The organism is Thioalkalivibrio sp. ALE30 (assembly GCF_000377465.1).
GTDB lineage: Bacteria > Pseudomonadota > Gammaproteobacteria > Ectothiorhodospirales > Ectothiorhodospiraceae > Thioalkalivibrio.
In genome coordinates this window covers 399768-456814 of the sequence record NZ_KB898168.1, presented here as the reverse complement: position 1 = coordinate 456814, position 57047 = coordinate 399768, and the positions used below count along the sequence as shown (strand labels likewise).

General features: G+C 67.4%; 52 protein-coding genes and 1 tRNA gene (2 of these 53 cut by a window edge). 31 read left to right on the top strand and 22 right to left on the bottom strand.

Annotated features, from left to right (window positions below; all coding sequences use genetic code 11):
• On the bottom strand, positions 1-1583 hold the 5' portion of the coding sequence (locus D107_RS0102050) for an Rne/Rng family ribonuclease (RefSeq protein ID WP_018880651.1). It extends 1384 nt beyond the left edge of the window; 1583 of the gene's 2967 nt are visible here — the first part of the coding sequence; its start codon is at positions 1581-1583; its stop codon lies off the left edge, out of view.
• Positions 1584-2018: 435 nt separating this feature from the next.
• On the opposite strand from D107_RS0102050, the gene D107_RS0102045 reads away from it, so the two are divergent.
• From D107_RS0102045 to D107_RS0102035, 3 genes are read left to right on the top strand one after another with little or no spacing between them, the layout of a single operon-like run.
• Positions 2019-3002, top strand: coding sequence for an RluA family pseudouridine synthase (locus D107_RS0102045; RefSeq protein WP_018880650.1), 984 nt, complete (start codon positions 2019-2021; stop codon positions 3000-3002).
• On the top strand, positions 2999-3694 hold the full coding sequence (locus D107_RS0102040; protein ID WP_018877374.1) for an HAD family hydrolase: 696 nt from the start codon (positions 2999-3001) through the stop codon (positions 3692-3694). Before D107_RS0102045 ends, D107_RS0102040 begins: the two co-directional genes overlap by 4 nt.
• A gap of 13 nt (positions 3695-3707) precedes the next feature.
• On the top strand, positions 3708-4673 hold the full coding sequence (locus D107_RS0102035; RefSeq protein ID WP_018866279.1) for a S49 family peptidase: 966 nt from the start codon (positions 3708-3710) through the stop codon (positions 4671-4673).
• A 15-nt stretch (positions 4674-4688) separates the two neighbouring features.
• Here D107_RS0102035 and D107_RS0102030 read toward each other — a convergent pair whose 3' ends face one another.
• From D107_RS0102030 to D107_RS0102010, 5 genes are all read right to left on the bottom strand, one after another.
• Complete coding sequence (locus D107_RS0102030; protein WP_018880649.1) at positions 4689-5366, bottom strand: CsiV family protein; 678 nt, start codon at positions 5364-5366, stop codon at positions 4689-4691.
• Positions 5367-8837, bottom strand: coding sequence for a transcription-repair coupling factor (mfd, locus tag D107_RS0102025; protein WP_018880648.1), 3471 nt, complete (start codon positions 8835-8837; stop codon positions 5367-5369).
• Positions 8838-9086: 249 nt separating this feature from the next.
• Entirely contained in the window at positions 9087-9983 is an 897-nt protein-coding gene (locus tag D107_RS0102020; RefSeq protein WP_018877376.1) for a carbon-nitrogen hydrolase, read from the bottom strand.
• A 21-nt stretch (positions 9984-10004) separates the two neighbouring features.
• Positions 10005-11078 (bottom strand): agmatine/peptidylarginine deiminase, encoded by a 1074-nt coding sequence (locus tag D107_RS0102015; RefSeq protein WP_018880647.1) that lies wholly within the window; start codon positions 11076-11078, stop codon positions 10005-10007.
• Positions 11075-11422, bottom strand: coding sequence for a hypothetical protein (locus D107_RS0102010; protein ID WP_051074646.1), 348 nt, complete (start codon positions 11420-11422; stop codon positions 11075-11077). Before D107_RS0102010 ends, D107_RS0102015 begins: the two co-directional genes overlap by 4 nt.
• 123 nt (positions 11423-11545) lie before the next feature.
• Between D107_RS0102010 and D107_RS0102005 the strand changes: the two genes are divergently transcribed.
• Positions 11546-12796, top strand: a complete 1251-nt coding sequence (locus tag D107_RS0102005; protein WP_018866285.1) for a lipoprotein-releasing ABC transporter permease subunit — start codon at positions 11546-11548, stop codon at positions 12794-12796.
• A complete protein-coding gene (locus D107_RS0102000; protein ID WP_018877379.1) occupies positions 12789-13508 on the top strand; it encodes an ABC transporter ATP-binding protein in 720 nt (239 codons plus the stop codon). Before D107_RS0102005 ends, D107_RS0102000 begins: the two co-directional genes overlap by 8 nt.
• 19 nt (positions 13509-13527) lie before the next feature.
• On the opposite strand, the gene D107_RS0101995 is transcribed toward D107_RS0102000, so the two are convergent.
• The gene (locus tag D107_RS0101995) at positions 13528-14115 is read right to left on the bottom strand and encodes a DUF2062 domain-containing protein (RefSeq protein WP_018880646.1); all 588 of its coding nucleotides are present in this window, start codon (positions 14113-14115) and stop codon (positions 13528-13530) included.
• A gap of 215 nt (positions 14116-14330) precedes the next feature.
• Between D107_RS0101995 and D107_RS0101990 the strand changes: the two genes are divergently transcribed.
• From D107_RS0101990 to galU, 17 genes are all read left to right on the top strand, one after another.
• Positions 14331-16643: a DNA internalization-related competence protein ComEC/Rec2 gene (locus D107_RS0101990; RefSeq protein ID WP_051074872.1), complete on the top strand. Its 2313-nt coding sequence runs from the start codon at positions 14331-14333 to the stop codon at positions 16641-16643.
• Between the two features lie 4 nt (positions 16644-16647).
• On the top strand, positions 16648-17724 hold the full coding sequence (mtnA, locus tag D107_RS0101985; RefSeq protein ID WP_018880644.1) for an S-methyl-5-thioribose-1-phosphate isomerase: 1077 nt from the start codon (positions 16648-16650) through the stop codon (positions 17722-17724).
• Positions 17725-17866: 142 nt separating this feature from the next.
• Entirely contained in the window at positions 17867-20485 is a 2619-nt protein-coding gene (gyrA, locus tag D107_RS0101980) for a DNA gyrase subunit A (protein WP_018875456.1), read from the top strand.
• Positions 20482-21564, top strand: coding sequence for a 3-phosphoserine/phosphohydroxythreonine transaminase (serC, locus tag D107_RS0101975; RefSeq protein ID WP_018866291.1), 1083 nt, complete (start codon positions 20482-20484; stop codon positions 21562-21564). The genes gyrA and serC overlap by 4 nt, the downstream gene beginning before the upstream one ends.
• A gap of 49 nt (positions 21565-21613) precedes the next feature.
• Positions 21614-22777: a phosphoglycerate dehydrogenase gene (locus D107_RS0101970; protein WP_018875458.1), complete on the top strand. Its 1164-nt coding sequence runs from the start codon at positions 21614-21616 to the stop codon at positions 22775-22777.
• A gap of 3 nt (positions 22778-22780) precedes the next feature.
• The gene (gene pheA, locus D107_RS0101965; RefSeq protein ID WP_018880643.1) at positions 22781-23896 is read left to right on the top strand and encodes a prephenate dehydratase; all 1116 of its coding nucleotides are present in this window, start codon (positions 22781-22783) and stop codon (positions 23894-23896) included.
• Positions 23897-23928: 32 nt separating this feature from the next.
• Positions 23929-25086 (top strand): histidinol-phosphate transaminase, encoded by a 1158-nt coding sequence (gene hisC, locus D107_RS0101960; protein WP_018880642.1) that lies wholly within the window; start codon positions 23929-23931, stop codon positions 25084-25086.
• On the top strand, positions 25083-25964 hold the full coding sequence (locus D107_RS0101955; RefSeq protein WP_018866295.1) for a prephenate dehydrogenase/arogenate dehydrogenase family protein: 882 nt from the start codon (positions 25083-25085) through the stop codon (positions 25962-25964). Before hisC ends, D107_RS0101955 begins: the two co-directional genes overlap by 4 nt.
• A 6-nt stretch (positions 25965-25970) precedes the next feature.
• Positions 25971-27275, top strand: a complete 1305-nt coding sequence (gene aroA, locus D107_RS0101950; protein WP_018880641.1) for a 3-phosphoshikimate 1-carboxyvinyltransferase — start codon at positions 25971-25973, stop codon at positions 27273-27275.
• Positions 27272-27979: a (d)CMP kinase gene (cmk, locus tag D107_RS0101945; RefSeq protein WP_018866297.1), complete on the top strand. Its 708-nt coding sequence runs from the start codon at positions 27272-27274 to the stop codon at positions 27977-27979. Before aroA ends, cmk begins: the two co-directional genes overlap by 4 nt.
• A 49-nt stretch (positions 27980-28028) precedes the next feature.
• Positions 28029-29735 (top strand): 30S ribosomal protein S1, encoded by a 1707-nt coding sequence (gene rpsA, locus D107_RS0101940; protein WP_255349356.1) that lies wholly within the window; start codon positions 28029-28031, stop codon positions 29733-29735.
• A gap of 93 nt (positions 29736-29828) precedes the next feature.
• Positions 29829-30125, top strand: a complete 297-nt coding sequence (locus D107_RS13520; RefSeq protein WP_018866299.1) for an integration host factor subunit beta — start codon at positions 29829-29831, stop codon at positions 30123-30125.
• 7 nt (positions 30126-30132) lie between these two features.
• Entirely contained in the window at positions 30133-30450 is a 318-nt protein-coding gene (locus D107_RS0101930) for a lipopolysaccharide assembly protein LapA domain-containing protein (protein WP_018875465.1), read from the top strand.
• Between the two features lie 66 nt (positions 30451-30516).
• Positions 30517-31749 carry a tetratricopeptide repeat protein gene (locus D107_RS0101925; RefSeq protein ID WP_018875466.1) on the top strand — a complete coding sequence of 411 codons (1233 nt, stop codon included), beginning with the start codon at positions 30517-30519 and terminating at the stop codon, positions 31747-31749.
• The gene (gene pyrF, locus D107_RS0101920; RefSeq protein WP_155987100.1) at positions 31746-32489 is read left to right on the top strand and encodes an orotidine-5'-phosphate decarboxylase; all 744 of its coding nucleotides are present in this window, start codon (positions 31746-31748) and stop codon (positions 32487-32489) included. Before D107_RS0101925 ends, pyrF begins: the two co-directional genes overlap by 4 nt.
• A gap of 126 nt (positions 32490-32615) precedes the next feature.
• Entirely contained in the window at positions 32616-32897 is a 282-nt protein-coding gene (locus tag D107_RS0101915; RefSeq protein WP_018875468.1) for a ComEA family DNA-binding protein, read from the top strand.
• A 105-nt stretch (positions 32898-33002) separates the two neighbouring features.
• Complete coding sequence (galU, locus tag D107_RS0101910; protein ID WP_018866304.1) at positions 33003-33890, top strand: UTP--glucose-1-phosphate uridylyltransferase GalU; 888 nt, start codon at positions 33003-33005, stop codon at positions 33888-33890.
• Positions 33891-33914: 24 nt separating this feature from the next.
• Here the strand turns inward: galU and D107_RS0101905 are convergent, their stop codons facing one another.
• Genes D107_RS0101905 through hspQ form a run of 3 tightly spaced genes read right to left on the bottom strand, consistent with a single transcriptional unit; the run spans position 33915 to position 36684 of the window.
• Positions 33915-34601 carry a rhomboid family intramembrane serine protease gene (locus D107_RS0101905; RefSeq protein WP_018877388.1) on the bottom strand — a complete coding sequence of 229 codons (687 nt, stop codon included), beginning with the start codon at positions 34599-34601 and terminating at the stop codon, positions 33915-33917.
• A gap of 15 nt (positions 34602-34616) precedes the next feature.
• A complete protein-coding gene (gene ilvD, locus D107_RS0101900; protein WP_026280715.1) occupies positions 34617-36308 on the bottom strand; it encodes a dihydroxy-acid dehydratase in 1692 nt (563 codons plus the stop codon).
• 55 nt (positions 36309-36363) lie between these two features.
• A complete protein-coding gene (hspQ, locus tag D107_RS0101895) occupies positions 36364-36684 on the bottom strand; it encodes a heat shock protein HspQ (protein WP_018866307.1) in 321 nt (106 codons plus the stop codon).
• 123 nt (positions 36685-36807) lie between these two features.
• Here hspQ and D107_RS0101890 point away from each other — a divergent pair, with 123 nt between their 5' ends.
• Positions 36808-37368: an NUDIX domain-containing protein gene (locus tag D107_RS0101890; protein ID WP_018880639.1), complete on the top strand. Its 561-nt coding sequence runs from the start codon at positions 36808-36810 to the stop codon at positions 37366-37368.
• 13 nt (positions 37369-37381) lie between these two features.
• Here D107_RS0101890 and D107_RS0101885 read toward each other — a convergent pair whose 3' ends face one another.
• Positions 37382-38056 (bottom strand): L-fuculose-phosphate aldolase, encoded by a 675-nt coding sequence (locus tag D107_RS0101885; RefSeq protein WP_019583554.1) that lies wholly within the window; start codon positions 38054-38056, stop codon positions 37382-37384.
• Positions 38057-38271: 215 nt separating this feature from the next.
• Between D107_RS0101885 and D107_RS0101880 the strand changes: the two genes are divergently transcribed.
• Positions 38272-38739 carry a cytochrome c gene (locus D107_RS0101880; protein WP_018866310.1) on the top strand — a complete coding sequence of 156 codons (468 nt, stop codon included), beginning with the start codon at positions 38272-38274 and terminating at the stop codon, positions 38737-38739.
• A 9-nt stretch (positions 38740-38748) separates the two neighbouring features.
• Complete coding sequence (locus D107_RS0101875) at positions 38749-39669, top strand: cytochrome c (RefSeq protein WP_018880638.1); 921 nt, start codon at positions 38749-38751, stop codon at positions 39667-39669.
• Positions 39670-39735: 66 nt separating this feature from the next.
• On the opposite strand, the gene D107_RS0101870 is transcribed toward D107_RS0101875, so the two are convergent.
• Positions 39736-39811, bottom strand: a tRNA-Asn gene (locus D107_RS0101870).
• Positions 39812-39894: 83 nt separating this feature from the next.
• On the bottom strand, positions 39895-41085 hold the full coding sequence (locus D107_RS0101865) for a pyridoxal phosphate-dependent aminotransferase (protein WP_018880637.1): 1191 nt from the start codon (positions 41083-41085) through the stop codon (positions 39895-39897).
• 84 nt (positions 41086-41169) lie between these two features.
• Between D107_RS0101865 and uvrB the strand changes: the two genes are divergently transcribed.
• The 5 genes from uvrB to D107_RS0101840 all read left to right on the top strand — a co-directional run bounded on the left by uvrB (position 41170) and on the right by D107_RS0101840 (position 46222).
• A complete protein-coding gene (gene uvrB / locus D107_RS0101860) occupies positions 41170-43200 on the top strand; it encodes an excinuclease ABC subunit UvrB (RefSeq protein WP_018880636.1) in 2031 nt (676 codons plus the stop codon).
• 41 nt (positions 43201-43241) lie between these two features.
• Positions 43242-44285 carry a beta-N-acetylhexosaminidase gene (gene nagZ, locus D107_RS0101855; RefSeq protein WP_018880635.1) on the top strand — a complete coding sequence of 348 codons (1044 nt, stop codon included), beginning with the start codon at positions 43242-43244 and terminating at the stop codon, positions 44283-44285.
• Positions 44286-44399: 114 nt separating this feature from the next.
• The gene (locus D107_RS0101850; protein WP_018866315.1) at positions 44400-44768 is read left to right on the top strand and encodes a DsrE family protein; all 369 of its coding nucleotides are present in this window, start codon (positions 44400-44402) and stop codon (positions 44766-44768) included.
• A gap of 135 nt (positions 44769-44903) precedes the next feature.
• Positions 44904-45470, top strand: coding sequence for a hypoxanthine-guanine phosphoribosyltransferase (locus D107_RS0101845; RefSeq protein ID WP_018877395.1), 567 nt, complete (start codon positions 44904-44906; stop codon positions 45468-45470).
• A complete protein-coding gene (locus D107_RS0101840; RefSeq protein ID WP_018866317.1) occupies positions 45470-46222 on the top strand; it encodes an S-methyl-5'-thioinosine phosphorylase in 753 nt (250 codons plus the stop codon). The genes D107_RS0101845 and D107_RS0101840 overlap by 1 nt, the downstream gene beginning before the upstream one ends.
• A 251-nt stretch (positions 46223-46473) precedes the next feature.
• Here the strand turns inward: D107_RS0101840 and D107_RS0101835 are convergent, their stop codons facing one another.
• Both D107_RS0101835 and D107_RS0101830 read right to left on the bottom strand, forming a co-directional pair.
• Complete coding sequence (locus D107_RS0101835) at positions 46474-47832, bottom strand: adenosylmethionine--8-amino-7-oxononanoate transaminase (protein WP_018877397.1); 1359 nt, start codon at positions 47830-47832, stop codon at positions 46474-46476.
• 38 nt (positions 47833-47870) lie between these two features.
• Positions 47871-49241 (bottom strand): KamA family radical SAM protein, encoded by a 1371-nt coding sequence (locus tag D107_RS0101830; RefSeq protein WP_018880634.1) that lies wholly within the window; start codon positions 49239-49241, stop codon positions 47871-47873.
• Positions 49242-49530: 289 nt separating this feature from the next.
• Here D107_RS0101830 and D107_RS0101825 point away from each other — a divergent pair, with 289 nt between their 5' ends.
• Positions 49531-50664, top strand: a complete 1134-nt coding sequence (locus D107_RS0101825; protein ID WP_018877399.1) for an aminotransferase class V-fold PLP-dependent enzyme — start codon at positions 49531-49533, stop codon at positions 50662-50664.
• Positions 50665-50769: 105 nt separating this feature from the next.
• On the opposite strand, the gene D107_RS0101820 is transcribed toward D107_RS0101825, so the two are convergent.
• The 7 genes from D107_RS0101820 to fabF all read right to left on the bottom strand — a co-directional run.
• Entirely contained in the window at positions 50770-51108 is a 339-nt protein-coding gene (locus D107_RS0101820) for a PilZ domain-containing protein (RefSeq protein WP_017941553.1), read from the bottom strand.
• A 101-nt stretch (positions 51109-51209) separates the two neighbouring features.
• Entirely contained in the window at positions 51210-52199 is a 990-nt protein-coding gene (locus D107_RS0101815; protein ID WP_018880633.1) for a hypothetical protein, read from the bottom strand.
• A 3-nt stretch (positions 52200-52202) separates the two neighbouring features.
• Complete coding sequence (tmk, locus tag D107_RS0101810) at positions 52203-52859, bottom strand: dTMP kinase (protein WP_018879112.1); 657 nt, start codon at positions 52857-52859, stop codon at positions 52203-52205.
• Positions 52860-52874: 15 nt separating this feature from the next.
• Positions 52875-53909 (bottom strand): endolytic transglycosylase MltG, encoded by a 1035-nt coding sequence (mltG, locus tag D107_RS0101805; protein WP_018877402.1) that lies wholly within the window; start codon positions 53907-53909, stop codon positions 52875-52877.
• Positions 53896-54708, bottom strand: a complete 813-nt coding sequence (gene pabC / locus D107_RS0101800; protein WP_018877403.1) for an aminodeoxychorismate lyase — start codon at positions 54706-54708, stop codon at positions 53896-53898. The genes mltG and pabC overlap by 14 nt, the downstream gene beginning before the upstream one ends.
• Positions 54705-56054, bottom strand: a complete 1350-nt coding sequence (locus D107_RS0101795) for an aminodeoxychorismate synthase component I (protein ID WP_018880632.1) — start codon at positions 56052-56054, stop codon at positions 54705-54707. The genes pabC and D107_RS0101795 overlap by 4 nt, the downstream gene beginning before the upstream one ends.
• 15 nt (positions 56055-56069) lie before the next feature.
• Positions 56070-57047, bottom strand: partial view of a beta-ketoacyl-ACP synthase II gene (gene fabF, locus D107_RS0101790; RefSeq protein WP_018866326.1) — the 3' portion only. 243 nt of this gene lie beyond the right edge of the window; 978 of the gene's 1221 nt are visible here — the last part of the coding sequence; the start codon falls outside the window, past its right edge; its stop codon occupies positions 56070-56072.

Sequence of the window (57047 nt, the reverse complement as noted above, 5' to 3'; positions counted from 1 at the left end):
ACACCCTGGACCAGCGGCTTCTCGACCTTGCTGCGGCGTTCCTGATGCGGATCGCTGTCGTCCTCGACGATCTCCACGAGTTCGTGCGAGCCGCGATCGCTGATGGTCTCCTCGCGTTCGTCACCGCGCACGCGACGGACCTCGAAACGCGGGGTGAGGTACTGCGGGTTGGGGATGATGCTGATGTCGACCTGGTGGCGACCCTCGATGTCGGTGATCGACTCGCGTTTCTCGTTCAGCAGGAAGGTGCCCACGTCGACCGGAACCTGGGCCATGACGAGCCCGGTCCGGTCCTTCATGGCCTCTTCCTCGATCAGCCGCAGGATCGACAGCGCCAGGGATTCCACGCTGCGGATCTGGCCGTGGCCCTCGCAGCGCGGGCAGGTGTTCTGGCTGGATTCCCCAAGGGAGGAGCGCAGGCGCTGGCGCGACATCTCGAGCAGCCCGAAGCGGCTGATGCGTCCCACCTGGACCCGGGCGCGATCCATCTCCAGCGCCTCGCGCAGGCGGTTCTCGACCTCGCGCTGGTGCTTGTTCGCGTTCATGTCGATGAAATCGATCACGATCAGGCCGCCCAGGTCGCGGATGCGCAGCTGGCGCGCGACCTCTTCGGCCGCCTCCAGATTGGTGTGGAAGGCAGTCTCCTCGATGTCGCCGCCCTTGGTGGAACGGGCCGAGTTGACGTCGATGGAGATCAGGGCCTCGGTGTGATCGATCACCAGGGCACCGCCAGAGGGCAGGGTGACCTCGCGGTCGAACGCACTCTCGATCTGGCTCTCGATCTGGTAGCGGTTGAACAGCGGGACCGGGTCGTCGTAGCGCTTGAGCTTGCGCAGGCTGTTCGGCATCACCAGGCGGACGAAGTCTTCCGCCTGCTGGTAGACGCCGTTGTCATCGATGATGACCTCGCCGACGTCGTTGCGCATATGGTCGCGCAGGGCGCGGATGATGACGTTGCTTTCCTGGTGGATCAGTGCCGGGGCCTTGGCCTTGTCCGCGGCTTCGGTCACGGCGGCCCACAGGGCGGTCATGTAGTCGAGGTCCCATTGCAGCTCCTCGGTGCTGCGGCCAACGCCGGCGGTGCGTGCGATTACGCCCATGCCTTCCGGCATGTTGAGGCCGGAGAGGGCATCACGCAGGGAGGCGCGATCCTCGCCTTCGATGCGGCGCGAGACGCCCCCCGCCTTCGGGTTGTTGGGCATCAGGACCAGGTAGCGGCCCGCGAGGCTGATGTAGGTCGTCAAGGCAGCGCCCTTGTTGCCGCGCTCTTCCTTCTCGACCTGGACCAGCAGTTCCGTGCCTTCCTTCAGGAATTCGCGGATCGGCTTGTCACTGTCGGCGGGGGCGCCAACGGCGGTATGGGCAATCTCCTTGAACGGGAGGAAGCCGTGGCGATCAGCACCAAAGTTGACGAACGCGGCCTCCAGGCTCGGTTCGACTCGGGTGATCTTGGCCTTGTAGATATTGGCCTTCTTGCGCTCTCGCGAGGGCAGTTCGATATCCAGGTCGTACAGCCGCTGGCCGTCGACCATGGCGACACGCAGCTCTTCCGGCTGCGTGGCATTGATCAGGATGCGTTTCATGCAATGGACTCGGTAGGGCGTCCTGGCGTCCGGCGGGGAACCGCGGGACCCCGGGTGCGGCGATCGAGCGGCGGCACGGCAACGCTTGCGCACGCGTGCTCGCAGCGGCGGCGCGTAGCGAAAGCCAGCGCGCCAGCCAGGTGTTCACCAGCAACCACGGGATCAGTCGCCTGCGGGAGGCGGAGCCGGGGAGACAGGACTGGGTTAGAAGAAATAGCGTCACAGTGTCGCTTTGCGGCGATGGCCCTTCGACCGGGAGCTGTCGAAAGCTCATGGGTCGAAGTGGCGGGTGATTCGAGGCGCGCTGCCGGCAACTCGCAGCAACGTACCGTGCGCCAATGTAGGGCATAACCCCCCGTATGGGCAAGTTTTTTCGGCCGCGGGAACGCCGCGTGCAGTAGCCCGGGGAGCGCCGCTCCGGTAGCATCCCGCGCCATGAATGCAAGGCGTGAACCCTCCGGCCCGCGCAGCTTCCGGGTCACCGAGCGTGGTGACGGGCAGCGGCTCGACAACTTTCTGCTCCGCGAACTCAAGGGCGTGCCCAAGGGGCTGATCTATCGCCTGGTACGCCAGGGCGCTGTGCGCGTCGACGGACGCCGGGCCAAGGCCCACAAACGCCTGGCGGCGGGCAACGAGGTTCGCGTGCCCGATCTCGATCGGCCGGAAGCGGCCGCCTCGGAGATCCCGCCGAAGGTGCTGGATCGACTGCGGCGGGCCATCATCCACGAGGATGATGACCTGCTGGTACTGGACAAGCCCTCGGGCCTCGCCGTGCACGGCGGCAGCGGCCTGGCCTTCGGTATTATCGAGGCGATGCGCCAGTTACGGCCGGATACGGAGCTCGAGCTGGGCCACCGGCTCGACCGCGAGACCAGCGGGTGCCTGTTGCTGGCCAAGAACCGCCCCGCGCTGCAGGACTTCCACGCCGCACTCCGCGAGGGTCGGGTGGAGAAACGCTACCTGGCGTTGCTGGTGGGCCGGTTCCCGGGTGGTCAGCCCATCGAGTGTGATGCCCCGATCGCCAGCGGCCGGCAGGATGATGGTCGGCGCCGGATGCGCGCCGGCGGGGAGGCGGGGGATGACGGGCCGCGGGCACGCGCCGCCCAGAGTGTCTTTCAGCCGCTGGAGACGCATGGCGCGTACCAGCTGGCGGAGGTGCGGATCGGCACGGGGCGCACGCACCAGATTCGCGTGCACGGCCAGGCGATTGGCCACCCTGTGGCGGGCGACCACGACTACGGCCTGCCGGATGCCAACCGGAACCTGCGCAAGCTGGGCCTGAAACGGCTGTTCCTGCATGCCCAGGCGCTGGCCTATCAGTCGGCGGACGGCGAGCGAAATGTCTTTTCCTCACCGCTACCGGAAGAGCTGGGCGAGGTGCTGGCGCACCTGGATGCCGGCACCGGGGACGACGCATGAGCATCCCGCTCCTGCCGCCCGGCGACGCGGACCTGCGCCTGATCGTATTCGACTGGGACGGGACCCTGATGGACTCGCCGCGCCGCATCGTCCACTGCCTGCAACGGGCAGCGGTCGCGACCGGCGCCCCGGAGCGCGACGAGGCCAGCCTGCGCAATATCATCGGGCTCGGGGTGCAGGCGGCGGTGCAGGAGCTGTACCCGGGCGCGGACGAGGCATTCGTTCACCAGTTCACCGCCGCCTACCGCGCCTGTTACCTGGAGGCCGAAGATGCCCCGGAGACCCCGCTGTTCGCCGGCGTGCCCGAGCTCCTGAACTGGCTGGATGCGCGCGAGGTACTGCTGGGTGTGGCCACCAGCAAGTCACGCCGCGGCCTGGACCAGGCGCTGGAGGCAACCGGTCTGGCGGGCTACTTTGTGGCGACCGCCACCGGCGACGAACACCCGTCCAAGCCGAACCCGGCCATGCTCCGCTGCGTGATGGAGCGGGCGGGTGTGGAACCGGGGCGCACGCGCATGGTCGGTGATAGCGTTTATGATCTGGAAATGGCTCGCCATGCCGGTGTGCCCGCGGTGGGGATAACCCACGGCGTACATCCGCCACAGAGACTGCAGGGCGCCGAGCCGCTGGCCCTGCTGCCGAACCTGGCAGCGCTGCTGGAGGCCTTCCGGCAGGCCGAGCGTACAACCTGAACAAGGAACCACGATGGGCTGGGCAAACGAGAACAAACCGGGCTGGGAACGCGAGACCCTGGAGAAACTGGTCCAGGCACAGGTGATCGAGCAGCGTCGGGCCCGGCGCTGGGGCATCTTCTTCAAGCTGCTGTTCTTCTTTTACCTGGTCGCGCTGCTGATTCTGGTGCGCGGCGGCGATATGGGCCTTGCCGGCCTGTTCGAGACCGAGCGCGAGCCCTCCGAACACGTGGCGGTGGTGGAGGTCGAGGGTCTGATCGCCTCCAGCGCGGCGGCCAACGCCGAGGATATCGCCAAGGTCCTGAACGAGGCGTTCGAGGCCAAAGGTACCCAGGCGGTGATGCTGCGCATCAACAGCGGGGGCGGCAGCCCGGTGCAGGCCGCGAACGTGCACGACGAGATCCTGCGGCTGAAGGAGAAGCACCCGGATATCCCGGTGTATGCGGTCATCGGGGACGTGGGGGCCTCGGCCGCCTATTACATCGCCGTGGCCGCGGACGAGATCTATGCCAGCCAGGCCAGTATGGTCGGCTCCATCGGGGTCCGCATGGACAGCTTTGGACTGGTGGACCTGATCGACAACATCGGGGTGGAGCGCCGCCTGTTCACCGCGGGCGAGAACAAGGGGTTCCTGGACCCCTTCCTGCCGCTGGACGAGGGCCATGTGAACCACCTTGACGGCGTACTGCAGGGCGTGCACCAGCAGTTCGTGGACGTGGTGCGCACCGGGCGCGGCGATCGCCTCGTGGAGCGGGACGACCTGTTCAATGGCCTGATCTGGACCGGGGACCGGTCGGTGGAGCTGGGCCTGATCGACGGGCTGGGCACCGACCGGAGCGTGGCCCGGGACGTGATCGGCGTGGAGAAGCTGGTGGTGTTCAAGCCGCGCCGCAGCCCACTGCAGTTGTTGTTCGAGGACCTCGGCATGGCCGCCTTCCAGCAGTGGATGACCTGGGAATCCACGCCGCAGTGGCGCTGACCGGCCTCGGGCGCGTCAGGTCTCGTCGATGCGGGTGACGCGGGCGATCATGCCGATCACCGGGTGATCCAGGTAGAACAGGTCATCGCCGGAGTTCATGCGCTGGCTGCCGCGCACGGTGATTGCGCGTGGGGGGCGGTCATCCAGTGGCTCCTCGACGTGGTAGATGAGGTCGGTCTCCAGGTGGAGGAAGCGTCCCACCCAGATGCGCAGGCGGCCCTCCAGCTCGAAGCGCTCCTCGACGGCTTCGGCCAGCGGGCGGGGTGACAGGCCGCTCGCATCCCCGAGGGCATCGTGCACCCCCAGGCGCCGCCCCTGCTGGACCCGCAGCCAGGGGGCCGACGCATGGTCGCGCCCGGTCTGGTCCCAGGCGAGGCGGGCGATGATACGCCCGGCGCCGGAATCCTCCACGCGCCGTACCACCCGCTGCAGGTCGAAGCCGCGGCGCGAATCCCGGTAGTTCCGCCCACCCAGCTCCGATTCGCCGAACAGCGGCTCGCGCGGAGCCGCGAGCTCCATCTGCAGCCGCCGGCTCTCCTCTGTGCGGTGCTCGAAGATCACCAGTTCGATGCGGTACCGGCGCCCGGCCTGGGCGATTACCGGGCCACTCAGGCCGACCACGGGCAGGGCGGCCAGTCCGGTCAGGATCCGGCGACGCAGGGGATTCGGGGCGAGGAAGGTGTTCTTGGGCATTCAGGCGGCCTGCTGTTCGGGGCTGATGGTATCCAGTAGACGCAGAACGGCCTGCGCCCGGGCCTCCAGTGTCTCCATTGGTGCGAAGAAGCGGAAGGCCTTCTGGCCGTCCAGTTTGTACGCCTGCGGATCGGATTGCACCAGCTGGATCAGGGCCGCGATGTCCAGATTGGGACTCGGCCCAAAGACCAGACGGCCCCCGGCCGGTCCCAGTTCCAGCTTGCGGATGCCGAGCGGCGTGAGCTTCAGGCGCAGGCGGGCCGCCTCCATCAGGGCCTTGGCCGGGGCGGGGAGCAGGCCGAAGCGGTCCACCAGTTCGACCTCCAGCTCGCGCAGGGCGTCGGCAGAGGCGGCGCTGCTGATCCGCTTGTAGAGGATCAGCCGGGTATGCACGTCGGGTACGTAGTCGTCCGGGAGCAGGGCCGGCAGGCCCAGCTCGACCTCGGTGCCGGTGGCCTCGGGCCCCTCCAGCTCCGGGATCTTGCCGGAGCGCAGGGCGTTCACCGCGCGGTTGAGCAGGTCGTTGTACATCGAGAAGCCGACCTCGTGGATCTGCCCGCTCTGTTCATCGCCCAGCAGTTCGCCAGCGCCGCGGATCTCCAGGTCGTGGCTGGCCAGGGTGAAACCGACGCCCAGGTCTTCCAGCGAGGCAATGGCCTCCAGGCGCTTCTTCGCGTCGGCGGTCATGGCCTTTTCCGGTGGCGTGATCAGGTAGGCATAGGCGCGGTGGTGCGAACGGCCGACGCGCCCGCGCAGCTGGTGCATCTGCGCCAGGCCCAGCTTGTCGGCACGGTTCATCACGATGGTATTGGCGGTGGGGACGTCGATCCCGGTTTCGATGATCGTGGTGCAGACCAGAATGTTGTAGCGCCGGTGATAGAAGTCGAGCATCACCTGTTCCAGCTCGCGTTCGCGCATCTGGCCGTGCGCGATTCCTACCCGCGCACCGGGCAGCAGCTCCTGCACGCGCTGGGCGGTGCGCTCGATGGTGTTCACCTCGTTGTGCAGGAAGTACACCTGGCCGCCCCGACGGATCTCGCGCAGGCAGGCCTCCTGGATAATGGCGTCGTTCCATTCGTTGACGAAGGTCTTGATCGCCAGGCGCTCGCGCGGCGGGGTGGTGATTACCGACAGGTCGCGCAGGCCGGCCAGGGCCATGTTCAGGGTGCGCGGGATCGGGGTCGCGGTCAGGGTGAGCATGTCCACTTCGGCGCGCAGCTTCTTCAGCGCCTCCTTGTGGCGCACGCCGAAGCGCTGTTCCTCGTCAACGATCACCAGGCCCAGGTTGGAGAAGTCGAGGTTGGCCTGCAGCAGCTTGTGGGTGCCGATCACGATGTCGACCTTGCCGTCCTTCAGGCCTTCCAGCACCGCCGCCTGCTGCTTGGCGCTGCGAAAGCGCGACAGGGACTCGATACGGACCGGCCAGTCGGCGAAACGGTCGGTGAAATTCTGATGATGCTGCTGGGCGAGCAGGGTGGTGGGGACCAGCACCACCACCTGCTTGTTGTTCTGCACCGCGACGAACGCGGCGCGCATCGCCACCTCGGTCTTGCCGAAGCCGACATCGCCACAGATCACGCGATCCATGGGCCGGGTATCGGCCATGTCCGCGAGGACCGCGTCGATCGCCTGTTGCTGGTCCAGGGTCTCCTCGAACGGGAATCCCGCGGCGAAGCCGTGATATTCGGGGGTGTCGGTGGCGAAGACGGTGCCCTGTTTCGCCGCGCGCCGGGCGTGGATGTCCAGCAGTTCCGCGGCCACGTCACGCGCCTTTTCCGCGGCCTTGCGGCGCGCCTTGTCCCATTGTTCGCTGCCGAGCCGGTGCAGCGGGGCGTGCTCGGCGTCGGCGCCGGTGTAACGGCTGATCAGATGCAGCGAGGAGACCGGCACATAGAGCTTGGCGCCATCGGCGTATTCCAGGGTCAGGAACTCGGAGGGCTGGCCGTTGAAGTCGAGGGTCTGCAGCCCGAGGTAACGGCCCACGCCCTGTTCCTCGTGTACCACCGGGGCGCCGATGGTGAGGTCGCTGAGGTTCTGCACCACCGCATCCGCGTCCCGGGTGCTGCGGTTGCGGCCGCGGGTCTGCCGGGCTCGTTCGCCGAGCAGCGCGGCCTCAGGGGCGACCGCGACGCCCTCGGGCAGGACGAAACCCTCCCCGAGGGCGGCGACGGTCACGTGCAGGCCCGTCCCGGCATCCAGGAAGGCGTCCCAGTTCTCCACTGGATGGTGCGGGACTGCCTGTTCCCGCAGCAGGGTCAGCAGGGCCTCGCGCCGCCCGGCTGATTCCGCGGTGAGCAGGACTCGCTGCTGCCCCTCGATGAACGCCTTCAGCCGCTGGGCCGGGTCTTCGCGACCCTGCTGCATCCCTAGTTCCGGGAGCGGGTCGCAGGTGAACGCGATCTCGGCGCCACGGTCCGCGGGAAGTGGTGCGGCCGGGTGGCCCATGGCCACGCCGGAGTGCGCGCGCAGGGCGTTCCCGAGCTGGTCGATATCCAGATAAAGCCGCTCCGGCGGCAGCAGCGGGCGATCGTACTGGTGGCTCAACTGCTCGAAGCGATCGCGGATCTCCTGCGCAAACTCCTCCGCGGCGCCGGCGATATTGCCGAGCTGCACCACCTGGGCCTCGGGGCAGTAGTCGAATACCGTGTCCATGCCCTCGAAGAACAGTGGCAGGTAGGCCTCGATACCCGGCGGGACCAGCCCCTCGCTGATGTCGCGGTAGATCGGGTGCCGGGTGGGGTCGCCGGCGAACTGAGCCCGGTAGCGTGTCCGGAATTCGCGGATGGCCGTATCGTTCAGCGGGAACTCGTGGCTGGGGAGGATCTCCAGGCGCTCGACCTTTTCGGTGGAGCGCTGCGATTCCGGATCGAACTGGCGCAGGGAGTCGATCTCGTCATCCAGGAACTCGATACGCACGGGCTCGTCGGCACCCATCGGGAACAGGTCCAGGATCTCCCCGCGGGCCGCGAACTCGCCATGGCTGATGACCTGCTGCACGGCGTTGTAACCGGCCTCGGCGAGATTCTCGCGCAGCGTCATGCGATCCAGCCGCTGGCCGGTCTGCAGGGAGAGCCCCTGACTGGTCAGCCAGTCGCGCGGCGGGAGACGCTGCATCAGGGTGGAGACCGGCATCAGCACAATGCCGCGTTCCAGACCGGGGAGGTGGTACAGCGTGCGCAGGCGTTCCGAAATGATGTCCTCGTGCGGGGAGAACACATCGAACGGCAGGGTTTCCCAGTCCGGCAGGCGCAGCAGCGGAAGGTCGCGGTCGCCGGCAAAGAACTCCCATTCCTCCTGCCAGCGGTCGGCGGCCTCGTTGGATTCCGTGATGACCAGCAGCGGGCGATCGAACGCCGCAGCATTGCGGGACAGGGCGAGGGTCGCCGCCGTGGCGTTGAGTCCCGACCAGATCTCGAAACCGGAGCCGGGGAGGCGGCCGGGCTGAAGCGGATTGCGCCGTTTTTCGGACATGGGCCTGCGGATCGGGGCTGCGGAAAGGGTCGCGATTATACGGATTCCGCCGCACGGGTGCGCGAGGTCCTTGTGTCGGTCAAGGGCGATTCACAGGAAGCCTGGAAGGCAAGAAGGGTTTCAGGGTGAAGAAATCATGAGGACGCCGTCGCCTGACACGGCGCCTGTCGTGCCCCTGCGGCCGCTCAAATCATCCCCCTTCCAATCTTCCCTTCTTCGTGTAAACGCTTTTGTTTGCGTTCAGGGGAATCAGTCGGGGTCGATGTAGCGCTTGAGAATGGGGGCGTAGGCGTCGATGCGGCGGTCGCGGAGGAAGGGCCATTGGCGGCGCACAGCCTCGGTGCGGATACGATCCAGCTCGACAGCGAGGATCTCCGGCGCGTCCTCGCCGGCGCGGGCCAGGAATTCGCCTTGCGGACCGGCGACGAAGCTCGTGCCCCAGAAGGTTGCGCCGGGCGAATGCCCCGAGGGGTCGGGCTCGTGGCCGGTGCGATTGCAGGCGATCACCGGGAGGTTGTTGGCCACCGCGTGGCCGCGCTGGACAGTGATCCAGGCCTCCTGCTGGCGGCGCTGTTCCTCGGGGGTGTCCTGCGGGTCCCAGCCGATCGCGGTCGGGTAGATCAGCAGCTCGGCGCCGGACAGCGCCATGATACGCGCGGCCTCGGGATACCACTGGTCCCAGCAGACCAGGACGCCAAGCCGGCCGACGGAGGTATCGATGGGCACAAAGCCGGTATCGCCCGGCGTGAAGTAGTACTTCTCATAGTAACCCGGGTCGTCGGGGATGTGCATCTTGCGGTAGGTGCCGACCTGGCGGCCGTCGGTTTCGAAGACCACGGCGGTGTTGTGATAGAGCCCCGGGGCGCGCCGCTCGAACAGGGAGCCGACGAGGACCACGCCGTGCTCTCGCGCGACCGCCGCCAGGCGTTCGCTGCTGGGACCGGGGATCGGTTCGGCCGCATCGAAGGTGGCGAGATCCTCGGTCTGGCAGAAATAGGGGCCGGTATGCAGTTCGGCCAGGACCACCAGGCGGGCGCCGTTCGCCGCGGCCGTAGCCACGGCCGCAGCGGTGGCGTCGAGGTTGGCCTCGACGCTGCCGGCGTCCTGGTGCTGGATCAGGGCAACGGACAGGGTGTCACGGGACATGATGGGGACTCGGGCTGGCGGTTATTCCTGCGGGATGCCGAGGGCGGCCGCGGGATACTGCATGGTCAGGCAGTGAAGGCTGCCACCCTGACGAATGATGGGGCGGCAGTCGATTTCCATGATCTCGCGTCCCGGAAAGGCCTCGGCGAGCCGGTCCCGGGCGACGGCATCCGCGGCATCGTCATACACCGGCAGCAGGACGGCTCCGTTCAGGATCAGGAAATTCGCATAGGTCGCGGCCAGTCGCCGGCCATCCTCGAAGATCGGGGCGGGCCAGGGCAGAGGGATCAGGCGGTAGGGTTCGCCGGACGGCTGGCGCAGGGCCCGTAGCTCCTGTTCCATTGCCTGCAGTTCCGGGTAGTGTGGATCCTGCGGGTCGTCGCACTGGACATAAGCGATGGTGTCCTGCGCACAGAAGCGCGCCAGCGTGTCGATATGGGCGTCGGTGTCGTCGCCCTCCAGCTGGCCGTGTTCCAGCCAGAGCACGCGCCGGGCCCCCAGCCATCGGGCCAGGCTTTGCTCGATGCCCGCGCGATCCAGCTGCGGGTTCCGGGTGGCGGAGAGCAGACAGCGCGCGGTGGTCAGCAGGGTGCCGGCGCCGTCCGATTCGATGGAGCCTCCTTCCAGGACCAGACCGGTCGGCTCCGGCACGCAGCTCCCGAAGACGCCCTGGCTCGCGAGGGCCCGGGTGATGCCGTCGTCGAGGTCCGCGGGATACTTGCCCCCCCAGCCGTTGAAGGTGAAGTCCAGCAGGCGCGGCTGGTCGCCATCGAATACGGTGATCGCGCCATGATCGCGCGCCCAGGTGTCATTGCTGGGGGCCAGCGCGAACCACAGGCGATCCGGACGGATCGCGGTCTCGGTGAGAAAGCCGGAGATCTCCTCGATGTGTTCGGGGTCGCGCGCGACGATGATGACCGGCTCGAACTGGCTGATGCTCGCAGCGATCAGCGCGAACACCGGATGCACCTGTTCCAGGACCGGGGCCCAGTCGGTGTCATCATGCGGCCAGGTGAGCTGGATCGCGCCCTGGGGCTCCCATTCGGCCGGGAGCCGGCGTTGCGTGACTGCCGGGGCGGTTTCCCCGGTGCTCATGGACGATCGGCGCTGGATCCGTTGCGCACGGCACTGTGCAGGACGTATTCGCCCTCGAAGACCACGGAGAAGTCGGCGTAGTCCCAGCGCGTAATCGGCGGATCGCCCACCGTGGCATGGCGTCGCTCGGGCTCGCCGTGCTGGCGGATTACCGCGGCCTGGGTCTGGCCACGGGTGGGAACCCCTTCGCGTTCCTTCACGGTGAATCCACCATCGGGACTGCGCAGGATGTCGGCCGATGCAGTCGCCATGGCCCCGGCAAACAATGCCAGGACGAGGGCGCTGGCGACGGTGCGCACAGTGGTCTTCGGGGTGGGGTTAGAGGCGTTGCATTTCCCTGGCATGGCCGACTCTCCGTTTGCTGGACAGTCCCATGGTAGCGTCTAGCGTGACGCCATGCCTCCCCTCCCTCAACGCAGGTCCGCCGGGCTATAGGCGCGAACGGGTATCTCTGGCATGATTTCGCGATGTTTCGCCCCCTGACCCTCGCCATCGGCCTGCGCTACACGCGCGCGAAGCGGCGCAATCACTTCATCTCGTTCATCTCGGTGGTGTCCATCATCGGGCTGGCCCTGGGCGTGATGGCGTTGATCACGGTGCTGTCGGTGATGAACGGGTTCGAACGCGAGTTGCGCGACCGCATCCTGGGCATGGCCTCGCATGCCACGATCCGCGAGGCCAATGGCGGGCTGCGGGACTGGGAACGCCTGCAGCGCGAGGCCCCGGAGATCGACGAGCGCGTGGTCGCGGCCGCGCCATATGTCCAGGGCGAGGCCATGCTGAGTGCGCGCGGGAATATCTCCGGGGCACTGATCCGGGGCGTGGAGCCCGAGGCAGAGGAGCGCGTCGCGCGCATTGCCGAGCACATGCTGCAGGGCGAGCTGGGCAGCCTGGAGGCGGGGCGCTACCGGGTGGTGCTCGGGCGGGAACTGGCGGCCGAACTGCGCGTCCGGGTCGGCGACTCGATCATCCTGATGGCGCCTCAGGCCTCGGTCTCGCCGGCCGGCGTGATGCCACGCATGCGCCGCTTCGAGGTCTCCGGCCTGTTCGAGGTGGGGATGTACGAGTACGACCGCGGGACAGCGTTCATCCACCTGGAAGACGCCCAGGCGGTGTTCCAGATGGGCGAACAGGTGACCGGGCTGCGGCTGCGCCTGACCGACATGATGGAAGCGGGTGTGGTGGCCCGCGATGTGGCGGCCCAGCTGGACGGGCTTTTCCGGGTGTCCGACTGGACACGCCAGCACGCTAACCTGTTCCGCGCGATCCAGATGGAAAAGATGGTGATGTTCATCATCCTGTCGCTGATCGTCGCGGTCGCGGCCTTCAACATCGTCTCGACCCTGATCATGCTGGTCACCGACAAGCAGGGAGACATTGCCATTCTGCGTACGCTCGGGCTGTCGCCGGCGGGGATCATGGTGATCTTCATGGTCCAGGGGGTGGTGATCGGGGCGATCGGGATCCTGCTGGGCACCATCGCCGGGGTGTCGCTGGCCGCGAACATCGACGTGGTGGTCCCCTTCATCGAGCGGGTCTCCGGCATCGAGTTCCTGTCCGCCGAGGTGTACTACATCAGCGACCTGCCCTCGGAGCTCAAGCTTGCGGATGTGCTCCGGGTCGGGGTGCTCGGCTTCCTGCTGACCGTGGTGGCCACACTGTTCCCGGCCTGGCGTGCCGCCCGCACCCAGCCGGCGGAGGCGCTGCGCTATGACTGATCACGCCACCCCGGTCCTCGAGGCGGTCGGTCTGGAGCGCCGTTTCCGCGACGGCAAGCTGGACGTGGCCGTTCTCAGCGGGGTGGACTTTGCCCTGCAGCCCGGCGACCAGACGGCGATTATCGGGGCCTCCGGGAGCGGCAAGAGCACCTTGCTGCACCTGCTGGGCGGGCTGGACCGCCCGACGGCGGGGTCCGTGCGCCTGCTGGGAACGGACTGGACCCGCATGAGCGAGGCCCGACGTGGCCACCTGCGCAACCAGCACCTCGGCTTCGTCTACCAGTTTCACCACCTGCTGCCCGAGCTGACCGCGGCGGAGAACGTGGCCCTGCCACTGCTCATCCGCGGGGTCTCCAACCGCAAGGCCCGGGCCGAGGCACGCCACTGGCTGGGCCAGGTGGACCTGGAACCCCGCCTGGAACACAAGCCCGCGGAGCTCTCCGGTGGCGAACGCCAGCGGGTCGCAATCGCCCGGGCGCTGGTGACGCGCCCCTCGGCCATCCTGGCGGACGAACCCACCGGCAACCTGGACCAGGAACGGGCGGCGCAGGTGTTCGAGTTGCTGCGCGCGATGAACCGTTCCACCGGGACTGCTCTGGCCCTGGTGACCCACGACATCACTCTGGCGCGCGAGCTTGATCGCTCGGTCCAACTGGTCAAGGGCCATCTGGAGCTGGAACCGTTCGACGGTCAGCTCGCCACGCACGAATAGACCGCGTGTCTCTCTCGCTTCAGGCGCCCCGGTCATCCGGCGGGCGGCCATCCCGCCGCGCGGCCGCCTGGCGTTCCGCCATTTCCTTGCGCAGCCGTCGCAGGTAACGCCGGCTGCGCACGCGCTGGACGACGTTCAGCCGCCACAGGAAACGCACCAGCAAGTAGCCCGAGAGGCCGGCTGCCACGCCGAGCAGGACGCTGCCCAGGAGCAGGGGCTGCCAGATCGTCAGCAGCTCCGTGGAGAACCACTCCCAGCTCCAGTCCAGATGGATGTCGCGGCGCGGTTCGTCGAGTAGCTTGCGCCCGATCGTGTAGGCCAGATACAACATGGGCGGCATGGTGACCGGGTTGGAGATCCAGACCAGGATCACCGAGATCGGCAGATTGACGCGGACCAGCACGGCCACGGCGGCCGCGATCAGCATCTGCATGGGCAGTGGCAGGAAGGCCACGAAGAGCCCGACGGCAAACGCACCAGCCACGGAGCGGCGGTTCAGATGCCACAAATCCGGCGAACCCAGGCGCGGCCCCAGCGGGGCGAGCGCCTTGTGCCCGCGCATGTGTTCCATGCCGGGAAACATCTTCTTGATGATGTGTCTTGCCATGTACCGGGCTGCCGATGGTCCGTCGTGCGTGGGTGCGCCGCCGCGCACCTGCCGTGCATTCTCGCCGCTATTGTACGTGCGGGACCATGGTCGGCGGGGCAAGCCACATCCGGTCCGGCCATGGCGCCTGGTCAACGGGGCCTTTTGTGACGGGCTTTGCCCTCGGGCTGATCGCGGCGGCGTGGGGCCTTCACCGGCTGCCCGAGCCGGTTCCTTTGATGCCCGGACCCATACTGGCCCTGTTCCTGGCCGCCGCGGGCGCCAGCGCCGGCCTGCGGTGCCTCGGCTATGCGGGTCTCTGGCCCTGGACACTGGCGCTGGGTGGGCTGCTCGCCTGGGGGCTGGTCCAGCAGAACGCCGACATCTGGCTGGAACATGCGCTGCCTCCCGCCCTGGCCGGGGAGGAGGCCACCGTGTTCGCCACGATCATCAGTCTGCCGGAACATGGCGAACGTCGCAGCCGTTTCCGGATACGAGTGGCCGCGACCCGATCGGGACCGGAAGCGTTTCGGGCGCGCGAACTGCTGGTTTCGACCTACCCCGCGCGCCCCGAGCTCGAGGCGGGATCGCATGGCTACATGACCCTGCGCCTACGGCCGGCCCGGGGGCCGGCGAATCCGGGTGGGTTCGATCGTGCCGGCTGGTACTACCGCGAGGGCCTGCATGGATCCGCGACACTGCTCGACTTCGAGGCGTTAGAGGACGCCCGGGCACCCCGGATTCAGGACGCCCGCTGGCGGGCCGGGTTGCATCGCATGCGCGGTGCGCTGCGCGAGCGCCTGGATCAGGCGGCCCCGGGCCTGCGCCACCCCGGCCTCGTGCAGGCCCTCGTCATCGGCGACCGGCAGGGCATGACCAACGAGGAGTGGCAGGCCTTCCTGCGGACCGGGACCAACCACCTGATGGCGATCTCGGGCCTGCATGTCGGCCTCGTCGCCGGGTTTGTCGGATTGCTCGCGGGGCTTGCCTGGTCCGGTCTCGTCCCGGTGCAGGCGCGGATACGCAAGCCGGCCTTCATGGCGCTGGCGGGCCTCGCCGGGGCTGCGCTCTATGCCGCGCTGGCCGGCTTCAGCATTCCGACCCAGCGCGCGCTGATCATGCTGGCGGCTTTTATGGCCGCGCTGTTGTGGCGGCGCGAGGCGTTTGCCTGGCGCGGACTGATGCTGGCGGCCATCGCGGTGGTGCTGTGGCAGCCGACCAGTGTGCTGGCCCCGGGCTTCTGGTTTTCCTTCGGCGCCGTGGCGGTGATTCTTCTGCTGTTGCAGGGCCGTTCGGGCCGTCCGGGCTGGCGCGCGGCCGGCAGCATTCAGGTGATGCTCGCGCTGGCCATGCTTCCCCTCAGCCTGGCCTGGTTCCAGCTGGGGTCCTGGGTGGCGCCCGTCGCCAATCTGGTGGCGGTGCCGGTGATCAGCCTGCTGGTGGTGCCCTTGTTGCTGGTCGGGGCCGGTCTGGCGGCATTGTGGGCACCGCTCGGCCAGCCGTTCCTGCATCTCGGCGACGGGATCCTGATGCTGCTGGTCGGGCTACTGGACGGCCTTTCGCACGTGCCCGTGCTGGTGGACGAGCGGCGGGTGCCGCTGGCGGCCAGCCTCCTGGGCGGGGTCGCGGTGCTGGTCGCCTTGCTGCCGCGCCTGCGCCTCGCCGCTCCGTGGGTGGTGCTGGCCGGCATCGCCCTGGCCCTGCCCATGCGTCCGCAGATCGATGCGGGCAGCGTACGGGCGCTGCTGCTGGATGTAGGGAACGGGCAATCGCTCTTGCTGCAGACCCGCCACCATGCGTTGTTATGGGATGCCGGTCCCGGGCGCGCCGGGGGCTACAGCGCGGGCGATCAGATCGTGATTCCGAGCCTGCGTGCGGAGGGGGTACGCCGCCTGGACCGCATGATCCTGAGCCACGAGCATGCCGCGCATTCCGGCGGGGCCGCCGCCGTACGCGCGACGCTACCTGTGGGCGAGGTCCTGCGGCGCCGCCCGCAAGGACCCGGGGAACGGCCCTGCGAGGCAGGCGAGGTCTGGGAATGGGATGGCGTAGATTTCGAGATCCTCCATCCACCCGCCGGCTGGGACGGGAGCGCCTCGGCCTCCTGCGTGCTGGCGGTCGAGACGGCTGGGGGTGTTCGGCTGATACTGACCGGCGGGCTCGGCGGCCTGGGCGAGGCCGTGCTGATGCAGGAGGGGGCGGAACAGCGAAGCAGCGACCTGCTGGTCGTGCCCCGCGGGGCCGGCGCCGACAGCCTGAGCCGCGGCTGGCTGCAGGACGCCCGCCCCGGCAGGGCCTGGGCCAGCACCGATGCGCAGGGCAGGGGGCTGGCCGGCGCGGCACGCCAGCGCCTGGACAGGGCCTGCGTCCCGCTGCAGGAGACCGGCCGCCAGGGGGCCCTGCGGCTTGAGGCGGACACGGAACTGAAGGTCGGGCCCGGCCACCGGGCGGGTTCCCGGCGGCTGTGGCGGCCCGCGCCAGACGCCGGAGCGCCCCTGCCGCCAGGCTGTCCGCGCGGGCCCGAAACCGCAGGCGGGCTGGTAGAATGACGGGATGAACCGTGAACACTCCGACACCATTCGCCCGATTCGCTTTCACCACAGCGAACTTCAGTTGCTCGACCAGCGTCGGCTGCCGGGCGAGAACCTCTGGCAGCGTTACCGGGATGCGCCGGCCGTGGCCGCCGCGATCCGCGACATGGTGGTGCGCGGGGCGCCGGCGATCGGGATTACCGCGGGCTTCGGGGTGGTACTGGCCTGCCAGCGGGCGACCGGGCGGGACGACTGGCGTGCGAGCATTGCGGCGGATATCGAAACCCTGCGCGCGGCGCGTCCCACGGCGGTGAACCTGTTCTGGGCGCTGGATCGCATGCAGGCGCTGGTGGACGCGAGCCCGTCCGCGGAGGCGGCGGTCGCGGCGACGCAGGCCGAGGCGGAGTGGATGCTCGAGTCGGACATCGCCGGCAACCGGCGGCTGGGCGCGCTCGGCGCGAGGCTGATCGAGCCGGGGCAGGGGGTGCTGACCCACTGCAACACGGGCTCGCTGGCCACCGGGGGCTACGGCACGGCCCTCGGCGTGATCCGCGCCGCCTGGGATGCCGGACGGATCGAGGAGGTCTTCGCCGACGAGACCCGGCCCTGGCTGCAAGGGAGCCGCCTGACCGCCTGGGAGCTGGTACATGACGGGATCCCCGTACAGGTGCTGTGCGAAGGCGCCGCGGCCAGCCTGTTGCGCTCGGGCCGCGTCGGCTGGGTGATTGTCGGGGCGGACCGGATCGCCGCCAATGGCGACACCGCAAACAAGATCGGGACCTACGGCCTGGCCCTCCTGGCGCGTGCCCACGGGGTCCGGTTCATGGTGGCCGCGCCGGTCGCGACCATCGACTTCGAGATGCCGGACGGGACCGGTATCCCCATCGAGCAGCGCGGCGAGGACGAGGTGCTGGCACTGGCGGGTCAGCGCGTGGCGGCCGAAGGCGCCCGAGGCTACAACCCGGCCTTCGACGTGACCCCGGCGGAGCTGATCGATGCCATCGTCACCGAACGCGGGGTCGTGGAGGCGCCGACGGCGGAGCGGCTCGCGGCGCTGCGCGAGCCCACGGCCCCGGAGACGCCCGCATCCGCTCACTGACGAGCGCTCAAACGCGCCCCCAGTGGACGGTCTTCGGGCCTGAGAGGCCCGGAGAACCGTTTTGAGGCGCGAAAAGCCGAGCCCCAGTGGTTACCCCTGTGGTATGATCGCGAGCTTGTTCAGACGGACGGCGTAACCCTCGATGGCTGAATTTGCCAAGGAAATCTTCCCGGTCAATCTCGAAGACGAGATGCAGCAGTCCTACCTCGATTACGCAATGAGCGTAATCGTGGGCCGGGCCCTCCCCGATGTCCGTGACGGCCTCAAGCCGGTCCATCGCCGCGTGCTCTACGCGATGCGCGAGCTGGGCAACGACTACAACAAGCCCTACAAGAAGTCGGCGCGTGTGGTCGGTGACGTGATCGGTAAGTACCACCCGCATGGCGATTCCGCCGTTTACGACGCCATCGTGCGCATGGCGCAGCCGTTCTCGATGCGCTACATGCTGGCCGACGGGCAGGGCAACTTCGGCTCCATCGACGGCGACTCCCCGGCGGCCATGCGGTACACCGAGGTGCGCATGGCGCGCATCGCGGCGGAACTGCTGGCCGACATCGACAAGGAAACCGTCGACTTCATCGACAACTACGACGGCTCCGAGAGCGAGCCGGCGGTGCTGCCGAGCAAGTTCCCCAACCTGCTGGTCAACGGCTCCGCCGGGATCGCGGTGGGGATGGCGACCAACATCCCGCCGCACAACCTGGGCGAGGTGATCAACGCCTGTGTGGCCCTGATCGACGATCCCGAGATTTCCATCGATGGTCTGATGGAACACCTGCCGGGCCCGGACTTCCCGACGGCCGGCATCATCAACGGCATCGAGGGCGTTCGCGAGGCCTACCGTACCGGTCGCGGCCGGGTCCTGATCCGGGCACGCTCGCATGTCGAGCCGCTGGAGGGTGGCCAGCGCGAGGCGATTGTGGTTACCGAGCTGCCCTACCAGGTGAACAAGGCACGCCTGACCGAGAAGATCGCGGAGCTGGTGAAGGAGAAGCGCATCGAGGGCATCTCCGAGCTGCGCGACGAGTCGGACAAGGACGGCATGCGTCTGGTCATCGAGCTCAAGCGTGGCGAGATGGCCGAGGTGGTCCTGAACCACCTGTACATGCACACCCAGATGCAGAACGTCTTCGGCATCAACATCGTCGCCCTGGTCGACGGACAGCCGAAGGTGCTGGATCTGCGTCAGGTGCTGGAGGCGTTCCTGCGGCATCGCCGCGAGGTGGTCACCCGGCGCACGATCTTCGATCTGCGCAAGGCCCGGGAGCGCGCCCATATCCTGGAAGGCCTGGCGATCGCGCTGGCCAACATCGATCCCGTGATCGAGCTGATCCGTGCGGCCCCCAACCCGGCCGAGGCCAAGGCCGGCCTGCTGGCCCGCGGCTGGCCGCTGGGCGTGGTCAGCGACATGCTGGACCGCGCCGGGGCCAGCGCCTCGCGACCGGAGGACCTGGCGCCGGAATACGGCGTGGGGGACGACGGCTATCGCCTGTCCGAGGCCCAGGCGCAGGCGATCCTCGACCTGCGCCTGCACCGCCTGACCGGGCTGGAACAGGACAAGATCCTGGACGAGTACCGCGAGCTGCTGGAGCTGATCGACGACCTGCTGGATATCCTCGGCTCCGGCGATCGCCTGCAACTGGAGATCCGCAACGAGCTGCTGGCCGTGGCCGAACAGTTCGGCGACGAGCGCCGCAGCGAGATCCGCGAACGCCAGGCCAACCTGACTCTGGAAGACCTGATCGGCGAGGAGGACGTGGTCGTCACGCTCTCGCACGCCGGCTACGTGAAGTACCAGCCAGTGGCGGACTACCGCGCGCAGCGCCGGGGCGGGCGTGGCAAGGCCGCGACCAGCTTCAAGGAAGAGGACTTCATCGACCGTCTGGTGGTGGCCAACACGCACGACACGATCCTGTGCTTCTCCAGCCGGGGTCGGGTGTACTGGCTGAAGGTCTACGAGCTGCCGCAGGGCTCGCGCGCCTCGCGCGGCAAGCCGATCGTGAACCTGCTGCCGCTGGAGTCCGACGAGCGGATCAACGCGATCCTCCCGGTGCGCGAATACGACCCGGACCACTATGTGTTCATGGTCACCGCGCAGGGGACAGTCAAGAAGACACCGCTGACGGATTTCTCGCGCCGCCGGGCCTCCGGCATCATCGCGGTGGACCTGCGCGAAGGCGACCACCTGGTGGACGTCTCCCTGACCGACGGCACCCTGGACGTGATGCTGGTGACCACGGCCGGCAAGGCCGTGCGCTTCCACGAGAGCGATGTGCGCGCCATGGGGCGTACCGCCTGTGGCGTGCGCGGGGTGCGCATGGAAGGCGATCACCGGGTGATTGCCCTGCTGAATGTGGACGAGGGATCGGCGCTGCTGGCGACCGAGCATGGCTACGGCAAACGCACCCGCTTCGACGAGTTCCCGGTCCACCGCCGTGGCGGCCAGGGCGTGATCGCGATCCAGACCGAGGGGCGCAACGGCCCGCTGGTCGGGGCTTCGCGGGTCCTGGACGATGACGAGGTGATGCTGATCACCAACGGCGGGACCCTGGTGCGCACGCCGGTGGATCAGATTCCGCTGATCGGGCGCAATACGCAGGGCGTGCGGCTGATTCGGCTTGACGAAGGCGAGAACCTGGTCGAGCTGGCCCGCGTGGCCCAGCTGCAGGGCGAGGCCGGCGACGAAGAATCCGACGAGATGGAAACCGGAGCGGACCCGGAGACGGGTCCCGAATCCAGCGACGATGGAGAACAGGCATGACGCGAGTGATGAACTTCAGCGCGGGGCCGGCGGCCCTGCCGCAGGCGGTACTCGAGCGGGCGCGTGACGAGCTGCTGGACTTCCGCGGGTCCGGGATGTCGGTGATGGAGATGAGTCACCGCGGCAAGCCGTTCATGGCCGTGGCCGAGAAGGCCGAGCAGGACCTGCGCAAGCTGATGAACATCCCCGAGAACTATTCGGTCCTGTTCCTGCAGGGCGGGGCGACCGGACAGTTCGCGGCCATCCCGCTGAACCTGGCCAATGGCCAGAGCACCGACTACATCGATACCGGGGCCTGGTCCGGCAAGGCGATCAAGGAGGCCCAGAAATACGGGCCGGTGAACATCGTGGCGAGTTCGCAGGCAAGCGGCTACGACTCGATCCCGGATCGTGCCTCCTGGAACCTGGACCCCAATGCCGCCTACGTGCACTACACGCCGAACGAGACCATCGGCGGCGTGGAGTTTCCCGATATCCCGGATGTGGGTGACGTGCCGCTGGTCGCGGACATGTCCTCGACCATCCTGTCGCGCCCGATCGATGTCTCGAAGTTTGGCGTGATCTATGCCGGGGCGCAGAAGAATATCGGCCCGGCCGGCCTGACCGTGGTGATCGTGCGCAACGACCTGCTGGAACGCGAGCGCCAGGCACCCGTGCCGGCAGTGCTGGACTGGGCCCTGCAGGCGAAGAATGACTCGATGTACAACACCCCGCCGACCTTTGGCTGGTACCTGGCCGGGCTGGTATTCGAGTGGCTGCTGGAGCAGGGCGGCCTGGAGGCGATGGCCGAGATCAACCAGCGCAAGGCGGCCAAGCTGTACCAGTACATCGACAATTCCGCCTTCTACCGGAACCCGGTGGAGCCCGCGGCCCGCTCCTGGATGAACGTGCCGTTCATCCTCGCGGACGACGCCCTGGACGGGTCCTTCCTGAACGAGGCCGATGCGGCCGGCCTGTCCTCGCTGAAGGGCCACCGGTCGGTGGGCGGCATGCGCGCCAGCATCTACAACGCCGTTCCGGAGAGCGCCGTGGATGCGCTGATCGAGTTCATGGCGGACTTCGAGAACCGCCACGCCTGATCCCGTCGAATCGCTGTTGCCGGGGACGCTACCGGACGAGGAGGTCGTGATGTACCGGATTCAGACCTACAACAACATCGCCGTGCGCGGGCTGGATCGTTTCCCGCGTGACCATTACGAGGTCGCCTCGGATATCAATCAGCCGGACGCGCTGATGCTGCGCTCCTTCGATCTGCATTCGGTGGAGATCCCGGATTCGGTCCTGGCGGTGGGGCGCGCCGGGAGCGGGGTCAACAATATCCCGGTGGCGGCCCTGTCCGAGCGCGGCGTGGCCGTGTTCAACGCCCCCGGCGCGAATGCCAATGCGGTGAAGGAACTGGTCATCGCCGGGCTGTTGCTGGGTGCCCGCAACCTGCTGCCGGCGGCTGGCTACGTGCAGGAACTGGACCCCTCGAAGGAAGACTTCATGTCCGCGGTGGAGCAGGGCAAGAAGAAGTTCACCGGCTTCGAACTGCCGGGCCGGCGTCTGGCCGTGCTGGGCCTTGGGGCGATCGGGGTCGGCGTGGCCAATGCCGCTCGTGCGCTGGGCATGGAAGTGGTCGGTTTCGACCCCAAGGTCACGGTGGAAAACGCCTGGCGCCTGGATTCCGGCATCGAGCGGGCGCGCTCGGTAGAGGCGGCTATGGAAGGGGCCGACGCCGTCACCGTACACGTGCCGCTGACCGAGAATACCGCCAATCTGGTGAACGCAAAGACGCTGGCCGGCATGAACCCCGGGGCGATGGTGCTCAACCTGGCCCGCGAGGGGATCGTGGATGACGCCGCGGTGCGCGAAGGGCTGGACGCGGATCGACTGCATGCCTACATCACGGACTTTCCGGTACAGGGCATGGTGGGCCACCCGCGGGTGATTACCCTGCCGCATCTGGGCGCCTCGACGACCGAATCCGAGGAGAACTGCGCGGTCATGATCGCCGACCAGCTCCGGGACTACCTGGAAAACGGCAACGTGGTGAACTCCGTGAACCTGCCGACCCTGGTGCTGGACCGCAAGGGAGATACCCGCATCGCGATCATCAACCGGAACCTGCCGGACCGGGTCGGGCGCATCTCGCACACGCTGGGCGAATCGAATATCAACATCCTGCACCTGATGAATGACTCCCGTGGCGATCTGGCCTACACCCTGATGGACGTGGACGGCCACCCCGACGCGGAGACCCTGGACGCCCTGCACCGGATCGACGGCGTGCTGCGGGCCCGGGTGCTGTAGGCGATGGCCGGGGATCCGCATTCGTTGCCATCCGCCGAGGACCGCGAAGACCTCGCGGCCCTGCGCGCGCGTATCGACGCGCTGGATGCCGAGCTCCTGGAGCGGCTGAGCGAGCGCGCCCGCTGCGCCGAGGCGGTTGCGCGGGTCAAGCGCAGCCAGGAGAGCGACCCGGTGTTCTACCGTCCGGAGCGCGAGGCCGAGATCCTTCGGCGGGTGCGCGAACGGAATCCCGGCCCGCTGTCCGACGAGGCCATCACGCGGCTGTTCCGCGAGATCATGTCCGAGTGCCTGGCGCTCGAGCATCCGCTCCATGTCGCCTATCTCGGACCGGTGGGGACCTTCACTCACCTGGCGGCGCGCAAGCACTTCGGCCATGCCGTCGAGACCCAGCCGCTGGCCTCGATCGATGCGGTGTTCGGCGCGGTGGAGACCGGGCGCGCGCAGTTCGGCGTGGTACCCATCGAGAACAGCTCCGAGGGGGTCGTCACCCACACCGTGGACTGCTTCATGGATTCCTCCCTCCAGATCTGTGGCGAGGTCGTGACCCCGATCCACCACCACCTGCTGTCCCGGGCCGAGGAGCTCGGGCAGGTGCGGCGGGTCCTCGCGCATGCGCAGGCGCTGGCGCAATGCCGCCAGTGGCTGGATAGCGAACTGCCCCATGCCGAGCGCGAGGCGGTCTCCAGCAACGCCCGGGCGGCCGAGATCGCGGCGCAGGATCCCACCGCGGCGGCGCTGGCCAGCCAGGCGGCGGCCGAACACTACGACGTCCCGGTGCGGGCCCCGCATGTGGAGGATCGCGCCGACAACACGACGCGTTTCCTGATCATCGGCTCGGGGACCACGCAACCCAGCGGGGCGGACCGTACATCGGTGATGCTGAGTACCGCCAACCGGCCAGGGTCGCTGTATTCGCTGCTCAAGCCGATCGCGGAGGCCGGCATCAGCCTGACCCGGATCGAGTCGCGCCCCTCGCGCTGCACGCCGTGGAACTACGTGTTCTTCCTCGATCTGGTCGGGCACCAGCAGGACCCGTTGATCCGCGACTGCCTGGAGCAGCTGCGCGCCAGTGCCGATACCGTCAAGGTCCTGGGTAGCTATCCCCAGGCCGCCACCTGACACGCCCACCCGCTATCCCCGAGGTTTCCCGCATGGCATCCAACCCTTCCGTATCCGCTGCGGCCGGCCCGGGCTTTGATCCCGTGGCCCTGGCAGTCGCCGGGGTCCAGGGCCTCAGCCCGTATCAGCCCGGCAAGCCCGTCGCCGCACTGGAGCGCGAACTGGGTATTCGCCAGGCGATCAAACTGGCCTCCAACGAGAACCCCCTGGGCCCGTCACCGCGTGCGGTGGAGGCGGGCCGCGCGGCGCTGGCCGAGGCCCATGTCTATCCCGACGGGAACGGCTTCGAGCTGAAGGCTCGACTGGCCGAGCGCCATGGCGTCGCCCCGGAACAGATCACGCTCGGAAACGGCTCCAACGAGGTGCTGGAGCTGGTCGCGCGCACCTGGCTGGCACCGGGCCGGGCAGCCGTGTTCTCCGCGCATGCGTTTGCGGTCTACCCGCTGGTTACCCAGGCGGTCGATGCCGAGGCACGGGTCGCGCCCGCGCTGGGGGCCGACCATCCGGAGCAGCCCTTCGGGCATGATCTCGAGGCCATGCGGGCACGGGTGGATGGCGACGTGCGCGTGGTGTTCGTGGCCAATCCGAACAATCCCACCGGGACCTGGCTGGAGGGTTCGGCGCTGGAGGCCTTCGTGGCGGCGATACCGGCGACCACCGTGGTGGTCGTGGACGAGGCCTATTTCGAATACGTCGAGGCAGCCGGGTATCCGGACACTACGCAGTGGCTGGATCGCTACCCAAACCTGATCGTGACCCGGACCTTCTCCAAGATCCAGGGCCTGGCCGGACTGCGCCTGGGGTACGCGGTCAGTTCCCCGGCGGTCGCCGACCTGCTCAACCGGGTCCGACAGCCGTTCAATGTCAACGCCATTGCCCAGGCCGCGGGCCTTGCGGCGCTGGACGATACCGCGCATGTGGAGAAGTCGGTGGCCGTCAACCGTGACGGGTTGCGGCAGGTGACGGCGGCCCTGCGGGATAAGGGGCTGCGTGTGATCCCGTCCGTGGGGAACTTCGTGACCTTTGACACCGGGCGTGATCCGGCCCCGGTATACGAAGGCCTGCTGCGCGAGGGCGTCATCACGCGGCCGGTGGAGAATTACGGCCTGCCCGGTCACCTGCGGGTCACCATCTCGACCCGGGAAGACAACGACCGCTTCCTCGCGGCACTCGACAAGGTCCTGGCGTGATCGAACGGCTGGTCATCTTCGGGGTCGGCCTGATCGGCGGCTCGCTGGCGCTGGCCCTGCGCGAGGCCGGCGCGGTCCGCGAGGTCGTCGGCTGCTCGCGCAATGCCGACAACTTGCGCGAAGCTCAGCGGCTGGGCGTGATCGACCGCTGGACCACGGACGTCGCCGCGGCCGCGGAGGGCGCCGACCTGGGCGTGCTCGCCGTGCCATTGGGCGCGATGGAGCCGCTCGCCCGCGACCTGGCGGCCGCCTGGCCCGAGGACAGCCCGCTAACCGACGTGGGCAGCAGCAAGCAGGCAGTGATCGATGCGGTGGGCGCCGGCTTCGGTGCGGTCCCGCGCGCCTTCGTGCCCGGCCACCCGATCGCCGGGACCGAGAAAAGCGGGGTAGGGGCCGCCTTCCCCAGTCTGTTCCGCGATCGCCTGGTGATCCTGACGCCGGCCGATGCCACCAACCCGCTGGCCACGGACCGCGTGGCGGCCATGTGGCAGGCCGCCGGCGCGCGGGTCGAATACATGACCCCGGCGCATCATGACCGGGTCCTGGCCGCGACCAGCCACCTGCCGCATGTACTGGCGTTCACGCTGGTCTCGTCGCTGGCGAACATGAGCGAACGCGACGAGATCTTTCACTACGCCGCCGGCGGGTTTCGCGACTTCACGCGCATCGCCTCCAGTGACCCGGTGGTCTGGCGCGATATCTGCCTGGCCAACCGCGACGCCATCCTCGAGGTCATCGGGCAATACCAGAACGACCTCGAGACGCTGCGCGGCGCGATCGAACGCGGCGATGCCGCCACCATCGAACAAAGCTTTGAACATGCCAAGGAAACCCGCGATCGCCTCTGCGACCCCGCGGATGCACAACTGGATACCTGAAACCCCATGAATACCTTTACCGTACAGCCCGGAGGCCAGCTTGCGGGCCACGCCCGCGTGCCGGGCGACAAATCGATTTCCCACCGCGCCATCATGCTCGGGGCGCTGGCCGAGGGGGAGACCCATGTGACCGGCTTTCTCGAAGGGGCGGATTGCATCGCCACGCTGGAGGCCTTCCGCGCGATGGGCGTGGCCATCGAACGCACCGGACCGGGCTGCGTGCGTATCCAGGGGGCCGGCCTGCACGGACTGCAGGCTCCACCCGCTGCGCTGGACATGGGCAACTCGGGGACCGCGATGCGGCTGCTGTGCGGGGTCCTCGCCGGGCAGCCCTTCGACAGCGAGCTGGTGGGCGATCGCTCCCTCACCGGACGTCCGATGCGCCGGGTCACGGACCCGCTGGCCCGCATGGGGGCCAGGATCGATACCAGTGATGCCGGGACGCCGCCGCTGCGGGTGCATGGCGGCGCCCCTCTGCGGGGTACCGATCACGTGCTCGAGGTGGCCAGCGCCCAGGTGAAGTCGGCCCTGCTGCTGGCCGGCCTGTGGGCGGATGGCAAGACCTGCGTGACCGAGCCGGCACCCACGCGGGATCACACCGAACGCATGCTGGCCGGCTTTGGTTACGCGGTCGAACGCGACGGGCCACGGGCCTGCGTCGAGGGGGGTGGCCGGCTGGTCGCGAGTCCGGTCGATGTGCCGGCGGATATCTCCTCGGCCGCCTTCTTCCTGGTCGGGGCCTCGATCGCAGCCGGTTCGCGCATGCGCCTGGAGCATGTCGGCATCAATCCGACCCGCACCGGTGTGATCGATATCCTGCGCCTGATGGGCGCCGAGATCCGCATCCTCAACGAACGCGAGGCGGGCGGCGAGCCGGTGGCGGATCTGGAGGTCGAGGCCGCCCGGCTCAAGGGGATCCAGATTCCGGAGCACCTGGTGCCGCTGGCGATCGACGAATTCCCCGCGATCTTCGTCGCCGCGGCCTGCGCCGAGGGCGAGACCGTACTGACCGGCGCCGAGGAGCTGCGGGTCAAGGAGAGCGACCGTATCCAGGTGATGGCCGACGGCCTCGCCGCACTCGGCGTCGACTGCGCCGTGCAGCCGGATGGTATCCGGATCCGGGGTGGCGACGGCTTCACCGGTGGCGAGATCAACAGTCATGGCGACCACCGTATCGCCATGTCGTTCGCGGTGGCGGGGCTGCGGGCCACCGCCCCCATCCGGATCCACGATTGCGCGAACGTGGGTACATCCTTCCCCGGCTTTGTGGCGCTTGCGCGCGAGGCCGGGCTGCAGCTGGAGGCCGCATGAGTTCGGAAGTTCCGGTACTGACCATCGACGGCCCGGGCGGGGCCGGCAAGGGCACGGTCTGCATGCGCGTGGCCGCCGCCATGGGCTGGCATCTGCTGGACAGCGGCGCGCTGTACCGTCTGTTGGGGCTGGCGGCACGCCAGCACGGGGTCGAGCTGACCGATGAGGCCGCGCTCGTTCGACTGGCCGCCGGTCTCGACGTCGACTTCGAGGTGAATCGAGACGCCACAGCGGTCACGACCCTGCTGGAGGGGGCGCCGGTCGATCAGCTGCTGCGCACCGAACAGGCGGGCAGCGACGCCTCCCAGGTGGCCGCCATCCCGGCCGTGCGCGAGGCCCTGCTGGAGCGCCAGCGAGGCTTCGCCAAGCCCCCCGGGCTGGTCGCGGACGGGCGCGATATGGGGACCGTGGTCTTCCCCGCGGCGGACCTGAAGATCTTTCTCACGGCCTCTGCCGAGGAAAGGGCACGCCGGCGTTACATGCAGTTGAAGGAACAAGGACTTAGTGCTAATCTCTCCGCCCTTCAGGACGAGATGGAGGCCCGCGACCGTCGCGACCGCGAACGCAGCGTGGCCCCCCTCAAGCCCGCCGAAGATGCCTGGGAACTGGATACCACGGACCTCGACATCGTTGGCGTGGTGGACATGATCCTGGAGCGCCTCCGGGACGTACTCCCGGAACAAAGCCCCCGCCCCGCGGAATAAGCCGTCGGAAGCGGGATCATCAACGTCTAGAACTGGTTGCAGGAAGTTTCTGCAAGCATTTGTTAAACCACAGGTTCACAAATCCATGAGTGAAAGTTTCGCGCAACTGCTCGAAGAGAGCATGGCCTACACCCAGATGCAGCCGGGTGCCATCCTCAGTGCCACCGTCATTGAGGTCACCCCGGACGTCGTCGTGGTGAACGCCGGCCTGAAGTCCGAGGGGGTCATCCCCACCGAGCAGTTCATGAACGACGAGGGTGAGCTCGAGGTCAAGGTCGGCGATGTCGTCGAAGTGGCCCTCGAGACCCCGGAAGACGGTTTCGGCGAGACGCGCATGTCGCGCGAGAAGGCCAAGCGGGCCAAGGCCTGGGACCGTCTCGAAGGTGCGATGGAAGAAGAGCAGTACGTCACCGGCAAGATCTCCGGCAAGGTCAAGGGCGGTTACACCGTCGAGCTGGGCGATATCCGGGCGTTCCTGCCGGGTTCACTCGTGGATGTCCGTCCGGTGCGCGATACCGCGTATCTGGAAGGCAAGGAGCTGGAGTTCAAGCTCATCAAGCTGGATCGCCGCCGCAACAACGTGGTCGTGTCGCGCCGCGCCGTGGTCGAGCAGGAATACAGCGCCGAGCGCGAGGAACTGCTGAAGAACCTGCAGGAAGGCGCGCAGGTCAAGGGCATCGTCAAGAACCTCACCGATTACGGTGCGTTCCTGGATCTGGGCGGCATCGACGGCCTGCTGCACATCACCGACATGGCCTGGAAGCGCGTCAAGCATCCGTCCGACGTGGTCGAGATCGGCCAGGAAGTCGAGGTCAAGGTCCTGAAGTTCGATCGCGAGCGCATGCGTGTGTCGCTGGGCCTGAAGCAGCTGGGCGAGGATCCGTGGGAGAACATCACCCGCCGTTATCCGACCGGCACCCGCATCTTCGGCAAGGTCACCAACATCACCGACTACGGCTGCTTCGTGGAAATCGAAGACGGCGTGGAAGGCCTGGTGCACGTGTCCGAGATGGACTGGACCAACAAGAACGTCAACCCGGGCAAGATGGTCGCGATCGGCGACGAGGTCGAGGTGATGATCCTGGACCTGGACGAAGAACGCCGCCGCATCTCGCTGGGCATGAAACAGTGCCAGTCGAATCCGTGGGACGACTTCGCGGCCAACCACAACCGCGGCGAGAAGGTCAGCGGCCAGATCAAGTCGATCACCGATTTCGGCGTGTTCGTGGGCCTGGAAGGCGGCATCGATGGCCTGATCCACCTGTCCGATCTGTCCTGGCACGAAGCGGGCGAAGAAGCCATTCGCAACTTCAAGAAGGGTGACGAGGTCGAGGCCGTGGTCCTGTCCGTGGATCCCGAGCGTGAGCGTATCTCCCTGGGCCTGAAGCAGCTGGATCGCGATCCGTTCGCCAACTTCGTGGCCGAGCACAGCAAGGGCAGCATTGTCTCCGGCACGGTCAAGGAAGTGGACGCCAAGGCAGCCGTGGTCGAACTGGCTGACGGCATCGACGGCATCCTGCGCGCGGCCGATATCTCCCAGGACCGCGTGGAAGACGCCAGCACCGTGCTGAAGGTGGGCGATACGGTCGAGGCCAAGTTCATGGGCGTCGACAAGAAGACCCGCGCCATCAGTCTGTCGATCAAGGCCAAGGACCGGGCGGAAGAAGCCGAGATGGTCTCCGACTACGGCAGTAATGCCGGCGGCGGTACCACGCTGGGCGATCTGCTGAAGGAACAGATGGACAAGAACGACTAAGTCCGTTCCGTCGTGGCCCGCGGTGCCAAGGGGTGCCGTGGGCCATTTTGTACCGGGAAACCGGATTTCCTTCCTGTCTGTGACGAGTGCCAGATGACCAAATCGGAATTGATCGAGAACCTCGCCCGGAAGTCACCTCATCTGCCAGCCAGGGACGTGGAGATGTCCGTCAAGGCATTGCTCGAACGCATGAGCCACGCGCTGGCGAACGGGCAACGGGTGGAGATTCGCGGCTTTGGCAGCTTTTCGCTGCACTTCCGGCCACCCCGACTGGGCCGGAACCCCAAGACCGGTGAAGGCGTTGCCTTGCCCGGCAAGCATGTCCCTCATTTCAAGCCCGGCAAGGAATTGCGCGAACGGGTAAACGATTCTGTAGCCGAAAACGGCTAGACCGTCCATGGACGAGCGGCGGCGACAGAAGATTCGCAACACCGTGGCGTTTGTCGCGCTGATCCTGATCTCGTCCGCGGTCGGTATTCTTGTTGTTCTGAACGAAGCCCTGGTGACACTGGTGTTGCCGGGTCTCGAGATCGAGGCCCCCCTGGTGGTGTTCCTCGGGTTGGCCGCCTTGTTTGGAGTGATCCTGGCCTCGCTGGTGCTCTGGCTGCGCCTGCGCCGGCTGCGGCAGAAGATCGCCGACCTGCGCGAGCAGAACCATGCCCTCAAGGTCGAGGTCGAGCAGCTGCGTACCGCACCCATGCGGGATTTCTACTAGCCGCATCGCCATGCGGTCTTCCATACCTTTTGCTTCGCTGTCCGTACCCGGGGAGCGTACTCGCCGATGATCAATGACTGGTTCTGGTTGCTGCTCCCGCTCGCCGCGGCAAGTGGTTGGTGGCTGGCACGCTATGGCGTGCCGGAAGACCAGGAAGAGCGCGAGCCGTCACTGGATCGTTACCTCGAGGGCGTACGCCACCTGCTGGATGATCGCACCGATGATGCGCTGCAGGCCTTCATCGAGATGGTGGAGGTCGATCACGAGACTTTCGAGACGCATGTAATCCTCGGGCGGCTGTTCCGGCGCCGGGGCGAGGTGGATCGCGCCATTCGCATCCACCAGAACCTGGTGGCGCGCCCGACGCTGCCGGCGGCCCAGCGGGCCCAGGCCCTTTGCGAGCTCGGCGAGGACTTCCTGCTGGCGGGAGTGCTGGACCGGGCCGAGGCCGTCTTTCGCGAACTCGCGGACTCGCCGCACCAGGCCGTGCCGGCCCTGGAGGGCCTGCGCCAGGTCTACGAAACCCAGCGGGAATGGGAGCGGGCGATCGAGGTGGGCGACCGGCTGAAGGCGCATGGGGTCGCCCATGAACAGCTGCGGATCGCCCACTACCACTGCGAACTGGCGCGGATCGCGCTGGACCAGGACGACCACGAGGAGGCGAGGGCGCGCGCGAAACAGGCCGAGGAACTGGTTCCCGGTCTGTCGCGGGCTCTGCTGATCCAGTCGGAGATTGCGGCGCGCGCCGGCGAGATCCGCGAGGCGATCCGGTTCGGGCGGGATGCCGTGGCGCGCACCCCGCAACTGGCGCCTCTCCTGGTGCCCCGGATCGAGCGCCTGCATCAGGAACTGCCCGGCGAGAACCGTCTGGGGCAGCTGGAGGAACTCCTGGACGACCTGGCCCGAAGTCGCGGGATCACCATGGCGCGGATTGCCCTGATGCGGCTGTACCGGCGCACGGGACGGCTGGACGCCGCGCTTTCCGAACTGGGGCAGATCCTGGCGCAACGCCCGGTCCCGACCTCGGGCCTGCTGGAGGCGGTTCGCTGGATGAAGATCCTGCCGGCGGTGCAGCAATACAGCACGGAATTCTCGGCGTTCGAGAAGGCCCTGGCCGACCAGCTTGGCAGCCAACACTTGTACCAATGCGGGAACTGCGGCTACCAGGGACGGGCGCATGTATGGCAGTGCCCGAGCTGCCGGCGCTGGGATACCCTGCGCGGGCTTGATTTCGATATCGACCAGACGACGGAAGCCGCCGAGGAGGCGTTGATCCGCGAAGGGAGCCACCACCCATGACCCGACCCACGACAGTGACCCCGGAACCCGCCACGCGCCTGATCGTCGCCCTCGACTTTGCAGAGGCCGATGCGGCGCTGGCATTCGCCCGACAGCTCGACCCGGCGCAGTGCGCCCTGAAGGTCGGCTTCGAACTGTTCGTGGTCGCCGGTCCGGCGCTGCTGCAACGGCTTCACGACCTCGGCTTTCGGGTGTTTCTGGACCTGAAGTTTCACGACATCCCGAATACCGTGGCGGCTGCCTGCCGGGCCGCGGCGCGTACCGGCGTGTGGCTGATCAACGTACATGCCAGCGGCGGCCTGGAGATGATGCGGGCCGCACACGAAGCGGTACGCGAAACCAACGACACCACGGCGCTGCTGGCCGTCACGGTGCTGACCTCCAGCGACGCCGGCACCCTGCGTGAGATCGGCGTGAGTCGCGAGCCGGCCGATCAGGTGGGCTTGCTGGGGGAACTGGCGATACAAAAGGCGGGGCTGGAGGGCCTGGTGTGCTCGGCGCAGGAGGCCGCCATGCTGCGGCGCCGGCTGGGCGAGCGGCCACTCCTGGTAACACCGGGGATCCGGCTGGAAGACACGGGAGGCGATGACCAGAAGCGTGTCATGACCCCCGAGCGGGCCCTGGAGGCGGGCGCCAGCGCGATCGTGGTCGGCCGGCCGATCACCCGCGCCCCCGACCCGGCCGCGGCGATGGAGGCCTTCGTCACAAGCCTGAACATGCCGAATGACGCCGTGGAATGAGGGGGTTTTCCGGCGGGGCTGTTCTCGCTAGGATGCCCGGGTAGTCTCGGGTTGAAGGTTGGAATCCGGGTCTACCACGCGGTGCACGGATGCACCGATCGTTCAACGAAGATAAGGAGCGTTTTCATGAACAAGCTGTTCCAATGCGCGAAGTGCTGGGCCCTGGCGGGCCTCTGTGTCCTGCCACTGGTCATGGTGACCGCATCGGGTGGCCAGCCGGTCAACCTGAACGGGGCATCGGCCGACGAGCTGGCCGCACTGGAGAACGTGGGACCGGTCAAGGCGCAAGCCATTGTGGAGCACCGCGAGGCACACGGTGACTTCGCCTCGGTCCAGGCCCTGACCGAGGTGTCCGGGATTGGCGAGCGCACCGTGGAGATGAACCTCGAGCGCATCGTCGTCGAGTAGCGAGACGGGTGGCGGCATGGGCCGCCACTCACTACCGGCCCCCGGTCGACGGGTCCGAAAGGATGCGTTGGCCGGGGGTTTGCTGTGAAGTCACCAGGAGAAGGAATGAGCCAGAATCACGCCCCGATTCGTACCGCCGTGTTCCCGGTTGCCGGGATGGGTACGCGCTTTCTGCCGGCGACCAAGGCAAACCCGAAAGAGATGCTTCCGGTCGTGGACAAGCCGTTGATCCAGTACGCGGCGGAGGAGGCCGTTGCCGCCGGCATCGAGACCCTGGTGTTCGTGACCGGGCGAAACAAGCGATCCATTCCGGATCACTTCGACAAGGCCTACGAACTCGAACACGAGCTGGAAGAGCGGGGCAAGACCGAACTGCTCGAGCAGGTTCGGAACATCGTTCCCCCCAATGTGACCTGCGTCTATGTGCGTCAGTCCGACGCACTCGGTCTCGGACATGCGGTGGCCTGCGCGCATCCGATCGTCCGCAACGAACCCTTCGCGGTAATCCTGGCCGATGACCTGATCGAATCGGCCAACGGCGGGGCGACGCGGCAGATGGTCGAGCAGTACGCCGAGCACGGCTGCAGCGTGCTGGGGGTGGAGGAGGTGCCGCCCGATCGCACCCACCAGTACGGCATCATCGACCCGGTGCAGACCGGCCCGCGCAGCTGGGACGTCAAGGGCATCGTGGAAAAGCCCGACCCCGACCATGCGCCATCCAGTGTCGCGGTGGTCGGGCGCTATGTCCTGACCCCGAAGATCTTCGAAATGCTGGCAACCCAGAAGCCGGGGGCGGGCGGCGAGATCCAGCTGACGGACGCGATCGCACGCCTGCTCGAACTGGAACGGGTGACGGCCTTCAACTTCGAGGGGCGTCGCTTCGACTGTGGGTCGAAGCTGGGTTACCTGGAGGCGACGGTGGAGTTTGCACTCAACCATCCGGAACTGAAGGACGACTTCGCCGCATACCTCCGGGCCCGCTCGGCGGGCTGATCGAGTCCGTCACAACCCGGGCCGCTACCACCAGAAACGGCGCTGGCGCGGCCGGATGGGCAGGCGGCCGCGCCAGTACTGGATCAGCAAGAAGCCGAAGGCCATGCCGCCCAGGTGGGCGAAGTGGGCGATGCCGGCGAGGGTGCCCGAGATTCCCAGGTACAGTTCCAGCGCCCCGTAGCCGATGACGAAATACTTCGCCTTGATCGGAATCGGCAGGAAGATCAGGAACAGGCGCTGGTTGGGGAACATCATCCCGAACGCCAGCAGAACCCCGAATACGCCCCCCGACGCGCCGATGGTCGGATAGATCATGTCGCCGTTGCCGTAGGCGGTCACGAACAGCTGCACCAGCCCGGCCCCGATCACGCAGACCAGGAAATACACGGCGAAAGTGCGCGAGCCCCAGGCATTCTCGATCTGCACCCCCAGCATCCACACGGCAAACAGGTTCACGAACAGATGAATCGGGCCGCCGTGGAGGAAGCCGTAGCTCACCAGCTGCCACAACTGGAAGTCCGGCACCCGCATCCACGAGCCATCCTGGTGGACGGTGGCCGGGGTCCCGACGGGCCAGAGCCCGAAATGGTTGACGAGCCAGTCCCCCAGCCAGGGCATCGCGAGAAACAGAGCGACGTTGGTGATCAGCAGGAAGCCGATCACCGGCGGCAGCATGCTGAAATCGGGGTGCCGCGGATCCGGATGCGTCATGGGCGCGGGCGGGCGTCAGGTGCCGCTGAAGTCGTCGGTCACGGCGCCCCGGCTCGCCGAACCCACCAGCCGGGCATACTTGCCCAGCACCCCGCGATCAAAGCGCGGGGCGGGGGTCGTCCAGCGGGCGCGCCGACGCTCCAGCTCGGTGTCATCGACCTGCAGGGCCAGGCGGTTCTCGCTGGCATCAATCTCGATGATGTCGCCGTCCTGGACCAGCGCGATCGTGCCGCCGACGGCGGCCTCCGGCGCGACATGGCCAACCACCATCCCGTAGGTGCCGCCGGAGAAGCGACCATCGGTAATCAGGCCGACCGCATCGCCCAGACCAGCCCCGATAATGGCTGCGGTGGGGGCCAGCATCTCGCGCATGCCGGGCCCGCCGCGCGGGCCCTCGTAGCGGATGACCAGGATATCCCCCGCCTGGATCCGTCCGGCCAGGATCGCGTCCAGGCATTCTTCCTCGGAATCAAAGCAGCGCGCGGGGCCCGAGATCGCGGTCCGCTTGAGACCAGTGATCTTGGCCACGGCGCCCTCGGCGGCCAGATTCCCCTTGAGGATGGCCAGGTGCCCGTGTGGATACAGCGGCCGGTCGAGGGGGCGAATGATGTCCTGGTCCTCCGGGGGAGTCGCGGGAATATCCCGCAGGGTCTCGGCCAGCGTCGCGCCGGTGATGGTCAGGCAGTCGCCGTGCAACCACCCGGCATCCAGCAGCATCTTCATCACCTGGGGTGTCCCGCCCACTGCATGGAACTGGGTGGTGACATAGCGCCCGGAAGGCTTCAGGTCGCACAGGACCGGGACCTTGCGTCGAACCCGCTCGACATCGTCGATGTCCAGCGGCACCTCCGCCGCGTGCGCGATCGCCAGCAGATGGAGTACGGCATTGGTGGAACCGCCCAGCGCCATGACCACGGCGAGGGCATTCTCGAAGGCCTCGCGGGTCAGAATGTCGCGTGGCCGGCGGTTGGCGTGGATTGCGTCCAGCAGGACCTCCGCCGAACGCGCCGCGGAATCGCCCTTTTCCGGGTCCTCCGCCGCCAGGGTGGAGGACCCGGGCAGGCTCATCCCCATGGCCTCGAAGGCGCTGGACATGGTGTTGGCGGTAAACATGCCGCCACAGGAACCGGCGCCGGGGCAGGCGTTCTTCTCCACGCCCAGCAGATCCTCGTCGGATAGCTTGCCAGCCCCATGCTGGCCCACGGCCTCGAAGGCACTGACAATGGTCAGGTCCTGATCCTTGTAGTGCCCCGGCTTGATCGTGCCACCGTAGACGAAGATCCCGGGCACATTGAGCCGGGCCAGCGCGATCATCGCTCCGGGCATGTTCTTGTCGCAGCCACCGGTGGCCAGGATGCCGTCCAGGCTCTGGCCATTGACGACCGTCTCGATGGCATCCGCGATGACCTCGCGCGAGACCAGGGAGTACTTCATCCCGGGGGTGCCCATCGAGATGCCGTCGGAGATGGTGATTGTGCCGAAGGTCTGGGGCATGCCCCCGGCCTGACGCACCGCCTGCTCGGCTCGGGCGGCGAGGGCGCCGATCCCCATATTGCAGGGGGTGATGGTGCTGTGGGCGTTGGCGATCCCCACGATCGGGCGCCGAAAATCGTCATCTCCGAAACCGACCGCGCGCAGCATCGCGCGATTCGGCGTCCGGCGGGGGCCTTCTGTGACGACGCGACTGCGCCGGTTTTCCTGTGCCATATGCGTCCCTGTCGTATTGGGTTGAACGGGGTGCCCCAAGAAGCGGCGGCCGCGATCAATGGGCGCCGGGATCCCCGTGGCGCGAATAGCGTCCATTCATGAACCGGTCAAAGAACTGCCCGAGGGCCGGATGCTCGATCTGCTCCCCGCGCGGATCCGGTTCCAGGTGGCGTTCGGCCACGTAGGTGCTGTGCGAATAGCCATCCACCAGTACGTGATACCACGGCTGATCCTTCGGCGGACGACTCCTGGCCACCGTCTCGTACCATTCATCGGAACCGGCGTATACCGGGTCCACATCGACGATCACACCGCGGTAATCGAACTTGGTATGGTGAACCAGTTCACCGACGGTAAAGCGTGTGCGTGTGGTCATGATCCCCTCTGTACTGCGTCGGTGCGCCTTTTCTATTGTGGACCGCCACCGGCGTTGCATGTTCAGGGCACGCTGCGCCGGTTTACCTGTTTGCAGCTCCTGACACGCCCTCACGGAACCGCCATGAATCGTAACCCGACCGGCCTGAGTCCACGTTTCCACAACGAAGTCCCGCAGGGCGATGATCGCGAGCGCCGCGTCTGTGAACATTGTGGCTTCGTGGACTACGAGAACCCGCGAATCATCGTCGGGAGCGTGGCCATATGGGAGGATCGCGTCCTGCTTTGTCGCCGGGCGATCGAGCCCCGCCGCGGTTACTGGACCCTGCCGGCCGGCTTCATGGAAAAGGGCGAGAGCCCGGGTGAGGGCGCCCGCCGCGAGGCCTGGGAGGAGGCGCGCGCGGAGCTGGAAGTCGATCAGTTGCTGGGGGTGTACAGCGTGCCGCACGTCGGGCATGTGCAGATGATCTACCGGGCGCGCCTGCTGAGCGACACGATTGCCTCCGGCCCGGAGTCCGAAGAGGTGAAGCTGTTCCCGTTCGACGCCTTGCCGCCGCTGGAGGAACGTGCGTTCCCGTCCGTAAGCTGGGCGCTTCGTCATTACCTGGAAACCCGCGAGCGGATCGACTTCGCCCCGCGCTCGGCGCCGTTGCCGGAGGCGGACGAAGCGGTGCCGGGGCTCTGAACCATTCTGGCGACTATTGTGGCGCGTCGCGCTGCGGCCCGTAGTGGCGGAACTTCTCCAGCACCCGGTCCATCTCCGCGTCATCCAGCAGCGTGGGCCCGCCGATCTGCAGACTCAGGACATACTGGCGCGCCAGCAGCTCGACTTCCTCGGTGAGCCACAGGGCCCGCTCAAGGTCCGGCCCGGTGGCGATCATGCCGTGGTTGGCGAGTAGACAGGCAGTACGGTCCTCGAGGGCCTCAACCGCCAGGCGCGAAAGCGCCTCCGTACCGAAGGTCGCATACGGCGCGCAGCGAATGGAGTTCCCGCCCGCCGCCGCGATCATGTAGTGCAGGGCAGGGATGTCGCGTCCCTGGATGGCCACCACGCTGGCGTACACAGAGTGCACGTGGACAACCGCGCCCAGCTCCGGGCGGGCCTGCAGGATCGCGCGGTGGAAGTGCCACTCGCTGGAGGGCTTGCGCTGCGGGTCCCAGCGCCCGGCGGCATCCACGTACACCAGGTCCTCCGGACGCAGGGCCTCGTAGGGCACACCGGATGGCGTGATCAGCATGCCATCGCCCAGGCGCACACTGATGTTGCCCGACGTGCCCTGATTGAGGCCGCGGCGGTTGGTCTCCAGGCCGGCGTGGATGACGGCCTCGCGCAAAGCGGTCGCGTCGGCGGGTGGGAGGCTGTATTCGTGCATGTGGGTACCAGACGACTGGGTGCCGGGCGATTGTAACGGGCCTCCGGGAACCCCGCGCGCGGAGCAGGGTCAATGGGGCAGGTCTGGCGAGTTTTCGCGGGACCCTTCGCCCCGTGGCAAGGCGGCCGGCGGGTCGTCTACAGTTCTCGGGTAGCGTTCAGGCTTCGGCTCGCCCGCCACGGGCGAGATTCTTTTCGTTACAGGGAGGAAGCACCATGAAGAATGCCGCACGTCTTGTCACCGCCTCGGCCGTGGCCGCCGCGCTCACCCTCGGGTTGAGCGCTGGCAGCACCGTCCACGCCTTTGACGAACACGAGGCGACGATCGACTACCGTCAGGGCGTGATGCGCGCGATCGGCGGGAACGTCGGGGCCATCGCCGCCGTGGTCGTGGATGGAGCCGATTTCGGGGACAACCTCGAGATGCACACCAGCCAGCTGGTGGCGCTCAGTCAGGATATCCCCAGCCTGTTCCCCGAGGGCAGCGACTTCCCGGATACCGATGCCAAGGAAGAGATCTGGGATGACTGGGAGCGCTTCGAGGAACTCTCCAACGACACCCGCGAGGCCGCCGAGGCGCTCCATGCCGCCGTGGAGGCGGGCAACGAAGACGAATACGCCATTCGCTTCCGCAACCTCGGGCAGTCCTGTCAGGCCTGCCACGACGACTTCCGCCGCGACTGATCGGTGGCAATGGCGGGTACCAAACGAGGGCCGACAGCCTGGCTGCCGGCCCTCTGTCTTGCCGGCCTGATCGGGTCCGCCCCCATACTGGCGGACACCTCGATCGGTGAGCTGGAGCCCGAGGCGGACGCGGAGGATCGCATCGCCTATGGCGAGTACGTCCTGCGGGCCGGGGGCTGCGTCACCTGCCACACGGCGGAAGACGGCGAATTCCTGGCCGGCGGGCGCCCCATCGAGAGCCCCTTTGGCGTGTTCTACGGTCCGAACATCACGCCGGATCCGGAACACGGCATCGGCGGATGGTCCGAGGACGACTTCAAGCGCGCGCTCCAGCAGGGCCGCGGGCCGGACGGGCGGCATTACTATCCCGCGTTTCCGTTTACCTCCTACACCCGCATGAAGGACGAGGACATCGAGGCCTTGTGGGCCTTCCTGCAGGCCGAGGTCGAGCCTGTGGCGCGGGAGAACACGCCGCACGACCTGGTCTGGTACGCGCGGTTCCGGCCGTCCCTGATGGGCTGGAAGTGGCTGCATTTCGAGCCGGGGGCCTTCGAACCCGACCCGGACGAATCGGAGCCGTGGAACCGCGGCGCCTACCTGACCCTGGCCCTCGGCCACTGCATGGAGTGCCACACCCCGCGCACTCGGACCGGCGGTCTCGACCTGGAGCGGCTGGGCGCCGGGGCCCGCCTGCCGGACGGGGATGTCGCCTCGAACATCACCCCGGATCGCGAGACCGGCATCGGACGCTGGGGCGAACGCCATATCGCCCGCTACCTGGAGATGGGCCTGACCCGCGACGGCGACTTTGCCGGCGGCGCCATGGCCGACGTGATCGACCACGGCACCGCTCATCTGACCGACGAAGACCGCCGCGCGATTGCCGTCTACCTGCAGTCGCTGGAGCCCCTCGAGCACGAGCCAGAGTAGGGTAACGGGACCGTAACCCCCCAAACGAAAAAAGCCAGGTCATGGTGACCTGGCTTTTTCTTTGTCTGGCTCCCCGGGACGGGCTCGAACCGCCGACCTAGTGATTAACAGTCACCCGCTCTACCGACTGAGCTACCGGGGAATTGGGCGCAAATCCTAATCGGGCGGGGCGGGGGCGTCAAGGAAAATCTGGCCGCCCGACGCGTTTCGCCGCCGTACCCGGTGTCAGTGGTGGCGCGCCACGAACTCGCGCAGGCGCTCCAGGGCCTTGTCGAGCTGGTCCACGCTGGTGGCGAACGAGACACGCACATGGCCCGGCGCGCCGAAGGCGCTCCCCGGAACCAGGGCCACGCCCACCTCGTCCAGCAGCTGCTTGGTCAGGGCGACGTCGGTGTCGATATCGGCTGCCGCCATCAGGCCGGTGACGCGAGGGAAGCAGTAGAAGGTGCCGTCCGGCATGAGGCAGTCGATCCCCTCGATGGCATTGAGGCCGTCCACGACGTGGCGAGCGCGCTCGGCGAAGGCCGAACACATGGCCACCACGCAGCCCTGGTCGCCGTTCAATGCGGCCTCGGCGCCGGCCTGGGCAATGGAGGTCGGATTGGAGGTGCTTTGCGACTGGATCTTCTTCATCGCCGCGATCAGGTTCTTCGGACCACCGGCGTAGCCGATGCGCCAGCCGGTCATCGCATAGGCCTTGGATACGCCATTCAGCACCACGGTGCGCTCGAGCAGATCCGGGGCGACGTTGACGATGTTCACGAACGGGGCCGAGCCAAACCGGATATGTTCGTACATGTCATCCGTGGCAATGACCACACGGGGGTGGCGCCGCAGCACCTCGGCCAGTTCGGTCAACTCGGCGGCCGAATACGCCGCGCCCGTGGGATTGGACGGGCTGTTCAGGAACACCAGGCGGGTGTTCGGGGTGATCGCGGCCTCCAGCTGTTCCCCGGTGATGCGGAAGCCGGCATCCTGCTCGGCGCTGACGATCACCGGGCGCGCCCCGGCCAGCAGGGCGATATCCGGGTAGGACACCCAGTAGGGGGCGGGGATCACGACCTCGTCCCCGGGATTCAGCAGGGCCTGGCAGAGATTGAAGATGCTCTGCTTGCCACCGGAGGACACCAGGATCTGGTCAGGGGTGAACGTCAGGCCGTTGTCGCGATCGAATTTGCGGATGATGGCCGCCTTGAGGCTGGCCGTACCGTCCACCGGAGTGTACTTGGTTTCTCCGCGGGCAAGCGCGTCCACCGCCGCCTGCTTGATATGCTCGGGGGTATCGAAATCCGGTTCTCCGGCCCCCAGCCCGACGATGTCCCGCCCCTCCGCGCGAAGCTGAGCGGCCAGCGCGCTGACGGCGAGAGTGGGGGAGGGCTGGATGCGCTGGACGCGGTCGGAAAGCTCGATATCCAAGGGGTAGGCCTCTGTGTGATCGGGTCGATGGGCCGCGCGGGCGGTCGGGGCGAAATGATACTGAAATCAGGCGCGGAGGATAAGGTGCAGCCAGGCGAAGGCGAACAATTCAAGGTCGTATCGGAGTATCAGCCGGCGGGCGATCAGCCGACGGCGATCCGTGCGCTGACCGAAGGGCTGGAGGCCGGCCTCGCGCACCAGGTCTTGCTCGGCGTAACCGGATCGGGCAAGACCTTCACCATCGCCAACGTGATCGAGCAGGTACAGCGCCCCACCATCATCCTGGCACCCAACAAGACGCTGGCGGCGCAGTTGTACGGGGAATTCAAGGAGTTCTTCCCGCACAACACGGTGGAGTACTTCGTTTCCTACTACGACTACTACCAGCCGGAGGCCTACGTCCCGTCGTCGGACACCTACATCGAGAAGGACGCCTCGATCAACGATCACATTGAGCAGATGCGCCTGTCCGCCACCCGTGCGCTGCTGGAGCGGCGCGACGCAATCATCGTGGCCTCGGTGTCGGCCATCTACGGCCTGGGCGACCCGCGCAAGTATCTGTCGATGGTGCTGCACGTGGAGCGCGGCGACCGGATCGACCAGCGCGACCTGCTGCGCCGTCTGGCGGAGCTGCAGTACACCCGCAACGACACCGAGCTGCGCCGCGCCACCTACCGCGTACGCGGCGAGGTGATCGACATCCACCCGGCGGAATCCGACAGCGAGGCGGTGCGCATCGAGCTGTTCGACGACGAGGTGGAGCGGCTGTCGTACTTCGATCCGCTAACCGGCGAACAGCTGCGCACGGTGCCGCGTCTGACGATCTACCCCAAGACGCACTACGTAACGCCGCGCGAGACCCTGCTGGAGGCCGTGGACCACATCCGCGACGAACTCAAGGAGCGCCTGGACTTCCTGCGCAAGGAGGATCGGCTGGTCGAGGCTCAGCGTCTGGAACAACGCACGCTGTTCGACCTGGAGATGATCCTGGAGATCGGGTACTGCAACGGGATCGAAAACTACTCGCGCTACCTCTCCGGACGCGCCCCGGGCGAGCCGCCGCCGACCTTTTTTGACTACCTGCCGAAGGATGCGCTGCTGGTCATCGACGAATCCCATGTCTCGGTTCCCCAGGTCGGGGGGATGTACAAGGGCGACCGCTCGCGCAAGGAGACCCTGGTGGAATACGGCTTCCGCCTGCCATCGGCCCTGGACAACCGCCCGCTGCGTTTCGAGGAGTTCGAGGCCCTGATGCCGCAGACGATCTACGTCTCGGCCACCCCCGGCCCGTACGAGCGCGAACATGCCGGGGCGATTGTCGACCAGGTGGTCCGCCCGACCGGGCTGCTGGACCCGGAACTGGAGGTCCGTCCGGCCGGTACGCAGGTGGACGACGTCCTCTCGGAGGTGCGCGATCGCGTCGAACGCGACGAACGGGTTCTCATCACCACCCTGACCAAGCGCATGGCCGAGGACCTGACGGATTACCTCACCGAACACGGCGTGCGCGTGCGCTATCTGCACTCGGATATCGACACGGTGGAACGCATGGAGATCATCCGCGACCTGCGACTGGGGGAGTTCGACGTCCTGGTCGGGATCAACCTGCTGCGCGAAGGGCTGGATATGCCCGAGGTCTCCCTGGTGGCGATCCTGGACGCGGACAAGGAGGGCTTCCTGCGCTCCGACCGCTCGCTGATCCAGACCATCGGCCGCGCCGCGCGCAACGTGAACGGCAAGGCCATCCTCTACGCCGACAAGATCACCGGCTCCATGCAACGCGCCATCGACGAGACCGAGCGCCGCCGGGCCAAACAGATCGAGCACAACGAGGCCCACGGCATCACGCCCCAGGGCATCCGCAAGAACATCGCGGACATCCTCGAGGCGCGCAACGCCACGCCCGGTTCCAGCGGCCGCCGCGGGCGGAAGGTCGCGGAGGAGGGCGCTGATTATCTGGGGGCGCCGGAGAACGCGGCGAAGGAGATCGAGCGCCTCGAACAGGAGATGTTCGCAAAAGCACGCGACCTCGAATTCGAGGAGGCGGCCCGCATCCGCGATCGCATCGAGAAGCTCAAGGCACTCGCCTTTCTCCCCGAAGCCTCGCTATCCTGAAAAGATGGCTCCCGCGGGAGCGCCGATTCGAGCCTTGAGTGATGTCCCAGAACGACCCCTTGCCCCTGGGTCCGGTGATGCTCGACGTCACCGGAATCGAACTCACCCCGGAAGATCGCGAACGCCTGCGACATCCCGCCACCGGCGGGGTGATCCTGTTTGCCCGCAATGCCGGCACGCCGGCGCAGATCCAGGCGCTGGTCGCCGCGATCCGCGCCGAGCGCCCCGGCATCCTGATCGCCGTGGATCAGGAAGGCGGGCGCGTGCAGCGCCTGCGCGAGGGTTTCACTGCGATCCCGCCCATGCGCCAGCTGGGCCACGTCTACGACTACGACCGCAACAAGGCCTGTGAACTGGCGCATGCGACCGGCGAGCTGCTCGCGCGGGAACTGCGCGCACTGGATATCGATTTCAGTTTCACGCCCGTCCTCGACCGCGATCTGGAGATCAGTGACGTCATCGGCGACCGGGCGTTTCATTACGACCCGGACGTGATCGCACGCCTCGCCGGCGAACTGATCCGGGGCCTGGCTGCCGCCGGCATGGCCGCGGTCGGCAAGCACTTCCCGGGGCACGGTGCCGTGAAGGCGGATTCCCATGTCGCGCTGCCGGTGGATGACCGCCCCCTGTCCGAAATCGAGAATCAGGATCTCGAGGCCTTTCGGCCCGTGCTTGGAGATCTCGAGGGGATCATGCCGGCGCACGTCCTGTACCCTCAGGTCGACGGCTATCCCGCCGGATTCTCGCGTGTCTGGCTGCAGGACATCCTCCGCCGCGAACTGCGCTATCGCGGCGCCATCCTCAGCGATGACCTGGCGATGGCCGGCGCCGAGGGGATCGGCGACCCCGCGGAACGGGCGGCCGCCGCACGCGCCGCCGGCTGCGACATGGTGCTGATCTGCAACGAGCCGAAACAGGCCGACCGGATCCTGGAGGCCCAGGTGGATCAGCCCCTGTCCGCCGAGTCGGCGCGCCGCCTGGAACGCCTGCGCGCACGGCCCGTCGATGCCGATCCAAACCGCCTCCCGGCGCTTCGCGCGCAGCTCGATCGCTGGCTCCGCGCAAGCCAGCTCGCCACCGCCTGAACCGTGCCGGGCGGCGCATTGGCGCCCGCGCGTCGAGGCGCCTATAATGCGCCACCGGTCTGCGATTGAGCAGCTAGTAATATTCACACTCACCACTGAAGTTGGAGATCCAAAATGGCCGACAAGCTCCTGATCGTCATGGTCAACACCGACCCGAGCAACGCTTCCGAACTGGGTGCCCCGTTCTTCCAGGCCACTGTCGCCGCCGCGATGGAATACGACGTTGAAGTCGTGATGACCGGTCGTGCCGGCGAACTCGCCAAGAAGGGCGTGGCCGAAAACCTGTTCGTGCAGGAAGGCTCCAGCAAGAGCGTCTACGACTTCATGAAGGATGCCCACGAGGCCGGCGTCGTGATGAAGGTCTGCACCCCAACCCTGGATCTGTGGGGCAACGACCTGATCCCGGAAATCGAGGAAACCGTGGGCGGCGCCTACGTGATCTCCGAAGCGATGGACGACGACACGGTGACCTTCACCTACTAAGGTCCTCGACCTTCGTCTGCCAGCCGGCCGGCCCTTGTGCCGGCCGGTTGCGTTTCCGGGGTCCGGAATTTGCGAGCTTGCCTCGCTCCGGATGCTCGGACATGATTTCCCGCACCGACACCCCCAGGACATGCCATGAGCCCGGAACAGGCGCGAGCCACGCTGCGTGATGCCGACTGTCTCTTCAGCCGTGACGCCGTCGAGACCGCGATCGACCGTCTGGCCGAACGCACGGCGGTCGCGCTGAAGGACCGCAATCCGCTGGTGATGGGCGTGATGAACGGGGGTGTGGTGCTGATGGGCGGGCTGCTGACGCGCTGGTCGTTCCCGATGCAGGTCGACTACCTGCATGCCACGCGGTATCGTGGCGGCACCCGCGGCGGCGACCAGCTGCACTGGCTTGCGCGTCCCCAGGCGGCCCTGCAGGACCGTACCGTCGTGATCGTCGACGACATCCTCGACGGCGGCATTACGTTGGAAGGCATCAAGACCTTCTGCGAAGAGCAGGGCGCTCGGCAGGTCATCTCCATCGTCCTGGTCGACAAGCACAACCCCGACCGGGATCCGGCGATCACCGTCGACTACGCGGCCCTGGAGGCGCCCAACCGCTACCTGTTCGGGTACGGTATGGACTACCAGGACTACCTGCGCAACGCGCCCGGCATCTTCGCCGTGGCCGACCACCAGGGAAGCACTGATTAATGTCCGCACCCCGCATCGCCGTCATCGGCGGCACCGGTCTCACCCGACTGAAAGACCTGCAGATCACCCGACGCCAGGTGATGCACACGCCCTATGGGGAGCCCTCCGGCCCGCTGGTTTTTGGCCGGCTGAATGACATCGAGATCGTGTTCCTGCCGCGCCACGGGGCGCGCCACACCATCCCGCCACACCAGGTGAACTACCGGGCCAATATCTGGGCACTGCACAACGCCGGTATCGACAACGTGGTCGCCGTCGCCGCGGTCGGCGGGATCACCGAGGAGATGAAGCCGGGGGTGGTCGCTATCCCGGACCAGATCATCGACTACACCTGGTCACGCGCGAACACGTTTTTCGAAGGCGGCGACCTGGAAGAGGTCACGCATATCGACATGACCTGGCCGTACAACGAGGCGGTTCGCCAGACCCTGATCCGGGCGATCGACGAGCTCGGGATCGAGGCGGTGGAGCACGGGACCTACGGCGCGACTCAGGGGCCACGCCTCGAGACGGCCGCGGAGATCGACCGACTGGAACGCGACGGCTGCGACCTGGTCGGCATGACCGGCATGCCCGAGGCGGCCCTGGCGCGCGAAGTGGGCCTCAACTATGCCTGCTGCGCTGTGATCGCCAACTGGGCCGCCGGCCGGGCCGAGGGCGAGATCACCATGGACGACATCGCGGCCAATCTGGATGTGGGCATGACGCGGGTCAAACAGATCCTGACCCACGTGATCAGCAGTCTTTCCTGAGAACCGCCGGAGCCCGGCCAAGGCCGGATTCGGGCATGGACACGCAAGAGAGGGGCAAGACCGGGGGAGATACCGGCGACTGACCTAAAACCCGCCAACCGTCGCTCACCTCGGATTTAACATAATATGTATTATGCGTCGTTTCCGTTGGAGCAGCGGCGTGCCGGAATGGTCTCGACGCCTGGGTATCCCGCGTCGCGGCATGCGAATCGCCCGACACCCAAAACCGCGGACCCGATGCAGCGCTCCGTTCAGGCGCTCACCGCCTTTTCGATGCCCTCGGTCATCACCTCGACCAGAAAGTCGACCTGATCCTCGGTGATCACGTACGGCGGCATCAGATAGCTCACGTTCCCCAGCGGTCGCAGCAAGGCGCCCCGGGTCAGGCCATGGCGATAGATGTGCAGGCCGCGGCGCTCCTGCCATGGGTATGGCGTCCGCTGTTGCTTGTCCTGCGCCAGTTCCACCGCCGCAATCATGCCGTGCTGGCGGACATCGGCGACGTGTGGATGATCTTTCAAGGGTTCAAGCCGTTTCTGGATATGGGATGCAAGCTCCCGGTTTCTCTCGAGAACGGGATCCGATTGAAAGATATCCAGGGTGGCCAGTGCCGCCCTGCACGCCAGCGGATTCCCGGTGTAGGAATGGGAGTGCAGGAACATGTTGAGCTTTTCGTAATCGTCGTAGAACGCCTGGTAGATCGAGTCCGTGGTGAGCACCGCGGCCATGGGCAGATAACCAGCGGTCAGCCCCTTCGACAGGCACAGGAAATCGGGCGTGATCGGCCCCTGTTCGCAGGCGAACAGCGTGCCGGTGCGCCCGAAGCCCACGGCGATCTCGTCGGCGATCAGGTGCACGCCGTGACGGTCACAGGCCTCGCGCAGTAGCCGCAGGTATTCCGGGTCGTACATGCGCATGTGGCCCGCGCACTGGACCAGGGGTTCGACGATGACCGCGGCGACCTCATCGGCATGCGCCGCAAGCGCCTGTTCCATGTGCACGAACTGGCGGCGCGCCACGTCGGCGCAGGTTTCGCCGTCCTCGCGGTCGAAACAGTCCGGGGCCGGCACCGTGATCACATCCAGCATCAGGGGTTCGTAAGTGGCGCTGTAGAGCGGCACATCGCTCACCGAAAGCGCGCCCAGAGTCTCGCCGTGGTAGCTGTTCGACAGCCGAATGAAGCGGGTCTTTTGCGGGCGATCGACGTTGCGCCAGTAGTGAAAACTCATCTTCAGGGCGACTTCCACCCCGGCACTGCCGTTGTCCGCCAGGAACACCCGCTCCAGCCCGTCGGGGGTGATGTCGATCAGGCGTTCGCACAGCTCCACGACCGGTTCGTGGGTGCAGCCCGCGAGGATCACATGCTCCAGCCGGTCCAGCTGATCCTTGACCGCATCGCCGATACGCGGATTGGCGTGGCCAAAGAGGTTGACCCACCAGGAGCTGATCGCGTCCAGGTAGCGGTTGCCGTCGAAATCGTAGAGCCAGACACCCTCCCCGCGCTGGATCGGGAGCAGCGGGAGGGTGCCCTCCTCGCCGTAATCCTTCATCTGGGTGCAGGGATGCCAGAGGGCGCGCAGGTCGCGTTGCTTCAGGGTGTTGTTGTCCATGGAGCGTATTGTGCCAAAGCCGCTCGCATAGAAGGCGGTTACTGACCGGATTCGGCCTTCATCGCGGCCCGTTCGTCCTCGAAGAAGAAGCGCTCCTCGCCAAAGGCCGGCTCCAGCTGATCCAGCCAGGTGGCCTGGTCGTCATAACGCGCGAAGAAGGGCCGCTGTACCCAGTCGGGATTGCGCGCCTGAATAAAGCGCAGCACGAATACCTTCTCGCCCTGGATCTCCGCCACACCCTGGATCTCGACCTTGCCGGGTTCCGCGCTCATCGAGGGGCCCCGGGCGGTGCGACCCAGTCCGGAAACCTGCTGCATGGCCTCGCGATAGATCTCCCAGGCCCGGGCCAGTGGCACCTCGAAATAGCGGCGGGCGCCGGTGTCGCGCTCAACGAACATGTAGTACGGGATGATCCCCAGGCGGACCTGTTCGCGCCACAGATCCGCCCATGCGGATGCATCATCGTTGATGTGCCGCAGCAACGGGCCCTGGGCACGGATCTCGGCACCGGTATCCCGGACGCGGCGGATCGCCTCGCGCGCGATCGGGGTACGCAGCTCGTGGGGATGGTTGTAATGCGCCATCAGCGCCACGTGCTTCCCCGCCTCCGCGAGTCGCTCCAGGAGATGCAGGAGCTCGTCCGCGTCACTGTCCGTGACGAAGCGATAGGGCCAGAACGTTAGGGCCTTGGTGCCGATGCGAATGGTCTGGACATGGGCCAGATCCGACTCCAGCAATCCTTCCAGGTAGGCCTTCAGGTGCTTGGTTTTCATCACCAGCGGGTCGCCGCCCGTCATCAGCAGGTCGCTGATCTCCGTGTGGCTGCGCAGGTAGTCGTGCAGCAATCCGGCATCGGTACTGGCGATCCGCAGTTCCTTGTCTCCGACAAACTGGGCCCAGCGAAAGCAGAAGGTACAATAGCTGTGGCAGGTCTGCCCCTGTCCGGGGAAGAACAGGACCGTCTCGCGGTACTTGTGCTGCAGCCCGTTGATCACTTCGCCCGCCTCCTCGCTTGGGCGATTGAGCTCCATCTGCCCGGCGGGATGCGGGTTCAACGCCTGGCGCAACTCGCGTGCCAGCGCCTGGATCTCGTCACGCCCCGCCCCCCTTCGGTGCAGCTGTGCCATGCGCTCGAAGGCCTCGGGAGCGAGCATGTCCCGTTGCGGAAAGGTCAGCTGGAACATGGGATCGTCGGGGACGCGGTCCCAGTCGATCAGCTCCTCGATCACGTACTCGTTGACCCGGAACGGCAGCACGCTGGCGACCACGCGCATTTCGAACCGCATGGCCTCCGGCAGCGCCGCGACCGCCGGAATACGGTCAAGCGAACGGTCATTGAAGACCCGGAATTCGCGCGGCTCGACCGCCCCGAGCTCGGGGTCCTGATAGAACTGGACAACGGAATTCATCCGTCCCTCCTGTACTGGCAAGGTGCAAAACGGCGCAGCGCCTGCGGGAGGCCGGAAGGCGCGGTGGACGAGGCCATGCGGCCGCTGCGAGGGCCCGTTCACCAAACCCGATGACATGGATTGAGGCGCAGACCCGGGGTATTCAGGGAGCCCGCAAATTAACAACTTGCCCGGGGAATCACAACAAGCGCCTGACACGCGGCACCGGTCACGGCGGCTCTGGCGCGCGCTCGGTGTTCTACGGGCCGCCCGACTGGGTTACCCTTCGGGCCCGGCCCAGGAGGATCGCATGCACCCGGAATTTCCGCAGGAAGGGATTATCCATCTCAACCATGCCGCCGTCGGCCCATGGCCGCGACGCACCGAGGAGGCGGTCTGCCAGTTCGCCCATACGAACGTCGTCCATGGTTCGCGCGACTACCTCCAGTGGCTGCGGCATGTCGATGCAACCCGGGCGCTCGCCCGCACGCTGATCGGCGCCCCGTCGGCCGAGGATATCGCCTTCGTCAAGAACACCTCGGAGGCGCTGTCGATGGTGGCCTTCGGCCTCGACTGGTGCCCGGGCGACAACGTCGTGTTCCCGGCCCACGAGTTTCCGTCCAACCGCGTGGTCTGGCTGGCCGCGGCCGAGCGCTTCGGCATCGAGGCCCGCGAGGTGCCGGTTGGTCCGGAGCCGGAACGCGATCTTCTGGCCGCCTGCGACGGGCATACGCGCCTGGTCGCCACCAGCGCGGTACGCTACGACTCCGGGATGCGCATCGACATCCAGGCGCTGGGCGCTGAACTGCGCGCGCGCAGCATCCTGTTCTGCGTCGACGCGATCCAGCACCTGGGCGCCCTGCCCTTTGATGCGCCCGGTTGTCATGCCGATTTCGTGATGGCGGATGCGCACAAGTGGATGCTGGCGCCGGAGGGGATCGGGGTGTTCTACGTGAACCCGGAGGCGCGCGAGCAGCTGACGCTGCAGGAATACGGCTGGAACATGCTGGCGCATGCCGGTGACTTCTCCAACCCCGGCATCGAACCAGCCACCAGCGCCCGGCGGTTTGAGCCGGGCAGCCCGAATATGCTGGGGATTCACGCCCTGCACGCCAGCCTGTCGCTGCTGCTGGAGACCGGGCTCGAGACCATCGACCACGAAATCCGCGAGCACTGGCTGCACCTGGAGGACGGGTTGCGCAGCCAGGGATGCCGCATCCTGACACCGCGCGGCCGGCGCGCCGGCATCCTCACCTTCCGGCCACCGGTGGACGATCTGGATGCGCTGTATGCCCGGCTTCAGGGGTACGGGGTGCTGTGTGCCCTGCGCGGCGGCGGGATCCGCTTTGCACCCCACTTCTATCTGACGCGGGAGCAGATCGACCGCGCGCTGGAGTGCCTGGCCGAGGCCATCCGCGAGAACGCGGCTGCAGGCGTACGCTGAGGGTGGCGGATGCGGGTCGACAAGGGGACCCGGACGCGGCGAACTGCGGCGGGTGACGGGCTCGAACGGCAAGCCCGCCCGAACACCCTGGCCTTTGCCCGGCGGCTAGAACGTGTGGGTCTTGCGGTCCGAGTTCAGCATACCGCCCAGGTGCTCCTCGATGCGGCGATGAGTCACGCCCTTGTCGGACTTGTTGAACTGCACGCCGATGCCGCGCAGGCGGTTGCCCTGCGCCCGTGGCGGGGTGATCCAGACTACCGTGCAGGGCGTCGGCAGGCGGTCCGAATCCTCCAGCAGTGACAGCAGCAGGAAGACTTGATCCCCGAGCTTGTAGGCCTTGTCGGTCGGGATGAACAGCCCGCCATTGGTCACGAACGGCATGTACGCCGCATACAGCGCGGGTTTTTCCTTGATTGCCAAGGTGAGCATGCCCTGCCCGGCCATAGACCCTCCCGTGTGACCTGATTACGTGCTGGGCCAAGGAGTATCGCCCATCGATGCGATCGCGCGCCACCCCGTAGCCGCTCGCGGCGTGAGTTATGCAGCTACTTCGCCTGGAAATTCAGGGCGATATCCTCCATGCGCAGCTGCGGGTTCAGCTGACGGCTCGCCTGGCGTTGCCAGACCAGCGCCCGCGCGGACAGCTCGGCCAGGCGTCGCGCGCCGGCACGCCGGGCAAAGCCCTCCAGAAGATCGCGCGGGAATTGCCGGCCAAAGGCATCCGGCTCGCCGTTGACCGCCAGACGCTGGGCCGACACCAGCAGGGCCTGGATCCGCGGAATCAGGGATTCCGGCAGGCTGCGCTGCAGGGTAGCCGCCATTGCGTGCACGCTGGCGCCACGCAACAACGCGGTCAGGGCCTCGCGGTCCTGTTCCCAGCGACCCATGCGTTCGGGGTCGGTCAGGATCTCGCGGGCGGCCAGCGGTCGCCCGAGGCTGGCTGCATAGGCCTCGTCCACCGCTGCCGGATTATCCGAGAACCCGCGCAGCCAGGCCGTCGCGTCCGCCGGGGCCGGATTGGCGATCTCGATGGTCTGACAGCGGCTGCGGATCGTCGCCGGCAGACGCGCGGGCTGCGCCGCCTCGAGGATCAGCATCGCCCCGGTCGGCGGTTCTTCCAGGGTCTTGAGCAAGGCATTTGCGGCATTCGCGTTCAGGGCGTCGGCCGGGCGGATGATCACGGAGCGCAGATCCCCCGACCCGGACAGCGACAGGAAGTCGATCGCCTCGCGGGCCGCGGCGATCAGGATCTCCTTCCCGGCCTCCTCCGGTTCCAGGGCCATCACCTCCGGGTGCACACCGGTACTGAAGCTGCGGCAGGCGTTACACTCGCCGCAGGCCGCTTCCTCGCCGCTGGCGCGCTGGCACAACAGTGCCTGAATCAGCGCGGTGGTCAGCAGGGCCTTGCCCACCCCGGTCGCGCCGTGGATCAGCAGACCGGTGGGCAGGCGCCCGTCACGTCCGCGCCGGACCAGCCCGCTCCACGGCGCCTGCAGCCAGGGCGGCAGCGCCTCCCGGGTATCGGTTCCGTCCATCCTTCAGCCGCCCCCCAGCGCGTGCAGCGGCAGGCGCTCCCGCACGCCCGCGAGGATCCGCTCGGCCACAGTGTCCGGATCCGCCGCTCCATCCACCACCAGGTACCGGTCGGGGGCCTTTGCCGCGCGCTGGCGATACGCCTCGCGCGCGCGCTCGAAGAAGTCCAGCGCCTCTCGCTCGATCCGGTCACGGCGCCCCCGCTGCACCGCCCGTTCCAGTCCGGTCTCGGGGGCAATATCCAGCAGGATCACCAGATCCGGCCGCAGCTCGCCCTGCAACCAGTCCTCCAGACGGGCCACTCGGTGGTCGCCCAGGCCCCTCCCCGCGCCCTGATAAGCGAAGGAGGCGTCGGTAAAGCGGTCGCTGAGCACCCAGTCGCCCGCGTCCAGGGCTGGCCGGATGATCTCGGCCAGGTGCTGGGCCCGTGCCGCGAACATCAGCAACAATTCCGCCTCCGGGCACATCCCGGGCAGATCCGGATCCAGCAGCAACCCGCGCAGGCGCTCGCCCAGCGCGGTTCCGCCCGGCTCGCGCGTGACGCGCAGGCTGTGGCCGGCGGCGCGCAATCGAGCCTCCAGCCGCTCGATCTGGGTGGTCTTGCCCGAGCCCTCGATACCCTCAAGCACCAGAAAACGACCAGGATGGGGTGAGCGATCCATGCGCAGGGGCTCCCGTTAGCGGTTGCGGATGCCGTAGCGGCTGCCGTCCCCGCCCAGCTGGTAGCGGATCACGGCCTCGCGGTGTTCGCGATAGGTCTGGGAGAAATGATGGCTGCCATCGCCGCGCGAAACAAAGAACAGGTCGTCGGTATCCGCCGGCCGCGCGGCGGCCTCCAGGGCGGCCCGCCCCGGCAGCGCGATCGGCGTCGGGGGCAACCCCGCGCGCGTGTAGGTGTTGTAGGGGTGGTCACGATCCAGCTCGGCCCGCGTCAGCCGCTGCACGCCCGGTTCCTGCACGTACAGCAGGGTCGGGTCGGTCTGCAGTCGCATGCCGCGCTTCAGCCGATTCACGAATACGCCCGCTACCCGGTCCCGCTCGTCCCCACGCCCGGTCTCGCGCTCGATGATCGAGGCCAGGATCAGCAGCTCATAGGGGGAATCCACCGGGTGGTCCTCGATACGGCCTTCCCAGGCCCGCTCCAGGTGCAGGCGCATGGCCTGATGGGCGCGCTCCAGCACCGTCAGGGCCTCGGTGCCGGAGCCGAAGAAATAGGTATCCGGAAGAAACCAGCCTTCCGGATGATCCAGGTCCGACAAGCCCAGGGTCTCGAGGAGGTTGTGAACCCCGACCGACTCCGGCGGACCGACCAGCTCCGGATGTTCGCGCAGCGCGCTCAGTGCCTGGCGGATGGTCCAGCCCTCGGGAAAGGTCAGGCGATGCTGGATGACCTCGCCCCGGGCCATCGCGTGCAGCAGATCGCGCGGCGTCATCCCCGGGGTCACTGCGTACTCGCCGGCCTGTAGCCGCGGCGCAAGCCCCTGGCGCCGCCCGTAGACCTCCGCCACCCAGGCGGACTCGATCCAGCCGCGCTCAGCAAACGAACGGCTGACCGAGCGCAGCCCCTGACCCGATTCAAGCTGGTAGCGTTCCGAGGCGTCCAGCGCCAGGGGCGTGTCCAGTTGTGCCCGGTAGTGTTCGCCCAACCACCAGGCGGTGCCCAGGGCAAGCGCGACCACCAGAGCCAGGACGGCGAGACTAATGCGCTTCATGCAACGCGATTCCCATGCGGTAGAGCGGATCATCCTGCCACGCGCGCCCCGGATTGTCCGCTTCAGCCAGCACCGCCGGGGTCATCCCGAGACGTGCATTCGTTATGTAGATACCGTCGGCCTGCCTGATCCGTTCGGTCTCCGGATATTCCTCGACCACGGAGAATCCAAACCCTGCCGCATGATCGAGGATCCAGGCCCGCCGGGTCCCGGCAATCCCGGCCTGGTCGAGCGGGGGCGTCAGCAGCTGCTGCCCCTCGCGCACCCAGAGATTGCCCTGGGTGGCGCTGATCACCCGCCCCAGTGCATCGCAAACGATCGCTTCCTCCCAGCCAGTTTCCCAGTGGCTGCGTACCATCACCTGTTCCAGGCGGCTGGTGTGCTTGAGCCCCGCGAGCGCCGGGTTCACCCCAACGGGGACGGCCGACCAGCCCAGAACCAGGGGGCTCCGGTCGCCGGGTGGCGTGGCGTCCAGCGCGGGCCCGGCACTGACGATCCGCGTGGGTGCCGGATGGGCGGGTGGCGCGTACCCTCGGGGCCCTCCGCCACGCGTAATCGTCACCCGCACCAGGCATTCGGGCCCGTGCGCCACCCGTGCCACTTCCTCGAGAATCTGCCCTTCCTCGGGCTCCGGGAAGCCCAGCTGGCGCAGGCCCCGCCACAGCCGATCCCGGTGGTACGCCCACAATTGCGGCTGGCTCGAACGCACGCGCAGGGTCTCGAACAGCCCATCCCCGAGCAGCAGCCCGCGATCACCCACCGAGACGTTCTCGTCCGGTTCCCCGTTCACCAGGATCACGAAAGCGCCTCGTTGTGCACGCCCAGCGCCTCCAGAAGACCCCGTGCCTTGTGCCGGGTCTCCTCCAGCTCGCGCTCCGGGTCCGAGTCAGCCACGATGCCGGCACCGGCGCGGAAGCGCAGCTCGTTCCCGTGCGCAACGAGCGTACGGATCAGGATATTGGTATCCATGCGCCCATGCCGGCTCACGTAGCCACAGGCGCCGGTATAGGCGCCACGCGGCGCGTACTGCTCCAGTTCCTGGATGATCTGCATGCTGCGAATCTTCGGGCACCCGGTGATGGTGCCGCCGGGGAAGACCGCCCGCAGGACATCGGCGGCCGTGGTCCCGGGGCGCAGGCGCCCGACGATGCTCGAGACAATGTGGTGCACCCGGCGATAGCTCTCGATGGTCATCAGCTCCGCAACCCGCACGCTGCCAATGTCGGCCACCCGCCCGACATCGTTGCGTTCCAGGTCCACCAGCATCACATGTTCGGCCCGCTCTTTAAGATTGAAGTTCAACTCACTGAAAAGACGCCGATCCTTATCGGCGTCCGCATCGCGTCTGCGGGTTCCCGCGATCGGCCGGGTCTCGATTTCGCCCCGCTCTACCGACACCAGGCGTTCCGGCGAGGAGCTGATCACGTGGGCCCCCGGCAACTGCAGCCAGGCGGCGAACGGGGCCGCATTCGCCTGACGCAGGCGCATATACAGCACCGCCGGATCCAGCGGTGCAGCCGCCTTGGCCTGCCATTCCCGCGACAGATTGACCTGGAAGGTATCGCCGGCTCGAATGTACTCGAGGCCGCGAAGTACCGCCTCGCGGTATTGGGCCGGATCCTCCTCCTGCAAGGAAAGATCGGGCAAGGGGCTGCACGCCGCGTCCGCATCCTCCTGTACTGCCTCCAGGTCCCGCTCGACCTGCGCCCGGCGCTCGGCATCGTCCGTTTCGTCCACGAACCATGTACGGCCCGCGTGGTGATCATGGATCAGGGCCGCGGGAAAATAGGTCAGCAGCGCGTCCGGCAGCCAGGGATCCGACCGGCATTCACCCAGCGCCGGCTCCAGGCCCCAGGACAGCTCGTATCCCGCGTAGAGGAACCACCCTCCGAGGAACGGGAGATGGGCATGGGGCGTGTCGTCCGGGGCCAGCTCCGGTACCCCGGACAGGTCCTGGTCCAGCGCCTGCAGGATATCCTCGCCCGCCGCGGTCGAAAGGGTTCGACCGGGAAAGGCAAACAGGATGGAGAAGCGTGCCGGGGCCTGCCCGATGAGGGCCGACTCCAGCAGGTGCGGGTAGCGTTCGGGGAATCGCCGCGCCAGGGCCGCGAAATCGACCCCGGCGGCCAGTGGATGGACCGCCATGGCGGCGCCGCAGCGTCAGATGCTGCGGAACACCAGCGTGCCGTTGGTGCCGCCGAACCCGAAGGAGTTGGACAGGCCGACCTTGGTGTTCATCTCGCGCGCTTCGTTGGCCACATAGTCCAGATCGCAGCCTTCGCTCGGGTTTTCCAGGTTGATGGTCGGCGGCGACACCTGATCGCGCAGGGCCAGCGCCGTGAAAACGCCCTCGATCCCGCCGGCGGCCCCCAGCAGGTGGCCGGTCATCGACTTGGTGGAGTTCACCAGAAGCTTGTAGGCATGGTCGCCGAAGGCCTTCTTCAGCCCCTGGGTCTCCGCCAGGTCGCCCGCCGGCGTCGAGGTCCCGTGCGCGTTGATATACCCGACCTCTTCCGGATTCACGCCGGCATCCTTCAGCGCCCGGTGCATGCACTTGGCGGCGCCGGAGCCATCCTGGATGGGCTGCGTCATGTGGTGGGCATCAGCGTTCCAGGCGAACCCCGCGACCTCGCAGTAGATGTTCGCCCCGCGAGCCTTCGCATGCTCGTACTCTTCCAGCATCATCACGCCAGCACCATCGCTGAGCACGAAGCCGTCACGATCCTGGTCCCAGGGGCGGGACGCGCGTTCCGGATCGTCGTTGCGGGTGGACAGCGCGCGAGCCGCGGCAAAGCCGCCGATGCCCAGCGGCGTGGTCGCCATCTCGGCCCCGCCGGCCACCATCGCATCGGCGTCGCCGTAGGCGATCATGCGCGCCGCGTCGCCGATGTTGTGGGTGCCGGTGGCACAGGCCGAGACGATGGAGATGTTCGGGCCCTGCAGGTTGCGCATGATGGACAGATTGCCAGCCACCATGTTGATGATCGCACTGGGCACGAAGAATGGCGAGATCTTGCGCGCCCCGCCCTTCAGGTATGCCCCGTAGGAACGTTCGATATACGGCAGACCGCCGATGCCGGAGCCGATCGCGACCCCGATGCGTTCGGCGTTCTCCTCGGTCACCTCCAGTCCGGAGTC

What these genes read in the sequence shown, in the direction of transcription:
- pyrF (WP_155987100.1), top strand. Translation starts at nt 31,746, where the DNA reads ATGACCCGACCCACGACAGTGACCCCGGAACCCGCCACGCGCCTGATC.
- D107_RS0102035 (WP_018866279.1), top strand. Translation starts at nt 3,708, where the DNA reads ATGGGCTGGGCAAACGAGAACAAACCGGGCTGGGAACGCGAGACCCTG.
- D107_RS13520 (WP_018866299.1), top strand. Translation starts at nt 29,829, where the DNA reads ATGACCAAATCGGAATTGATCGAGAACCTCGCCCGGAAGTCACCTCAT.
- D107_RS0101885 (WP_019583554.1), bottom strand. Translation starts at nt 38,056, where the DNA reads ATGCACGAATACAGCCTCCCACCCGCCGACGCGACCGCTTTGCGCGAG.
- tmk (WP_018879112.1), bottom strand. Translation starts at nt 52,859, where the DNA reads ATGGATCGCTCACCCCATCCTGGTCGTTTTCTGGTGCTTGAGGGTATC.
- D107_RS0101835 (WP_018877397.1), bottom strand. Translation starts at nt 47,832, where the DNA reads ATGGACAACAACACCCTGAAGCAACGCGACCTGCGCGCCCTCTGGCAT.
- cmk (WP_018866297.1), top strand. Translation starts at nt 27,272, where the DNA reads ATGAGTTCGGAAGTTCCGGTACTGACCATCGACGGCCCGGGCGGGGCC.
- ilvD (WP_026280715.1), bottom strand. Translation starts at nt 36,308, where the DNA reads ATGGCACAGGAAAACCGGCGCAGTCGCGTCGTCACAGAAGGCCCCCGC.
- pheA (WP_018880643.1), top strand. Translation starts at nt 22,781, where the DNA reads ATGGCCGGGGATCCGCATTCGTTGCCATCCGCCGAGGACCGCGAAGAC.
- D107_RS0101880 (WP_018866310.1), top strand. Translation starts at nt 38,272, where the DNA reads ATGAAGAATGCCGCACGTCTTGTCACCGCCTCGGCCGTGGCCGCCGCG.
- D107_RS0101905 (WP_018877388.1), bottom strand. Translation starts at nt 34,601, where the DNA reads ATGACGCATCCGGATCCGCGGCACCCCGATTTCAGCATGCTGCCGCCG.
- D107_RS0102005 (WP_018866285.1), top strand. Translation starts at nt 11,546, where the DNA reads ATGTTTCGCCCCCTGACCCTCGCCATCGGCCTGCGCTACACGCGCGCG.
- D107_RS0102040 (WP_018877374.1), top strand. Translation starts at nt 2,999, where the DNA reads ATGAGCATCCCGCTCCTGCCGCCCGGCGACGCGGACCTGCGCCTGATC.
- D107_RS0101995 (WP_018880646.1), bottom strand. Translation starts at nt 14,115, where the DNA reads ATGGCAAGACACATCATCAAGAAGATGTTTCCCGGCATGGAACACATG.
- nagZ (WP_018880635.1), top strand. Translation starts at nt 43,242, where the DNA reads ATGTCCCAGAACGACCCCTTGCCCCTGGGTCCGGTGATGCTCGACGTC.
- D107_RS0101930 (WP_018875465.1), top strand. Translation starts at nt 30,133, where the DNA reads ATGGACGAGCGGCGGCGACAGAAGATTCGCAACACCGTGGCGTTTGTC.
- D107_RS0101830 (WP_018880634.1), bottom strand. Translation starts at nt 49,241, where the DNA reads ATGAATTCCGTTGTCCAGTTCTATCAGGACCCCGAGCTCGGGGCGGTC.
- D107_RS0102030 (WP_018880649.1), bottom strand. Translation starts at nt 5,366, where the DNA reads ATGCCCAAGAACACCTTCCTCGCCCCGAATCCCCTGCGTCGCCGGATC.
- D107_RS0101890 (WP_018880639.1), top strand. Translation starts at nt 36,808, where the DNA reads ATGAATCGTAACCCGACCGGCCTGAGTCCACGTTTCCACAACGAAGTC.
- D107_RS0101915 (WP_018875468.1), top strand. Translation starts at nt 32,616, where the DNA reads ATGAACAAGCTGTTCCAATGCGCGAAGTGCTGGGCCCTGGCGGGCCTC.
- hisC (WP_018880642.1), top strand. Translation starts at nt 23,929, where the DNA reads ATGGCATCCAACCCTTCCGTATCCGCTGCGGCCGGCCCGGGCTTTGAT.
- mltG (WP_018877402.1), bottom strand. Translation starts at nt 53,909, where the DNA reads ATGAAGCGCATTAGTCTCGCCGTCCTGGCTCTGGTGGTCGCGCTTGCC.
- D107_RS0101845 (WP_018877395.1), top strand. Translation starts at nt 44,904, where the DNA reads ATGAGCCCGGAACAGGCGCGAGCCACGCTGCGTGATGCCGACTGTCTC.
- D107_RS0101795 (WP_018880632.1), bottom strand. Translation starts at nt 56,054, where the DNA reads ATGGCGGTCCATCCACTGGCCGCCGGGGTCGATTTCGCGGCCCTGGCG.
- D107_RS0101815 (WP_018880633.1), bottom strand. Translation starts at nt 52,199, where the DNA reads ATGGACGGAACCGATACCCGGGAGGCGCTGCCGCCCTGGCTGCAGGCG.
- D107_RS0102020 (WP_018877376.1), bottom strand. Translation starts at nt 9,983, where the DNA reads ATGTCCCGTGACACCCTGTCCGTTGCCCTGATCCAGCACCAGGACGCC.
- D107_RS0101970 (WP_018875458.1), top strand. Translation starts at nt 21,614, where the DNA reads ATGTACCGGATTCAGACCTACAACAACATCGCCGTGCGCGGGCTGGAT.
- galU (WP_018866304.1), top strand. Translation starts at nt 33,003, where the DNA reads ATGAGCCAGAATCACGCCCCGATTCGTACCGCCGTGTTCCCGGTTGCC.
- gyrA (WP_018875456.1), top strand. Translation starts at nt 17,867, where the DNA reads ATGGCTGAATTTGCCAAGGAAATCTTCCCGGTCAATCTCGAAGACGAG.
- D107_RS0102000 (WP_018877379.1), top strand. Translation starts at nt 12,789, where the DNA reads ATGACTGATCACGCCACCCCGGTCCTCGAGGCGGTCGGTCTGGAGCGC.
- D107_RS0101825 (WP_018877399.1), top strand. Translation starts at nt 49,531, where the DNA reads ATGCACCCGGAATTTCCGCAGGAAGGGATTATCCATCTCAACCATGCC.
- mfd (WP_018880648.1), bottom strand. Translation starts at nt 8,837, where the DNA reads ATGTCCGAAAAACGGCGCAATCCGCTTCAGCCCGGCCGCCTCCCCGGC.
- D107_RS0102045 (WP_018880650.1), top strand. Translation starts at nt 2,019, where the DNA reads ATGAATGCAAGGCGTGAACCCTCCGGCCCGCGCAGCTTCCGGGTCACC.
- serC (WP_018866291.1), top strand. Translation starts at nt 20,482, where the DNA reads ATGACGCGAGTGATGAACTTCAGCGCGGGGCCGGCGGCCCTGCCGCAG.
- D107_RS0102010 (WP_051074646.1), bottom strand. Translation starts at nt 11,422, where the DNA reads ATGCCAGGGAAATGCAACGCCTCTAACCCCACCCCGAAGACCACTGTG.
- D107_RS0101850 (WP_018866315.1), top strand. Translation starts at nt 44,400, where the DNA reads ATGGCCGACAAGCTCCTGATCGTCATGGTCAACACCGACCCGAGCAAC.
- aroA (WP_018880641.1), top strand. Translation starts at nt 25,971, where the DNA reads ATGAATACCTTTACCGTACAGCCCGGAGGCCAGCTTGCGGGCCACGCC.
- hspQ (WP_018866307.1), bottom strand. Translation starts at nt 36,684, where the DNA reads ATGACCACACGCACACGCTTTACCGTCGGTGAACTGGTTCACCATACC.
- D107_RS0101820 (WP_017941553.1), bottom strand. Translation starts at nt 51,108, where the DNA reads ATGGCCGGGCAGGGCATGCTCACCTTGGCAATCAAGGAAAAACCCGCG.
- D107_RS0101840 (WP_018866317.1), top strand. Translation starts at nt 45,470, where the DNA reads ATGTCCGCACCCCGCATCGCCGTCATCGGCGGCACCGGTCTCACCCGA.
- D107_RS0101875 (WP_018880638.1), top strand. Translation starts at nt 38,749, where the DNA reads ATGGCGGGTACCAAACGAGGGCCGACAGCCTGGCTGCCGGCCCTCTGT.
- mtnA (WP_018880644.1), top strand. Translation starts at nt 16,648, where the DNA reads ATGAACCGTGAACACTCCGACACCATTCGCCCGATTCGCTTTCACCAC.
- D107_RS0101925 (WP_018875466.1), top strand. Translation starts at nt 30,517, where the DNA reads ATGATCAATGACTGGTTCTGGTTGCTGCTCCCGCTCGCCGCGGCAAGT.
- D107_RS0102015 (WP_018880647.1), bottom strand. Translation starts at nt 11,078, where the DNA reads ATGAGCACCGGGGAAACCGCCCCGGCAGTCACGCAACGCCGGCTCCCG.